46 protein-coding genes (1 of these 46 running past the window's edge) are annotated in these 57,671 nt (G+C 62.0%); 29 read left to right on the plus strand and 17 right to left on the minus strand.

Annotated features, from left to right (window positions below; translation table 11 throughout):
* Positions 1-270 precede the first annotated feature (270 nt).
* Complete coding sequence (locus OES25_12050) at positions 271-1,500, plus strand: hypothetical protein (GenBank protein MDH3628367.1); 1,230 nt, start codon at positions 271-273, stop codon at positions 1,498-1,500.
* On the opposite strand, the gene aroA is transcribed toward OES25_12050, so the two are convergent.
* Entirely contained in the window at positions 1,486-2,757 is a 1,272-nt protein-coding gene (gene aroA, locus OES25_12055) for a 3-phosphoshikimate 1-carboxyvinyltransferase (protein MDH3628368.1), read from the minus strand. The genes OES25_12050 and aroA overlap by 15 nt on opposite strands.
* Positions 2,758-2,781: 24 nt before the next feature.
* Here aroA and OES25_12060 point away from each other — a divergent pair, with 24 nt between their 5' ends.
* Genes OES25_12060 through OES25_12070 form a run of 3 tightly spaced genes read left to right on the plus strand, consistent with a single transcriptional unit; the run spans position 2,782 to position 7,208 of the window.
* Positions 2,782-3,831: a tetratricopeptide repeat protein gene (locus OES25_12060; protein MDH3628369.1), complete on the plus strand. Its 1,050-nt coding sequence runs from the start codon at positions 2,782-2,784 to the stop codon at positions 3,829-3,831.
* Positions 3,832-3,873: 42 nt separating this feature from the next.
* Entirely contained in the window at positions 3,874-6,828 is a 2,955-nt protein-coding gene (locus OES25_12065; GenBank protein MDH3628370.1) for a hypothetical protein, read from the plus strand.
* Positions 6,828-7,208, plus strand: a complete 381-nt coding sequence (locus OES25_12070; GenBank protein ID MDH3628371.1) for a Rieske 2Fe-2S domain-containing protein — start codon at positions 6,828-6,830, stop codon at positions 7,206-7,208. The genes OES25_12065 and OES25_12070 overlap by 1 nt, the downstream gene beginning before the upstream one ends.
* Here the strand turns inward: OES25_12070 and OES25_12075 are convergent.
* The 11 genes from OES25_12075 to OES25_12125 all read right to left on the minus strand — a co-directional run bounded on the left by OES25_12075 (position 7,205) and on the right by OES25_12125 (position 23,585).
* Entirely contained in the window at positions 7,205-8,107 is a 903-nt protein-coding gene (locus OES25_12075; protein MDH3628372.1) for a permease-like cell division protein FtsX, read from the minus strand. The two genes, OES25_12070 and OES25_12075, sit on opposite strands and share 4 nt — an antisense overlap.
* Positions 8,104-8,772: a cell division ATP-binding protein FtsE gene (gene ftsE / locus OES25_12080; GenBank protein MDH3628373.1), complete on the minus strand. Its 669-nt coding sequence runs from the start codon at positions 8,770-8,772 to the stop codon at positions 8,104-8,106. The genes OES25_12075 and ftsE overlap by 4 nt, the downstream gene beginning before the upstream one ends.
* Positions 8,773-8,885: 113 nt before the next feature.
* Entirely contained in the window at positions 8,886-11,672 is a 2,787-nt protein-coding gene (locus OES25_12085; protein ID MDH3628374.1) for a M1 family aminopeptidase, read from the minus strand.
* 117 nt (positions 11,673-11,789) lie between these two features.
* Complete coding sequence (locus tag OES25_12090) at positions 11,790-13,943, minus strand: 3-hydroxyacyl-CoA dehydrogenase NAD-binding domain-containing protein (GenBank protein MDH3628375.1); 2,154 nt, start codon at positions 13,941-13,943, stop codon at positions 11,790-11,792.
* A 1-nt stretch (position 13,944) separates the two neighbouring features.
* A complete protein-coding gene (locus tag OES25_12095; GenBank protein ID MDH3628376.1) occupies positions 13,945-15,246 on the minus strand; it encodes a thiolase family protein in 1,302 nt (433 codons plus the stop codon).
* A gap of 2 nt (positions 15,247-15,248) precedes the next feature.
* Entirely contained in the window at positions 15,249-16,664 is a 1,416-nt protein-coding gene (locus OES25_12100) for a sigma-54 dependent transcriptional regulator (protein ID MDH3628377.1), read from the minus strand.
* Between the two features lie 77 nt (positions 16,665-16,741).
* Positions 16,742-18,265, minus strand: coding sequence for a trypsin-like peptidase domain-containing protein (locus tag OES25_12105; GenBank protein MDH3628378.1), 1,524 nt, complete (start codon positions 18,263-18,265; stop codon positions 16,742-16,744).
* 19 nt (positions 18,266-18,284) lie between these two features.
* Positions 18,285-18,689 carry a response regulator gene (locus OES25_12110; protein MDH3628379.1) on the minus strand — a complete coding sequence of 135 codons (405 nt, stop codon included), beginning with the start codon at positions 18,687-18,689 and terminating at the stop codon, positions 18,285-18,287.
* A gap of 137 nt (positions 18,690-18,826) precedes the next feature.
* On the minus strand, positions 18,827-20,227 hold the full coding sequence (locus tag OES25_12115) for a sigma-54 dependent transcriptional regulator (protein MDH3628380.1): 1,401 nt from the start codon (positions 20,225-20,227) through the stop codon (positions 18,827-18,829).
* 2 nt (positions 20,228-20,229) lie between these two features.
* Complete coding sequence (gene ligA, locus OES25_12120) at positions 20,230-22,299, minus strand: NAD-dependent DNA ligase LigA (protein MDH3628381.1); 2,070 nt, start codon at positions 22,297-22,299, stop codon at positions 20,230-20,232.
* On the minus strand, positions 22,296-23,585 hold the full coding sequence (locus OES25_12125) for an ATP-binding protein (GenBank protein MDH3628382.1): 1,290 nt from the start codon (positions 23,583-23,585) through the stop codon (positions 22,296-22,298). The genes ligA and OES25_12125 overlap by 4 nt, the downstream gene beginning before the upstream one ends.
* Before the next feature lie 331 nt (positions 23,586-23,916).
* Between OES25_12125 and OES25_12130 the strand changes: the two genes are divergently transcribed.
* From OES25_12130 to ftsZ, 16 genes are all read left to right on the plus strand, one after another.
* Positions 23,917-25,107 (plus strand): helix-turn-helix domain-containing protein, encoded by a 1,191-nt coding sequence (locus OES25_12130; protein MDH3628383.1) that lies wholly within the window; start codon positions 23,917-23,919, stop codon positions 25,105-25,107.
* Positions 25,100-25,774 (plus strand): hypothetical protein, encoded by a 675-nt coding sequence (locus OES25_12135; protein ID MDH3628384.1) that lies wholly within the window; start codon positions 25,100-25,102, stop codon positions 25,772-25,774. The genes OES25_12130 and OES25_12135 overlap by 8 nt, the downstream gene beginning before the upstream one ends.
* A 320-nt stretch (positions 25,775-26,094) precedes the next feature.
* A complete protein-coding gene (locus OES25_12140) occupies positions 26,095-26,535 on the plus strand; it encodes a division/cell wall cluster transcriptional repressor MraZ (protein MDH3628385.1) in 441 nt (146 codons plus the stop codon).
* 39 nt (positions 26,536-26,574) lie between these two features.
* Positions 26,575-27,549: a 16S rRNA (cytosine(1402)-N(4))-methyltransferase RsmH gene (gene rsmH / locus OES25_12145; protein MDH3628386.1), complete on the plus strand. Its 975-nt coding sequence runs from the start codon at positions 26,575-26,577 to the stop codon at positions 27,547-27,549.
* The gene (locus OES25_12150; protein MDH3628387.1) at positions 27,546-27,932 is read left to right on the plus strand and encodes a hypothetical protein; all 387 of its coding nucleotides are present in this window, start codon (positions 27,546-27,548) and stop codon (positions 27,930-27,932) included. The genes rsmH and OES25_12150 overlap by 4 nt, the downstream gene beginning before the upstream one ends.
* The gene (locus OES25_12155) at positions 27,929-29,893 is read left to right on the plus strand and encodes a transpeptidase family protein (GenBank protein MDH3628388.1); all 1,965 of its coding nucleotides are present in this window, start codon (positions 27,929-27,931) and stop codon (positions 29,891-29,893) included. Before OES25_12150 ends, OES25_12155 begins: the two co-directional genes overlap by 4 nt.
* Entirely contained in the window at positions 29,890-31,413 is a 1,524-nt protein-coding gene (locus tag OES25_12160; GenBank protein MDH3628389.1) for a UDP-N-acetylmuramoyl-L-alanyl-D-glutamate--2,6-diaminopimelate ligase, read from the plus strand. Before OES25_12155 ends, OES25_12160 begins: the two co-directional genes overlap by 4 nt.
* The gene (gene murF, locus OES25_12165; GenBank protein MDH3628390.1) at positions 31,406-32,806 is read left to right on the plus strand and encodes a UDP-N-acetylmuramoyl-tripeptide--D-alanyl-D-alanine ligase; all 1,401 of its coding nucleotides are present in this window, start codon (positions 31,406-31,408) and stop codon (positions 32,804-32,806) included. The genes OES25_12160 and murF overlap by 8 nt, the downstream gene beginning before the upstream one ends.
* The gene (gene mraY, locus OES25_12170; protein ID MDH3628391.1) at positions 32,806-33,891 is read left to right on the plus strand and encodes a phospho-N-acetylmuramoyl-pentapeptide-transferase; all 1,086 of its coding nucleotides are present in this window, start codon (positions 32,806-32,808) and stop codon (positions 33,889-33,891) included. The genes murF and mraY overlap by 1 nt, the downstream gene beginning before the upstream one ends.
* On the plus strand, positions 33,888-35,312 hold the full coding sequence (murD, locus tag OES25_12175) for a UDP-N-acetylmuramoyl-L-alanine--D-glutamate ligase (protein MDH3628392.1): 1,425 nt from the start codon (positions 33,888-33,890) through the stop codon (positions 35,310-35,312). Before mraY ends, murD begins: the two co-directional genes overlap by 4 nt.
* Positions 35,305-36,408 (plus strand): putative lipid II flippase FtsW, encoded by a 1,104-nt coding sequence (gene ftsW, locus OES25_12180; GenBank protein MDH3628393.1) that lies wholly within the window; start codon positions 35,305-35,307, stop codon positions 36,406-36,408. The genes murD and ftsW overlap by 8 nt, the downstream gene beginning before the upstream one ends.
* A 1-nt stretch (position 36,409) precedes the next feature.
* Positions 36,410-37,522 carry an undecaprenyldiphospho-muramoylpentapeptide beta-N-acetylglucosaminyltransferase gene (gene murG / locus OES25_12185; GenBank protein ID MDH3628394.1) on the plus strand — a complete coding sequence of 371 codons (1,113 nt, stop codon included), beginning with the start codon at positions 36,410-36,412 and terminating at the stop codon, positions 37,520-37,522.
* On the plus strand, positions 37,512-38,903 hold the full coding sequence (gene murC / locus OES25_12190; protein ID MDH3628395.1) for a UDP-N-acetylmuramate--L-alanine ligase: 1,392 nt from the start codon (positions 37,512-37,514) through the stop codon (positions 38,901-38,903). The genes murG and murC overlap by 11 nt, the downstream gene beginning before the upstream one ends.
* A complete protein-coding gene (locus OES25_12195; protein MDH3628396.1) occupies positions 38,903-39,751 on the plus strand; it encodes an FtsQ-type POTRA domain-containing protein in 849 nt (282 codons plus the stop codon). The genes murC and OES25_12195 overlap by 1 nt, the downstream gene beginning before the upstream one ends.
* Positions 39,748-41,001, plus strand: coding sequence for a cell division protein FtsA (ftsA, locus tag OES25_12200; GenBank protein MDH3628397.1), 1,254 nt, complete (start codon positions 39,748-39,750; stop codon positions 40,999-41,001). The genes OES25_12195 and ftsA overlap by 4 nt, the downstream gene beginning before the upstream one ends.
* Positions 41,002-41,093: 92 nt before the next feature.
* Entirely contained in the window at positions 41,094-42,329 is a 1,236-nt protein-coding gene (ftsZ, locus tag OES25_12205) for a cell division protein FtsZ (GenBank protein ID MDH3628398.1), read from the plus strand.
* A gap of 16 nt (positions 42,330-42,345) precedes the next feature.
* Here the strand turns inward: ftsZ and lnt are convergent, their stop codons facing one another.
* Positions 42,346-43,920, minus strand: a complete 1,575-nt coding sequence (gene lnt / locus OES25_12210; protein ID MDH3628399.1) for an apolipoprotein N-acyltransferase — start codon at positions 43,918-43,920, stop codon at positions 42,346-42,348.
* Positions 43,921-44,001: 81 nt separating this feature from the next.
* Here lnt and OES25_12215 point away from each other — a divergent pair, with 81 nt between their 5' ends.
* From OES25_12215 to OES25_12225, 3 genes are read left to right on the plus strand one after another with little or no spacing between them, the layout of a single operon-like run.
* Positions 44,002-44,571: a class IV adenylate cyclase gene (locus tag OES25_12215; protein ID MDH3628400.1), complete on the plus strand. Its 570-nt coding sequence runs from the start codon at positions 44,002-44,004 to the stop codon at positions 44,569-44,571.
* Positions 44,568-45,647, plus strand: a complete 1,080-nt coding sequence (locus OES25_12220; protein MDH3628401.1) for a sugar phosphate nucleotidyltransferase — start codon at positions 44,568-44,570, stop codon at positions 45,645-45,647. Before OES25_12215 ends, OES25_12220 begins: the two co-directional genes overlap by 4 nt.
* Positions 45,648-45,650: 3 nt before the next feature.
* Positions 45,651-46,619: a phosphotransferase gene (locus tag OES25_12225; GenBank protein ID MDH3628402.1), complete on the plus strand. Its 969-nt coding sequence runs from the start codon at positions 45,651-45,653 to the stop codon at positions 46,617-46,619.
* A gap of 7 nt (positions 46,620-46,626) precedes the next feature.
* On the opposite strand, the gene OES25_12230 is transcribed toward OES25_12225, so the two are convergent.
* Together OES25_12230 and OES25_12235 are read right to left on the minus strand one after the other, a co-directional pair.
* Complete coding sequence (locus tag OES25_12230) at positions 46,627-47,757, minus strand: hypothetical protein (GenBank protein ID MDH3628403.1); 1,131 nt, start codon at positions 47,755-47,757, stop codon at positions 46,627-46,629.
* A gap of 82 nt (positions 47,758-47,839) precedes the next feature.
* The gene (locus OES25_12235; GenBank protein ID MDH3628404.1) at positions 47,840-49,213 is read right to left on the minus strand and encodes a TldD/PmbA family protein; all 1,374 of its coding nucleotides are present in this window, start codon (positions 49,211-49,213) and stop codon (positions 47,840-47,842) included.
* A gap of 120 nt (positions 49,214-49,333) precedes the next feature.
* On the opposite strand from OES25_12235, the gene OES25_12240 reads away from it, so the two are divergent.
* Both OES25_12240 and OES25_12245 read left to right on the plus strand, forming a co-directional pair.
* Positions 49,334-49,906 (plus strand): response regulator, encoded by a 573-nt coding sequence (locus OES25_12240; protein ID MDH3628405.1) that lies wholly within the window; start codon positions 49,334-49,336, stop codon positions 49,904-49,906.
* 50 nt (positions 49,907-49,956) lie between these two features.
* Complete coding sequence (locus tag OES25_12245; protein ID MDH3628406.1) at positions 49,957-50,520, plus strand: cob(I)yrinic acid a,c-diamide adenosyltransferase; 564 nt, start codon at positions 49,957-49,959, stop codon at positions 50,518-50,520.
* Between the two features lie 143 nt (positions 50,521-50,663).
* On the opposite strand, the gene accD is transcribed toward OES25_12245, so the two are convergent.
* Entirely contained in the window at positions 50,664-51,536 is an 873-nt protein-coding gene (gene accD / locus OES25_12250; protein MDH3628407.1) for an acetyl-CoA carboxylase, carboxyltransferase subunit beta, read from the minus strand.
* A 64-nt stretch (positions 51,537-51,600) separates the two neighbouring features.
* Positions 51,601-53,202, minus strand: coding sequence for a glycosyltransferase family 39 protein (locus OES25_12255; protein MDH3628408.1), 1,602 nt, complete (start codon positions 53,200-53,202; stop codon positions 51,601-51,603).
* A 66-nt stretch (positions 53,203-53,268) separates the two neighbouring features.
* Here OES25_12255 and OES25_12260 point away from each other — a divergent pair, with 66 nt between their 5' ends.
* From OES25_12260 to OES25_12275, 4 genes are all read left to right on the plus strand, one after another.
* Positions 53,269-54,576 (plus strand): bifunctional folylpolyglutamate synthase/dihydrofolate synthase, encoded by a 1,308-nt coding sequence (locus OES25_12260; protein MDH3628409.1) that lies wholly within the window; start codon positions 53,269-53,271, stop codon positions 54,574-54,576.
* Complete coding sequence (locus OES25_12265; GenBank protein ID MDH3628410.1) at positions 54,573-55,730, plus strand: glycosyltransferase family 2 protein; 1,158 nt, start codon at positions 54,573-54,575, stop codon at positions 55,728-55,730. Before OES25_12260 ends, OES25_12265 begins: the two co-directional genes overlap by 4 nt.
* A gap of 23 nt (positions 55,731-55,753) precedes the next feature.
* Entirely contained in the window at positions 55,754-56,383 is a 630-nt protein-coding gene (trmB, locus tag OES25_12270) for a tRNA (guanosine(46)-N7)-methyltransferase TrmB (protein ID MDH3628411.1), read from the plus strand.
* Between the two features lie 139 nt (positions 56,384-56,522).
* A protein-coding gene (locus tag OES25_12275) for a CRTAC1 family protein (GenBank protein ID MDH3628412.1) crosses the window boundary here: on the plus strand, positions 56,523-57,671 show its 5' portion. It continues 795 nt past the right edge of the window; 1,149 of the gene's 1,944 nt are visible here — the first part of the coding sequence; it begins with the start codon at positions 56,523-56,525; its stop codon lies beyond the right edge, outside the window.

Below are 57,671 nucleotides of genomic sequence, written 5' to 3' on the forward strand. Positions count from 1 at the left end.
TCCGTGAAAAGGGGCCGGGGCCCGATCGAGCGGCCGATCGACGTCCCTCCCCCCATCAATATATGCCGACCGTCCCGGATGGCACGTGGCGAGCACCGAATCGGTCATCCTGCATCGATGCAGCAGCATCGGCCTCACCCCCCCCCTCAATCCCTTGACTCCCCCCCCAGGTTCTCCTATAAGAATGGTTCTTTCGACGGTTAAGACGGCACCGAGAACCCTGGGCGAGGCCGCCCGGGTCGGCACGAATCTGCAGGGGGAAGGCATCACATGAGGTTGAGTGGGCGATTTGTGATTTCAGCGCTGCTTGTTGCAGGGCTGCTACCTCTCGGAACGACTCTCGCCCAGAGTGGCGAGGACGATCAGGCAACCACCACAGACAATGCGGCTCCCATCGAACAGAAGCGCCCGTTTTCGCTCTTCGTTGCGGTCGCTGTCGGCAGCGCGGACGCCGACGAGATTGATTCGTCGATTCGAACCACGTCGGTTTCCCACACGTCGTCCATCCTCTCGATGGACAATCAGGACTACGGCCGCGCAACCCTCGGTTGGAAATTCCCCAACGACAAGGGCTCGGTGCGGCTGGTCTGGAACGGCTACAACGAGCAGGAGTACCAACTCAGCGGGGCTGGCTTTCAGAAGACCATCGATCTTTCGGCTTCCGGTGCCACGTCGCAGCCCAACGTCATCGAGGGCGCAAACTGGTGGACGCTCGACATCGTCGACGGCGTGAGCACGGCCGTTCGCAATGGCCCGCTCTGGAGTGTGGCGGCAGACGCCAATGGCGACCTCGCGGCTCAACCCGAAGAGATTACTTACGACCCGATGAATGCGTTGACGGTGACATCGACGGCACCGACCAATCTTCAGAATCGATTGCAGACCGTGGACCTCGTCTATGGCCGTGAGTTCGGGACCCGACGATTCGGATCTCGCTGGTTTGCGGGTCTCCGGTATTACAGCCTTGAAGGTTCCGTCCCCGCGACCGCCTGGCTCCTCGGTGGAGATGTGCGTGCCGGCGTCGGATTCACGGACGGTGGTGCGACCAATCTGCTGACGTTCTACAACACGTCAAGCGGCGTGGGACCCACCGTGTCGATGTCCTGGGATATCAAGTTCTTCGAGGAGAAGTTCAAGATCTTCGTCCGCGGGCAATCGACGCTCGCCATCACCAACGTTGAGGTCGAGTCTTCACCATTCTTGACCTACGTCTTTGATTCCAGTGGCTTCCTGGAGTCTGCGGACGGCATGCTGACGGAAGACCGTAGCAAGAGCACCTGGTCGAACGAGTTGGACTTCGGCTTGGCGTTCGCCTTCGAAAACGGCATCGGGCTGGAAATCGCCTATGGCATCGTCGGCATGCTGGATGCGTATCTGCTGCCCACCAACATCCGGATCCCTGCCCTCGAGATTGAGCAAGGTCAGGGTACATCGGCGATCTACAACACTCAGGACTACGTCCTGAACACGGTGCGCGCGGAACTGTCATTCCAGTTCTAGTAGCCCGCTGAGCGCTCGCCAGAACCCGGGATAGGACTTGGCGACACAGTCGCCGTCATCCAGTACGACGCCGGGAATCCGGAGCCCTGCGATGGCAAACGCCATCGCGATGCGGTGGTCACCTCTCGTCTCGATGACGGCGCCGTGAACCCGATCCGATCTCGAGTGGATGGACAACGCATCACCCTCTACGCGGGCCGTGACTCCCATTCGCGTTAGATTGTCCGCGAGCGCGTGCAGACGATCCGACTCCTTCACCCGCAGGTGGCCCAGACCCGTCAGTCTTGTCTCTCCCTCGGCGAAGATCGCGAGCGCGGCGACGGTGGGCGCGACGTCGGGGGCGTCCGTCAAGTCCCGCTCGATCGCCTTCAGGCGGTTCGGGCTAACGACCCGAACCGTCTCGTCGTGATGGTCAACCGTGCAACCCATCTGGCGAAGGACGTCCAGTAGAACCGCATCGGGTTGGTGAGAATCTTGTCGCAACCCGTCCACCTGGATCGTGCCAAGAATCGCCCCCGCGGCCAGAAAGTACGAGGCCGATGAGTAGTCCCCCTCCACGACCCAGCGGCGCGGGGAGAGGGCTCCCGGGGCGACTTGAAACACGGTGCCTGAGCGTTCGACATCAGCCCCGCACGACTCCAGCATTTCCATCGTCATGTCGACGTAGCCGCGGGAGACCCATGGGCGCGCCAGGGTCAGATGCAGTCCGTCGGGCAGGAGGCCGCCGATCATCAGGAGCGCACTGACGAACTGGCTGCTCGGCGACGCGGGCAGGGCGATGCGTCTCCCGCGGAGCGGGGCTCCGCCGATGCGCAGCGGTAGCCCGTCTCCCCCGTCCGACTCGCATCGGGCTCCCAGCGCGGTCAGGGCCTCGGTCAGTGCGGCCAGGGGACGCTGCCGCAGCCTGGGGGCTCCATCGAGTCGGCTGGGGCGCTGTCCCAGTGCCGCGACCGCCGTCAGGAACCGGCACGAAGTCCCGGACTCTCGCAGTTCGATGTTCGCTCCACCGGGGATCCGCCCGCCGGTTCCGTAAACTTCCCAACCGTCGTCGACGATCTTGCTGCGAATTCCCAGCAGCCCGAGGCCCTCTCGCGTCACCTGGCTGTCCTCGGCATCCAGCGGCTTTTCGATGAAGCTCACCCCATCCGACAGGGCCGCGAGCACGAGCGCTCTGTGTGTCGCGCTCTTGGAGGCCGGAGCGTCGCAACGTCCCTGAAGACGATGGTCGAACGTTGGAATGTGACGGGGGTCCGGCATGGTTCCCTGTAGTATGATTTTCGTATGCGCTTCTATTCTACGGGCAACGGCGTGATACGCCGTTCGTTCGTTTTTGCCTGTGTCATTGTTGCGATCACATTCGGGTCGTCGGTGGTCGCGGAGCGCAAGCTCGGCAAGGTCAATCGCTTCGCGGCCGATATGGCCGAGGGCGGCAACTGGCGCGAGGCCCAGTACCGCTGGGCGGCCCTGGAGCGCGACCACCCGGACAACCCGCGGCTGCTCGGAAACCTCGCCGTGGCTGCCGAGGCCGTCGGCGAGCGGGACAAGGCGTTCGACTACTACGAGCGCGCACTCGTCGGCGATCTCGCCGACCCCCGTCTCCTACGGAACTTTGAAGAGTTCTCAGGATTCTGGAGCCGGACGCTCGAGGACGAGACCGGTGAGGCGTTCAAGGCCCGGCTGGCAGGCATCCGATTGCCGAAACCGCGCGGTCGCAAGAAGGCGAATGCCCAGCGTGTGGAAGTCGGTCTCCCGGTCCCTCCACGACTGAAACTAGAAGGCACGGAATCGATTCTCGTCATCAGCTTCCTGACCGACGAGATGATGTTCCTGGACGTCAATCGAGAGATCGTTCGCTACCTCCGAAGTGAGCTGCGGAAGAACACACGACTCAGCGTTCTCGAGATCACACCGGCGCCTGCTGTGCCGGAACAAACCATCGAGGACCTGATTGCCAACGACGGTTTCTGGAAGTTCGTCGCCCGCGAATTTGACGCGGATATTGTCGTCTCCGGACAGATCGGTTACATGCGTGAGGACGTCTCGGGTTTCCGTGAAGTTGACCGTACCAATCCCAACACCGGTCAGAAGGTTCGGCGTACCGAGTTCGTCGATCAAGAAGAGTTCGGATTTGGACTCGATCTCTTGTTCATGAACGGGAAAGACGGATCTCTCCTGATCCGCGATAAAGTCCGTCGCAAGATCCGCTATACGGGAAGTCAGAATGACCCGATCACGGCGTTCTATGAGATGAGCGAATCGATGACCGGAGATATTCTTTCAATCGTCAATACACAACGCCGGCCTTCCGCGCGTTTCATCTTCAGAGACTAGATGGGCCTACGCGAACGCAGCTCTATTTCCGGGAGACACCTGATGAAGCAATCGCCCCAACGCTGGTTCGTCCTCTTATTGGCGCTGCTGTTTTACGTCCCGACGTTCGCCCAATTCGGGCAGAACAAGATCAGCTACGAGAATTTCGACTGGCACGTCTACGAATCGCCCCACTTCGACATCCATTACTACCCGTCTCAGGAGCCGTTCCTCGAAGACATCGTCTCCTATGTCGAGAGCGCCTACCTGAAGATCAGCAAGGACCTGGATCACGAGTTGCGTTTCCGCGTCCCGCTGGTGATCTACAAGACCCACGGTGAGTTCGGACAGACCAACATCACCCTCTCCGAAGTCCCCGAAGGCGTTGCGGCGTTCGCGGAACCGGTCCAGTACCGAATGGTCCTGCCGATCGACGGCGCCCCCGACAAACTACAGAAGCTGATCTCTCACGAACTCGTTCACATCTTCGAGTACTCGATATTCTACGAGGGCTACCTCGGTCGCGCGCTTCGATCCAATCCACCGACCTGGATCATGGAAGGACTAGCCTCCTATCTCGCCGACGACGAAGACAACCTCGACCGCATGGCGATTCGCGATGCGGTCGTCAACAACGTTCTACCCCCGCTCCAGGCCTTGAACGTGGTCACCTACCTGACCTATCGCTACGGTCACGCCGTCTTCGATTTTATCGAACAAGAACATGGCATCGAGGGGCTGCGGAGCTTCCTGTTTGAGTTCAAGAAGGTCTTGCTGAGTGGAAACATCGATCGAGCGATACGCGAGTCGTTCGGGTACGACATCGACGAGTTCAACCGTCGCTTCAATCGATACCTCCGAAAGAAGTACTTCCCGGTCCTCCTGGAAAAGAAGGCGCCCGACGAGTACGGAACGGAGATCGGACAGCGTCGCAACCCCGTCACGCTCTCCCCCGCCCTCTCGCCGTCCGGCGAGTTGATCGCGGCCCTCGCGGCACCCAAACAAGAACTGGACCTGGTCATCATCTCTGCGGAAGACAGCAAGATCCAGCGCAACCTGACGAAGGGTTGGACCAGCCGTTACAAGAATCTCGTTGCCAACGCGTTCGAGGGTAAGCGCGACCTGAGCTGGGCACCGGATAGCGACCGCATCGCGGTGTTCGCACGAAAAGAAAACCGCTGGCCATTGCTGATTTTCAATGCCCTGAACGGCAAGATGCTTCACAACATCGATCTCGACGATATCTTCGAGTGCTCGAGCCCCGCGTTCTCTCCGGATGGACGCCGGATCGCTTTTGAGGGCAACCGCAACGGTGTGGTCGATCTATTCGAGTACAACCTCGATACCGGAGCGATCGTCAACCTGACACAGGATGATTTCTTCGACGCAAACCCGTGGTATTCCACCGACGGAAGCTCTCTTCTCTACAACCGCAGAATCGGAGAACACTGGAAGATCTTCGCGGTCGACCTTGCCGATTCATCGAAGAAGACACAGTTGACGTTTGGGGTCCATAGCGATCTTCAACCGTCCTACACACGGGACGGCACCTCGATCCTGTTTTCCTCGGACCGCGGGGGCTACGGAGTATTCAATGTCCACACGCTGGACCTCGCGACAGGCGACGTGAGTCAGTACACCGACGTCGTAGGTGGCACGTTCGGGCCGGTCGAGATGTCGCCACGCGACGACGATCGTTTCATCGTCTTTAACGCGTACTTCGAGGGCCGTTTCCGTCTCTACCGAATGCCGCTCAACGCGCCCGAGCTGGTAACCGCGGCGTCCGATCGACTGTCTGCCGATGACGAGGCCGAACCCTTCGTCCCGGAATTACAGCTCAGTGTCGACGAGAACAAGAAGGCGCCCTACAAACTGAAATGGGATCTCGAGGCTCCCGGTTTCGGAGTGGGAGTGACCGGTGACGGCACATTCCTGGCCGACGCCACGATTCAGTTTACCGATCTACTCGGCAACCATCGCATTTCGATCGGCGCCCAGTCAGTCGCCAATTTTGCCAGCTACAACGCGACCTATGTCAACCGACGGAATCGTTACAACTGGGGTGGCCAGGTCTATGACTTTCGCGATTTCTTCGTTGACCAATCGACCGGCGAACGGATCGAGCGGCAGTACAGTCAGACCGGGGCCACGGCATTCATCCAGTACCCGGTGAGTCGTCACTTTCGTGTTGAAACGTCCGGTGGCTACCTGAATGCGTCGTTGAACCGGCTCGCCCAGAACTCCATGACCGGGCAGTTCGGTTTCATCGAGCAGGACGACTCATTCGCGATGGTCGAGGCCGCGATCACCCACGACACCGCTCGCTACCAGGGTTTCGGCCCGTTCCAGGGACAGCGATTCCGACTCGACGTGCGACAGGGATTTCATCTGTCCGGTGATTCGGACGGTGATCTCACGGAGTTCCGTCTGGACTATCGTCGCTACAAGCAGCTGACTCGACGCACGTTGTTGGCTCTTCGACTGGCGACGATCTACAACACCGGGGATAACGAGTACACCTACGGGTTCGGCGGACTCAACCAGCTCCGCGGCTGGGAGTATCGAGAGTTCTTCGGATCCCGGCTCGCATTCGCCAACTTCGAGTATCGCTTCCCGTTGATCGATGAGCTGCGGTTCCCGTTCCTGGCGCTGCAGCAGATTCGCGGGATGGCGTTCTTCGATGTCGGTGCGGCATGGTTCCCCGATGACCTCTATTACGACCCGGACCTCCGGATGATCCGCGCCGACCTTACGCAGACACCGATCCCGTTCGACTTCTGGGACTCGGAGAACGACCAGTTTCAGGATGCCCGAGCCAGCTACGGGTTCGGCTTCCAGTTCCTGTTCATCGGCAACCTACAGTTCAACTGGATCTGGGCCAAGCGCCTCGACTTCACCCAGTACTGCGCGTCCGGCGTCATCGACGCTTGCGTCTTCGATGGGTTGACGCCGCTGGAGAAACGCGACGGCGATACCCGTGGGACCCGGATGGAGTTCTACATCACCTACGACTTCTGATGAACGAGTGGGTCGATGTCGGGCCGGTTGACGAGTTCCCCGCAGGGCGGGGGCGCGCAGTCGATGTCGATGGAACACGGGTCGCCGTGTTTCGCATGCCCGACGGTTGGTACGCGATCCGCGATGCTTGTCCTCATAGTGGCGCATCCCTGGCCGACGGAAAGCTCAAGGGTCTGATGGTCACCTGCTTCTGGCACGGCTGGCAATTCCACATCGGCACCGGCAAGACACCCGATCACAGCAATTTCTGTGCTCGGGTCTACGGGATCGGCGTGGCGGAGGGACGTGTCCGCTTGCGGCCACCGGACGAACCGAAGCCGGAGCCCAAAGAAGACGATTGGGTCAAGTGGGACGATTCGTTCTTGAAGAAGCCGGACTAGAAACGATGGCGGGCCGCAAACCACGACCCCGCGACGCCAACGACCAGCCCCAACAGGACGAGCCCCAACACCCAGCCGGACGAGACCGGCTGCGCACAGAACAATCGCAGTAGCGGTAGCGACGCGCGGGTCGAGTAGGACAGGACGAACTGTCGAACGATCTCCACGACCAGCAGTGCCATGACCCCGCCACCCAGCCCAAACCAGCTACCGGCGACAAGGAATGGGCCCCTCACGAATGCGGGAGTCGCACCGACCAACTGCATGATCTCGATCTCGTCCCGGCGCGCGTAGACCGCAAGTCGCAGTACACTCGACACCACAAAGACCACCGCCGCCAACACGACGCCCACGAGGACGATGCCGGCCAGCCGTGCCACCCGCAACATGGATTCGAGACGTGCGATCCAGTCTCGATCGAACCTGAGGTCATCCACGGCGACGTGGGCTCCAAATGAATCGGCGATCGAAACACCGATCGCCTCGGTATCCTGATCCGACCGGAGATAGACCTCGAGCGACGCCGGCAGTGGATTGTCGTCCAGCTCACCGATCAGTTGCGCCATTTCGCGGGACCACTCGTGGTAGCGCGATAGCGCCTCGTCCTTGCTGACGTGCAGCACACGCTCGACACCCGGAGTCACTTTCAGTTGTGACTGAAGCTCCGCGATCGCCTCCGCTGCGGCGTCATCGCGTAGAAAGACGTCGATCCGGATCTCCGACTGGAGTTGGTCCACATGGCGGCCGACATTCGTGATGACCAGCACCGCGAGACCCGCAACGAACAGCGACGCCGTCAGGGTGGCCGCGGCAAGGAGGTTGACCGCGGGGCTGTGACGCATCTCGTCCCACGCGTCGGTGACGAAGAACAGCCAGTGTTGGACAAGTCGATTCATCATCCGGTCCTGTCCACATCGACGACTCGACCGCCATCCAGGATGATCGTTCTGCGTTGCATGCGGCGGATCAGGTCTCGATCGTGGGTGGCGACCACGACCGTCGTCCCGCGGGCGTTGATTTCACGGAACAATCGCATGGTCTCGACGGCCAGATCGGGATCCAGGTTTCCCGTGGGCTCGTCGGCCAGCAGAATATCGGGCTCACAGACGATCGCTCGAGCGATGGCGACACGCTGCTGCTCGCCCCCGGAGAGGGCGCGCGGGTAGACGTTGAGGCGGTGGTTAAGCCCCACACTCCGCAAAGCGTTGTAGGCCCGGCGACGCTGTTCGGCACGAGAATGCCCGGCGACGTTAAGGACGTAGGCGACGTTTTCCAGCGCATTCTTGCGGGCGATCAACTTGAAGTCCTGGAAGACGACCCCCATCGAGCGTCGCAACTCGGGGATCTTGCGGTCCGGCAGCGCGCCGACGTTCCGACCGGCGACGAAGATGTTCCCCTCGCTGGGACGCTGCTGACGTAGGAGCAGTCTGAGGAGCGTCGTCTTGCCGGCTCCCGAAGGCCCCGTGACGAAGACGAACTCGCCCTTCTCGACTTCCAGGGTGACGCCGCCCAACGCGGCGACTTCGCCACTGAATCGCTTGTGCACGTTGTGCAGGCGGATCACGACAACTCCTCGTCCATCACCCCTCGACGAAGGCCTTGAGGACGGGGCACATCATAGCCGACGCTCAGCGTGAGCGTCGGCTATGTCTATTCTTGGGGATTCTTATCTGAAGATCAGAAGTCGCGGTTCACGAGGACGTCGTGCGCCAGCATCCCGTCGGACTCGTTCAATACGATCTCCAGCGGCTTTTCCTTGACCTTCAATCGGAACGACTCCTCGGGGCTGTTGAGGATAATTCGACTGCCGTACTTCTCACCCTTGCGAGCCTCGACGACTAAGTCCACAACACCACGGTAGTGCGCGCCCTCGACGACATCCATCTCTCGCTGACTGCCAATGACAATGCGTTGCTTGACCGTTCCCTCGATCAACCACTCTCCGTCCTCGGCCTGTCGCACGTCGTAGTTCAGAGCGAACTGCGGAATCCCGACTCCCCGGATCCACTGATCAAAGAACCACTCCAGGTCAACGTTGTAGGCGTTGCCCTGGGGATCGAGGCCACCGAAGGCCTTCTCAGCCGCCAGCTGAATGTCGCGGGTCACGATCTCGCGTTTTTCGGCCAACTCCAGGGAGAACTGCTTCAGAGCCGGGAAGAACTTCTCGTCGCCAAAAGTCTCCCGAAGCATGTGAAAGACCATCGGGCCCTTGCTGTAGAGCGCCGATTGGTATGAGCCGAAGCCGTCTTCACCGGGCCACATGGGGGTGGCTTCCTGGACGCTGGCCTTCACGCGACTATCGAGGACGGTGGTCCGCCATTCGGCGACCTGCTGGTCGTAGGCTTTCTGCCCGTAGACCCGCTCCAGGTAGATTGCGGAGAAGTACTCGGCCAACGTTTCGACAAACCAGTAACTGCGGTCGTTCTTGTTGGAGACCGAAGAACCCCACCACTGATGGCCTACCTCGTGGGCGGTCACAGACTTTACGAACTTGGTTGTGCCGGTTCCTCCACCTCTCGCGGCCAGCATACCCTCACCGCGAAAGACCGGCGATCCGAGATAGATCAATGAACTCGGTGCCTGACCGTAGAGGGCCGGCGAGGGATCGTTGACCAGATTCAACTCACCGTACGGGTAGTCGACCCCGGAGATATCCTTGTAGATATCGATGGAGACGGCCGCCTGGGTAGCGATCGGTCGCAACTGTTTCGTACGAATATCCCAGTCGGTCAGGCTGACCTCGTCCACATGGACGTTGACGGGGACCGTGGTGCCGTCGATCTTGCTGGCCTTATACTTGTCGCCCGTGTCATCCGAGAAGTACTTACCGAAGATGATGGACGGGAAGACGACGGGGCTCTCGGCGGACCAATGGCTGGTACGAACCCCGCCGCTAACGCTCTCTTCCATCTTTTGGCCGATACCAAGAATCTTGTACTGCGACGGTGTCCGAATCGTCAATTCGAACTCTTCGATGAAATCGCCGAAGCGAACAAACGGCATCCAGCCAAATCGAGCCAGCTGGGAGAACGCGACGTTGTACTTGCGAATCGCGCGGGTGGCGAAGTCCATCGTTAGGTAGACGGTCTCCCCGGCCTTGACCGTCTCAGGAAAGATAACGAGGCCACCGAAGGCACCTGTCTTGATCCAGGTCATGTCCTTGCCATCCATCTGAACGGCGTTGACCTGAAGGCTGGGGCGCCTGAAGTTGGTGTCATCGCCACGCGGGGCGTTTGCAATGAAGAATTGAAGTTCGCGAAGATCGTCCTTGACGGTAACCCCGAACTCAATCTTCGCTTTGACCCACTCCGGATCATCAATACCTGCGTCTACCTCTCCCTTGACGCTGTAGATCTCGTACTCACGGTTGGCGATGTCGTCCCGTTGCTCGAGGTCGTAGGCCGAGGTGTTCTTTAGCGTCTCTTCGGTGTAATAGCCGAAGATCGAACCACGGATCGCCGCGGCGTCGATCTGGTCGCCCGTTATGACAAAAAACTGCACCTCGTATCCGTCAAGATTGTCGTACGCGATACCGACGCCATCGTCGTCGTTACGAAATGCGAGCGCGTTGTAGAAATGATGTGAATCGCGGTCGAGGCGTCTGAAACCGTGGAAGGGATTATCGTTAAATCTCTCGTTCCAGTCCTTGTTGAATTTGTCCACACGACGCTTCATTGCAGAATTCATGCTGGCGGGCTCGGTCTTGACGGACGACGACCGTGCCTCCGCGGCGATCCGCTCCAGCCCCTTGAACGATGACGTGAGGATTTCGTCGCAGGTCTCCCCATCACACTGGAACGCCAAGAACTCCGGATCGAAGACCAACTCGACGCCGTGATCGCCTTCGAGAATCTCCTTCAGGGTGTGGTACTGGTGCGCGGGCTGGATGAGCTCTAAATGCTCGGGCAGCGTGTACTCGTACATGAGACTGTCGCTCGCGATGCCGACCTGATTAACCTCTTCGTTGAAGTAAAACTCACAAACGTGGCCAGGTCCCGACGACATCTTCATCCCCTCGCGATCGAACGCGAAGCTGCTGAACGGGTAGCAGCTGTACCCGCGCGAGCGGTAGAGGGCCGTATAGGTGTCCTCGATCAACTCCTCGCGGACCGACACCTTGGCGCTGCCCTCGACATCGAGGATCATCCGAATGCGTTCGGTCTGCATCGAAGTCTCGAACGCGGTATCGATCTGGACGGTCGCCGCATAGGTCGTGTCATCGACCTTCTCGAAACGGCTCGAGTAGGCACCACGCTTGAACCGCTTGCCTTGCGCGTTCTTCTGACCGACGGCTTCCTTGATTCGATCCTGCAGCTTGTAGGTGATGGCCGTCTTGAGTGGACCGGGAATCTCGGAGTCACCCGACTCGCCCGCGGCACGGGCCGGTGCGGGCAGCAGCATCACGGTCGCCAGAAGCGCGACCGCCGGCATCAAGGCTCCGAAGTTACGGATTGCATTCCTCATCCCGATCTCTCCTCATGGACTGGATATCTTCTTTTGACGATAGCGAACGGGGGGACACACGCCTCCCGTCAACTGATACGAACGATTCTAGCGCGGGTTCCGCTCGAGGGCTAAAGCCTAGGAATCCGAATAGAACCGGGTCTGCCCCCGCACCATCTCCTGGAGCGACGCGGCCGGGCGGAATCGCTCGCCGTGGGCGTCGGCCAGTCGAGAGAGGCGATCGGCGACGATCGGGATTCCCACGGCGTCGGCGTGGCGCAGGAGGCCACCACGGAACGGCGGGAAACCCGTGCCCATCACCATGGCGACATCGAGATCCCGTGGCTCGCGGGCAACCCCCTCCTGCATGCAGAGGGCGGACTCGTTGACCATCGCCAGGACCATCCGCTCCTGGAGCGTCTCGGGAGGCAGCTCCATGACCGTGGGAGATCCGGCCAGATCGTAGACCTCTCGATCCGGGACGGTTCGCTTGCCGGCTCGATAACGGTAGAAGCCCTTGCCGTTTTTCTGACCCAGCCGACCGGACGCCACCATACCGGCCAGCAGGCCATCGTCTTCACCCAGGCGACGACCGAACGCCTCCCGCAATACCTCTCCCACGTGCTGAGAGGTGTCGAGGCCGACCTGATCCATCAGGGCGAAGGGTCCCATCGGCATGCCGAAAGCGGTCATCGCCTTGTCGGCTGCCTCGATCCGGACGCCCTCGCGAAGCATGCGTAGGGCCTCGAACAGATAGAGCGTCAAGATCCGATTGACCAGGAAGCCGGGGCCGTCCTTGACCAACACCGGCACCTTGCCCAATCTACGAGCAAACGCGTGAGCGGTGGCGATAGCCTCCGGAGAACTGAAGGTACCCGCGATGACCTCGACGAGTGGCATCCGGTGTACGGGATTGAAGAAGTGCAGACCGACCACTCGCTCGGGACGTCGGGCGCTTGTCGCGATTTCGCTGATCGGGATCGAGGATGTATTGGTTGCGAAGACCGCCCGCTGGTTCAGCTGCTCTTCGACCGCGGCCAGTACCTGTCGCTTGATGTCGAGATTCTCGACGACGGCCTCGACGACCAGATCCACATGTCGGAGTCCCGTGTCGTCCGTCGTCGGCGCGATGAACGCCATCCGTTGCGACATCTCGCGTGGCGTGATCCGGCGACGCTTCAACTGTTTTTTCCAGACACCGGAGGCGGTTTGCAGTGCCGTCAGGATCGCGTCGTAGCGGAGGTCTTTCAGGCGAACCGGTATCTCACGGTCGGCGATCAGCTGCGCGATCCCACCTCCCATGATGCCGGCGCCCACGACGGCCGCCCGATGGACCCGTTGCGGTACCGCTCGAACTCCCTCGAGGTCCCCCTTGATCGCCGTTTGCGATTTGAACAGCCAGATCAGATTCTTCGAGGTAGGGGTCGGGACCAGTTCCCCCACGATCCGCGCCTCGAGATCGAGGCCTTTCGGTAGCGGCTCGGTGATCGCCGCCTCGATCGCCTCGACGGCTCTGAACGGTGCCGGGTAGTTCCGCGGCTCGACGCGTGCTTTGGTCTTCTTGCGAGCCTGATCCAGGACATAGTTGCGTAGGGGGGTGATCCCCTCGACGGCCCGCTCGACCATCGGTCGACGCTTGCGATAACGGCCTTGAACGCGACTGACACCGTCGTTGATCGCCTGCTGGAGCAGTTTAAGACCCTCACGCTCGAGGTATTCGTCCGGAACCACCATGTCGACGAGACCGATCTTTCGTGCACGACGGGCGTCCAGTTGCTTTCCGGTCATGATCACATCGAGGGCCGCCATCATGCCGACGAGACGCGGCAGTCGTTGGCAACCGCCAAACCCGGGAATGATTCCGATCTTCACTTCGGGCAACCCGATCCGAGTCCTCCGCCCGCGACCCGCGATGCGAAAATCGCAGGCGAGGGCAAGTTCGGTGCCGCCGCCGACGCAGGCACCGCCGATCGCCGCCAATGTCGGTTTACCGAGATCGGCAATCCGTTGGAACACCGACTGCCCGAAGCGTGCCGCTTCCGCAGCCTTGTACGCGTCGCTCACCTGCGCGATCTGCTCCATGTCCATCCCGGCGATGAACATGCCGGGCTTCGAGCTGGCGAACATGACCGCGCGTACCTCGTCGCGGTTCTTCACGGCATCCAGGAGCTCGCCCAGAGCCTGGAGCAGCCCCTGGCTCAGCAGGTTGACCTTGGTCTCCGGCATCTCGAAAACCAGACGCAGGATGCCGTCCGCATCGAGCCGTTCGGAGACTCCGTAAGGTTCCAACATGCTATGTGCCCCGCTCGAGTACGATCGAACCACCCTGGCCACCGCCGACACAGAGGGTCACCAGACCCAACGAGGCGTCACGCCGAGCCATCTCATTCAACATCGTCAGGACAAGTCGCCCGCCCGTCGCGCCGACGGGATGCCCGTAGGCGATCGCGCCACCATTGACGTTCAGACGTTCCGGGTCGATATGACCCAGGGGGCCAGTTCCCAGATGGGTCTCGCAGAAGGGTCTGGATGCCATCGCCTTGAGGCAAGCGAGGACCTGAACCGCGAAAGCCTCGTTGATCTCGACGAGGTCCATGCGATCCAGTGGAAGACCTCCGGCACGCTGAAGGGCGATCGGCGTCGAGAGAGCGGGGCCAAGTCCCATTCTCGCCGGGTCGCAACCTGCAAATGCCCAGGAACGAATCGTACCGAGAATCGGTGCACCGAGTTGTCGTGCGCGTGCCCGAGACGCAAGGACGAGTGCCGCGGCGCCATCGGTAATCTGTGACGAATTCCCCGCAGTCACCGTTCCGAACTTTCGATCGAAAAACGGGCGCAGCTTGGCCAGCGCCTCGATGGTCTGGTTCTCGCGAATCCCGTTGTCTCGCTCGACCGCCTTCTTGAACCGGGGGCCGCATGGAACCGGAACGACCTCATGATCCATGAGGCCATTGGACCAGGCGGCCGTCGAGCGCTGATGACTGCGCAACGCAAACGCGTCCTGTTCACCACGTCCGATCTGGAATTCCCGGGCGAGGTTCTCGGCCGTCTGCCCCATGTTCAGGCCTGAAATCGGGTCGGTCAGCCCAAGCATCAACCCCACCAGGGGCTTGAAATGACGGGGTCGGAAGCGACCGAAGGCCGCCAACTGTGCCAGGAGGCCTTTCGCACGGGATACCCCACCCCAGACCTGCTGGGCCTCCTGAGAGAACAGGAGCGGGATCTGTGACATCGACTCGACGGCACCGGCGACAACGATATTCGCGTGACCCGACTGGATCCGATAGGCCGCCTCGACGATTGATTCGAGACCTGAGGCGCAATTCCGATTGACGGTGAACGCCGGCACGTGCTCCGGCACCTTCGCCATCAGCGAGATGACCCGGGCGATGTTCGCCGCATCCGCCGGGCCGGCGATATTTCCGACGACGACCTCATCGATCGTACGGGGATCGAGGTCTGCGCGCTCGATGGCCTCTCGGACGGCGATACGGCCGAGTTCGACCGCAGAGGTGCCTGCGAGCAGACTGCCGGCCTTGACGAACGGAGTCCGCACGCCGGAGATCACCACCACATCACGATCGGATGACAACATGGTCAAGCGTCTTCCTTCGCGCCGTCTGCTTCACGGCTGATGCCGTAGGATTCGAGTTTCTTATACAGGTTGGAACGGGGAGTCGAGATCGCCTTGGCCGTCCCGGCGATATTCCACTGATTGGCGCGAAGCTTGTCCACGAGAAACGCCCTCTCCGCCGAGTCCTTGAACTCCTGCAACGTCGAATCCCGATACGAGACCGGCAGGTAGTCTCCTGTCGATGCCGAAGCCGACTCTCCCAACGCCATCCCCAGCCCCGCGGGCAAGTCCGCAACCTCGACCGGGTCTCCGGTCGTCATGATAATCAATCGCTCGATAGCATTGCGCAACTCGCGAACGTTGCCCATCCACGGAAGTCGAGAAAGCTCTCGCAACACTTCGGGCGAAAACCGACGCGGGCGATAATTATTTTCCCTGCAATACTGCGCCGCGAGATGCTCGACAAGCAGTGGAACATCTTCCGCGCGTTCCCGCAACGGTGGTAGCTCGAGTGGAATCACGTTGAGACGGAAGTAGAGGTCCTCGCGGAACTTCTCCTCGCGGATCTCCGTCAGGAGGTCCTTGTTGGTGGCGGCCACCACCCGAACGTCGACGGTGACCGTCTTCGCTGCCCCAACCTGCTCGATGTCGCCATCCTGCAATACGCGTAGGACCTTGGCCTGGGTCTTGAGGCTCATGTCACCAATCTCATCGAGGAAGATCGTGCCTCCCTGTGCGCGAACGAACTTCCCGACCTGATCCTTCACGGCGCCGGTAAACGACCCCTTCACGTGGCCAAACAGCTCCGATTCGATCAACTCCTCGGGAATCGCGGCGCAGTTGACCTGAACGAACGGTTTGTCGGCACGGTCGCCGTTTCGATGAATTGCGCGGGCCACGAGCTCCTTACCGGTCCCGGACTCGCCGGTGATCAACACGGAGGCCCGGGTCGGCGCGATCTTGGCAACCGACTGTCGGATCCTGTCCAGGGCCTCGGACTCGCCGACCAGCTGGAAGCGCTCCTCGTACTCGAGTTCGAACTCGCGAACCTGACGGGTCAGCCGACCATGCTCCAGCGCGTTGCGAAGCACCAGCAAGACTCGCTCGCGCTCCAGGGGCTTCTCCATGAAGTCGAATGCGCCAAGACGCGTCGCCTCCACCGCGGTACTGATCGTGCCGTGGCCCGAGATCATGACGACCGGCGTCTGCGGCCTGGTCTCGCGGAGACGTGCAAGAACCTCGAGGCCATCCATCCGCGGCATCTTGATGTCCAGGAGGACGGCGTCCGGATGGTCGTGCTCGACGCGTTCGAGGGCCTCGGGGCCCGTGGCGGCCTCGAGCATGGTCATCTTCTCGTATTCGAGGATCATCCGAAGCGATGAGCGGATGTCCTCCTCATCGTCGGCTACGAGAATGCGCGGTGCGACAGGTTGGCTCATCGACGGAAGTTTTTAGGTTGCAATGCACCTGCAGGATAACACAGGGCAACACACCTGTTGGCTCTCTCGACGGGACGTCAGTCGGGAACCCGCAGGAAGATCGAAAACCCGCTGCCGTTGACAACGGCCCCGAGACGGATCGATGTGCCCGGCTCCAGACTCTCTGCGATCGCCTGCCATTCCTCGACGCTATCGACCTGGGTCCCGTTGATCGAAATGATGACCATCCCGCGACGCAGTCCCTTCTCGAAGGCCTGCGAATCCACCTCGACACGCGAAACCGTGACGCCGGACACGCCCCCGTCCCGCAGCTCGTCCTTAAGATCACGAACCGCGAAGCCCAGACCCTCGAATTCGCGCTCCGGCTCGGCACGACGCGGCTCGGGACGCCGGTTGTTACCCGCGCGCAGACCCTCGTCACGATCCGCCAGACGGACCTCGAGCTTCCGCAACTTGCCGTCTCGAAGAACGTCGAGCTTCACCGTCTCGTCGGGGCGAATCGATGAGATCTGCCAGATCAGGTCGGAGTTGTCCCTGATGCTCACTCCGTTGACCTTGCGTACGATGTCGTCACGCCTGAGACCTGCGTCATCGGCGGGTCCGTTCTCGACGACTTCGTCGATCAGGACCCCTTCGGCCGTGTCCAGGTCGAAGTAATCCACGACCTCCTCGGTGATCCCCTCGGCCGCCATTCGGATGCCGATGTAACCCCTTCGGACCTCGCCGTACTCTCGAAGCTGATCGATGACCAGCCGCACATGATTGATGGGGAGTGCGAACCCGATGCCTTCGGCAAAGTTCGAGCGACGAATCGCCGTATTGATTCCAATGACGTTTCCGGCACCATCCAGCAGCGGGCCACCGGAGTTGCCGAAGTTGATCGCGGCGTCGGTTTGGATAAACCGCGCGACGCCCTCGTCGGTGCCACTGATCGGCACGCGTCGTCCCTTTGCGCTGACCACGCCTGCGGTCACCGTGTGTTCGAAGTCGAGCGGATTGCCGATGGCGAGAACCCACTCACCGACTCGCATCGCGTCTGAGTCCCCGAGGGGCAAGGTCGGCAGGTAATGGTCCCCGGCGTCGATCTTGAGCAGGGCCAGGTCGATCGACGGATCGGAGCCCACGACCTCGGCGTCATACGCGCGTCCGTTCTCGAGGGAGACCCGAATGCGGGCGCTGTTCTGAATCACGTGGTGATTGGTCAATACGTAGCCGTCGGTCGAGATGATGAATCCCGAACCCTCACCGATGCTGGGTTCCGCATCCCCTTCGGGGGTGGGCTGACTGAAGAAGCGACGAAGAAACTCCTCGGGGTCGCCGCGACCGTGGGGGTTTTCCTCGTCCCCATTCAGTTCCGTCCGTTCGTTGACCCGAGTCGTGGTGACCCCGACGACCGCCGGGATGGATCGCTCTACGACGTCCGCGAAGTCCGGGCCGGCAACCTTGCCGGTATTCGCAGGGGCCAGCTGAATCGGTTGGTGACTCGGGGCGGCATGGGCCACCGGCGGTGCGTTCAACTTCCCACCGACGATCACACCGAACACGATGCTGATCCCGATGACCAGGAGAAGTGAAAGAAATCCGAGGGAGCCCTTGTTCATCGTCCCGACCTCCGCGCCCCTAACTAACCTGATCCGTTCTCGTCTCAGCGGGCGGTGGCAACAGTTCTGCAACTTTCGACCGCAACGTACAGACATCGACCGGCTTATCCAATACTACATCTACGGAAAGCACGGCCGCACGTTCGCGCACATCTTCATTAAGGAATGCGGAGATGAGGATGCAGCGTGCCCGACACCCCAGATTCCGCAGTTCGGCCAGCAGCGTCAGTCCGTCGATGGCCGGCATCTTGTAATCCAGCAGCAGAAGGTCGGCCTTGACTCCCCGATCGGCCTCGCCAAGTAATCGCCGCGGGTCGTCGTAGTAGTGCGCCTCGTAGCCGGCGCGGCGAAGGACCCGTCGATAGGTGGCCAACACCGACGGATCGTCGTCGACGACCAGCACCCGACCCACGGAATTCCGCACGCTACCCATCATTCCCTACCAAAGAGCAAATCGCGTGCCGACGCGCCCGAGACGATAGGCCCCCAGAAAGGCGAATCGGGGTCTCCGATCCACCGTCATCGTGACGGGCTGCGTCAAACTGACGCGGAATCGCGGGGTTACTCATCGACCTCACCCTGCATCCGATAGTCTTTGAGTTTGCGTTGGAGCGTTCGTAATCCGATGCCCAGCATCTCGGCCGCCTGGGTTCGATTGCCACCGGTCTTGTCCAACGCCCTTAGGATCGCCTGCCGCTCGATCTCGTCCATCGTCGTCGGTTCATCCTCGTCTGTAGACGGCGGACCCTCGGTCCCCGACCGGTCGACCCGCGCTGCGCTGTCCGGCGTTCCTCGATACTCGTCCGGGAGGTCGCCGATCTCGATAACGTCGCCCGGTGTCAGTACCACCAGACTCTCGACCACGTTGCGGAGTTCCCGGACGTTGCCCATCCACGGTTGTTTCACGAGGGCCCGTAGGACCTCCGGGCTGAATTTCATCAACGAACGATTGTTCTCGCGGCAAAACGAGTCCAGAAATGCCTGGGCCAGGAGTGGAACATCGCCCTCGCGGTCTCGCAGCGGCGGGATACGAATCGTGACGACCTTAAGCCGATAGTAGAGATCGTTGCGAAACTTGCCGTCGTCCACCATCTGTTCGAGGTCCTGGTTGGTGGCGGCGATCAATCGAATGTCCACTCGGATTGTCTCGCTCCCCCCGACACGCATGAACTCGCGTTGTTCCAGAACTCGCAGCAGTTTCACCTGCATGTCGATCGGCAGTTCCCCTATCTCGTCGAGAAACAGGGTGCCTCCATCCGCGAGTTCGAACTTCCCGAGTTTGCGACCGGTCGCGCCGGTAAACGATCCCTTCTCATGACCGAACAACTCGGACTCGAGAATCTCCGCAGGGATCGCCGCACAATTGATCGGCAGAAATCGTCCTTTGCTTCGTGGCGAGTTTTCGTGGAGCGCGTTCGCGACCAGTTCCTTGCCGGTGCCGGACTCGCCCGTGATCATGACGTTCGCCCGTGATTGCGAGACGAGTTCCATCTGGCGGAACATCGCCTCTATGGCCTTGGAACGACCGATCAATTTCCCGAATTTCTCGAACAGTCTCGACTCGAGTTCGTCGACACGCCGCGACAGCATGCGTTTCTCAACGATCGCGGACGCCCGCTTTCTCAGCTCGAAGAGATCCACGGGCTTGGTCAGAAAATCGTCCGCGCCGTTCTTCATGGCGTCGACTGCGGACTCGACGCTGCCGTGTCCGGTGATCATCAACACGCCGATTTCCGGCGCGATCTGGCGCGACTCGCGAAGTACGCCGAATCCATCGAGACCCGGCATCATGAGATCCGTCACGATCAGCGCCGTATCCGCATGTTCCCGTAGATGAATGAGCGCCGGCTCCGCCGAGGAGAACGCGGTCACCTCGTATCCGATACGGCTGAGCCCACGGGTCAGGCTACGACGATTGCCGTCCTCGTCCTCGATGAGTATGACCTTGATCTTTTCGCTCATTCTCAGGATGTACCCGCCGGATCCGTGTCCGAATTCATAGTATCAGCGATACCTGCAAGCCTCTTGAACTCGACATCGTCGATAACTTCGATGCCCAACTCGATGGCCTTTTTCAGTTTCGATCCCGCCTCTGAACCAGCGATGACAAGGTCGGTCTTCTTACTGACTCTGCTTGTCGTCTTGCCGCCGAGAGCCTCAACCCGCTCGGCCGCCTCTTTCCGACCGATACCGGACAACGTTCCGGTCAACACAACGGTCTTGCCCAGGAACGGCGAGTCTGTCGGCGAATCGCCGGGTAGTTCCTCGTCGAGGGCGGTGACGTTGACCCCGGCCGCGATGAGTCGCTCGAGAAGATCCCGATTCTCCGAGGTCGCGAAGAACGAACGTAGCGCCTCGGCGGTCTTCGGTCCAACGTCCTCGATCGCCTCGAGCAGATCGGCGTCGGCCCGCGCGATCGCATCCAGCGATCCGAATTCCCTTGCGAGTAGACGCGCCGATCGCTCGCCGACCTGTCGGATTCCCAATGCAAACAGGAGTCGGAACAGGGGTCGCCGACGTGATTCGTCGATCTGCGTCAGGACGTTTGCGGCGGACTTCGCGCCCATGCGCTCCAGTCCCGCAAGCCGTTCCGCTTGCAGTCCGTACAGATCCGATACGTCCTTCACCCATCCGTCGCTGACCAGTTGGTCGACGAGTGCGTCGCCCAGGCCCTGAATGTCCATTCCGGACCGCGAAACGAAGTGCAGGATCCGTTCTCGTTGCTGAGCCGGGCAGGCGATATTCGAGCAGTACGTGGCCGCTTCGCCCTCCGTGCGCTCGACTGGCGCACGACAGATCGGGCACGCGGTAGGCATCTCGAACCGACCGGAGCCTTCCGGACGCTTCTCCGTGACGACCTTGACGACCTGCGGAATGATCTCACCGGCCTTCTCCACGAAGACGGTGTCTCCAACCCGAACGTCCTTTCGACGGATCTCGTCCGCGTTGTGAAGGGTCGCCCTGGAAACGGTGGTCCCCGCCAGGAGGACGGGTTCGAGTTCCGCGACCGGGGTCAACTTCCCCGTCCGCCCGACCTGAACGGTGATTCCACGAACGAGGGTCGTCGCCTGCTGTGCGGGATACTTCACCGCAATGGCCCAGCGCGGGAACTTGGATGTCTGCCCGGCCTGTTCGCGGAGCTCGAGTTCGTCGACCTTGACCACGAGTCCGTCGATCTCGTATTCGAGGGAGTCGCGATCGTCACCTAGTTTCGTGAATCGCGTCTCAACCTCTTCGAGGGAATGACAGACTCGGTTACGTGGATTGGTCTGGAATCCAGATTCCTCCAACCAGGCCAACGCCTCGGAGTGACGCGGAGGCATCGTGCCTGTGCGATCCGCCAGCGCGTAGAAGAAGCAATCAAGTTTGCGCTCGGCAGTCGCACGTGCGTCGAGCAGTCGGACCGACCCCGCCGCAGCGTTGCGAGGATTGGCAAACGGAGCGAGGTCGTTCTCCAGTCGCTTCACGTTCAGCTCGAGAAATGCGGAACGCGGCATGAATATTTCGCCACGGACTTCCAATCTCGCAGGTGCATTCTCGATCGTCGACGGCACGGCCGCAATCGTCGCGACATTGTCGGAGACATCTTCGCCGGTCAGCCCGTCGCCACGGGTCACCGCACGCACGAACTTGCCGTCTGCGTAATGGATGGCGATCGAGAACCCGTCGACCTTGGGCTCGGTGAAGAACGTCGGTGTCATGCCGTCCGGTAGAGCCCGCGAGAGGCGTCGCTCCCAGGCCTGCAGCTCCTCGCGCCCGAATGCGTTGTCCAGTGAAAGCAGGGGTATCTGATGACGGAAGACGGTCTTTCCCGCGGCCGGGGCGCCACCGATCGTTTGAGTCGGAGAGTCCTTCGCAGCGATCTCCGGATGTTGAGCTTCGAGCTCTTTCAGCTCGATTTCCAGCGCGTCGTACTCGGCGTCTGCGACCACCGGATCGTCATCGACGTAGTAACGTCGTCGGTGATCCGTGATCTGCCTTCGAAGATCCTCCATGCGCTTGAGAACCGGGTTGGCGTCGTCTTTCCGGCTCAACGTCTATCCCTGGGCGTCGCGCGTCGCCGAGACTGACGCTGACGTCTCGGAAGGTGGATCGAGAACTTGGCTCCCCGGCCCATCTCGCTTTCGAGATCGATCCTTCCGCCGTGACGCTCGACGATCTGTCGTGCGATCGGTAATCCGAGCCCCGTACCGCCGCCCCGGCTGGAGTAGAACACGTCGAAGATCCGCTCCTGGGCCTCTGCGGGTATGCCCGGTCCATCGTCCTCGATCTCGATCACGGCATCCCCCGCCGATCCGGCGCGTGTACGAACCGTGACGGTCCCGCCGGGATCAAGGACCTGACGTGCGTTTACGAGGAGGTTCATCAACGCCTGCTTGAACTGGGCCGCGTCGATGACGACGTTCGGCAACAGTGGCTGAAACTCGGTGTTCAGGGCGACTTCGCTCTGCCGGAAGTCCACCGCGAGGAATCGTACGACCTCCTGCAGCATCTCGTTCAGATCTTGTGGCTCGAGTTGCGGCGATGCCGGACGTGCGTACGCGAGGAAGTTGTTGACCAGCCGCTCGAGCCGCTTGATCTCACTCTTGTTGGACTCGACGAGCTCGTGAAACTCCTGTTCCTGCGCCTTGGGAATCTCCCCAAGTTCCTCCTCGAGCATCTGCAGGTTCATGTTCATCGCGTTCAGCGGGTTCCGGATTTCATGGGCCAGCCCCGACGCCAGCAACCCGACGTAGGAAGCGCGTGACGCCGATTGCCGGGCCTGTTCCAACTCACGATTGCGGCGGATCAAGTTCAATACGTAGAACAACCCCGAGACGAGGAGGCCGATCGCGAGGGACGCGGCGATCGCCACCTTGATCTGGAGCGATCGTCTAAGACGGATCCACTCCTGCAGGAGCGGGTCGGCGGCCACCGCCACCAGGACATCGCCCTCGCTACGCCCCAGCGGTGCGCGGATCACACGATCGACGGCCGCCGGCCAGTCCGACGGCACCGTCACCGGCGTCCCGACCGGAAGTTCTCGCACCTGGGGGGGCTGCTGGACGAACAGCTGCTGGACCCCGAATCGATCCCGGACTTCGACGGAGCGGATCGGGAGACCCCGGCCGAGGCGTTGGTGGATGAAGTCCTCCAGCGGTCCTCGGTTGTCCCGGACCCGCTGGAAGTTGATCCCACCGGATTCTCGTCCGAATCGGAGGACCAGATCGCTGATGGTCTGGGCCTCCCGCTGGGCGATGGTGGTCCCGGCGGTCCAGACGCTGAGGCTCAATTCCCGGAACGCCAGCCCCGACGCGATGAAGACGATGATGGAGAGCAAGATGCCAAAAACCAGAAAAGCCCGGGTTGTTTCGCTCCAAAAAGCGAAAGCAGGGCGAAGATCGGTAGAATTTGCTGACCTGTCCGAAGCCACGGCGCTCCCTGTTCTCCCATGAGGGCAGGCTATTTTACCTTTTTCGAGCCGCTGCACAGGCACCGCAAGAGGTTACCCTGGGTCGGACCCGCAGTTGACCATCGGCCCCACCCAGGGTAAACCTTATAAATATGAGTGAGATGTGGCTTCCGACAGTGATCGACAGACGAGGCTACCAGGGGTTTCGGTCCATTCTGGGGAGATAGACCGGTATCCTGATTTGCAAGGGAGGGGTTCTATGGCATCGACGGCGCAAGCTAACCTGAAAGGCAGCGCGCGACTGGGGAGCTACTTGAAGAAGTTGCGCACCGGTTACGGCTACTCGCTCCGCGGAGTCGAGGAGCGAGCCCGCGCCGATGGCGGCGAGATCGATAACTCGCAGCTCAGTCGCTACGAGAAGGGAATCTGTTACCCCTCGTTCGACAAACTCCGGGTCCTGGCCAATGTGTTCAACGTTTCGATCCAGTCGTTCTCCGACGTCGTGGATCTCGAGACGCTGGAGAACATCAAGCCGGCCCTCGGAGCTCCCGAAGACCTGATCGAGGAAGGCGTCGCCGCCCTCAAGTCGGGCGATCATGGCGCCGCATTCGCCCTCTTCGAACGTTCGATCGAGATCCTCGAAGAGGAACCGCCGGACGCGGAGCGACTCGCGATGATCGGACGCGCCCGGGTCAACCAGGCTGCCGCCCTCGCCCGACTCGGCAAGCTTGCCCTCGCCGAGCAGGAACTCCGCAACGCGTTGCGTCGGGCCGAAACCCTCGAACCCCGCCTGCGAACACGCGCACTTCTCGCACTTGCAAACATTCACGCCGACCAGGGCGACGGGTTCCTGGCGGAGATGGAAGCGGACAAAGCCCACACGCTGGCCACCGAGTCCGGTCTCGACCGGCTCGCTGCCATGGCACGACATATTGCCGCGCGAGTCCTCGGCGAGCTTGGACAATCGATGGCAGCGATCGAACGCTATCGTGAATCGGCTCAACTCTATGCCGCGTGTGGCGAGCAGTTCGAGGCCATTCGCGTGCGCATGAACATCGGCTCCCACTACGTGAAGCTCGGCAAGCTCCGCGAAGGGATCCGGATGCTTCGCGAGGCGCTTAACGAAGCCCGCGAAGGAGGCCATCGTCGTCTGGAAGCCTACGCCTGGAGCAAGATTGGCCAGTCGTACTACACACTGGAAGACCTGCGGCGAGCCCGTAGCTGCTTCCGTGAGTCGGATGCACTGGCCATCTACAACGGAGAGAAACAGTCCGATATTCTCTTCCTCAATTCGTTCTATGAGTGGCAAATCGCCGCACGAGATAACAATCCCACTCGGGAAAAGATCGCGTTCGGTCGACTCAAAGTGTTGCGTTCAAGCCTCGAACGGAGATTCCCCGAAGTCGATCAATTCGATGACTATGTTGAAAGGGGGCGAAACCATGCGTAATCGTGGATACAGCCTTTTGCAGACTCTCGTTATTGCCTCGGTACTGCTCGCGTCTTTCACCGGCGCGTGGGCCCGTTCCGGGCGCTTCGAAACACCTCGCCATTTTCGTGCCGGACTGTCGGACCACGGCTTGGTGGAGGTCGAAGCGGTCGCCCAGGATCAGGTTTGGGCCGCCTGGGCCCTACGCAACGGCCCCGAATACAACATCGCCGTCTCTCTGAGAGATGCGGACGGCACCTGGAACCCGGTGCGTCTGATCGGGTCCGACGATGGTCGGGATCAGCTCGACCCGACGCTCGCCGTAGATCGTCTAGGCAACCTCTATCTGGCGTACGCGTCTGAAGGCGGGGGCATCTCACTGACCGTTCGCGATCGAGACGGTCGATGGCAACGTGCCACCCAGATTTCCCCGATCGGCGTGGTCGCATCCCGACCCACACTTCAGATGCTCGGCGATCGGCTGATCCTGGCCTATGTGGTCGATGGCGTCGTCAAGATCGAAGAAGTCGATACGGACGCCGACGGTGGCGGGATGGTCCTTCATGACTTCGAGGATGGACCCGACCCGGTCGAGAAGGAAGACGACGGCACTGACGGCGACCCGGATGATGACTCCGAAGACGAAAAAGACGAGAGCGTCGGAGGCTTCGGACCTGCCGTTCGATAGTTCGCCCAGCTAACGAATCATGACAAGGAGCGACGCTCAGGCGTCGCTCCTTTTTTTGTGGCGTCGGTCTCAGAATCTCAGCATACTATCGTCTAACTTTCGTCTTCTTGTGACGGAATGGATTCCCGTAAGTGATTGACTTCATTGTTGGCTATCCCTATCATTGATCCGCTGGTGGTCCATAGTGGAGTGAAGTGGTCAAATAGCCTCTTGCTCCTGATGGCTTTCGCTTCGGGGCGGGGTGAGACCCCCGACATGGTGGCACGACATGTCGGTCGCCCGTTCCGGGGGGCTCGCCTGACTCCGACGGTTGGAAACAGATGCTGCGTGGTAACGCTCTCGCCAAGGTCGACGAGAAGGGGCGGCTCAAGATCCCGGCGTCGTTCCGTGCGGTGCTCGATCCCTCCTACGGCAAGGAATGTTTCGTTACCAGCATCGATGGTAACTCCGTTCGACTCTATCCCATGGAGACCTACGCCCAACTCGAGGAACGGCTGATCCAGGCGTCGACGCTCCAGCCCCTCGTCACTCGACTTCGAAACGCGCTGAATTACTTCGGCCAACGGGCCGCCATCGATGGTCAGGGCAGAGTCCTGATCCACCCCATGCTCCGAGAGTCCGCCGCCATCGACGGCGAAATCGCGGTGCTGGGTCAACAGAACTACCTCGAATTGTGGAACCGGGCCACGATCGAGGCAAGGCTACGTGATAACCCGCTTACTGATGATGAACTTCGGGAGTTGGCGGCACTGGGCTTCTAGCCGATTCCCGTAGAACAACCAGGGAACCTGAGGCGCTGCATGCTGCTGTCGCCGACGAGCGAGGAGAGCTTCGTGGCACCCGCCGAGACACATCGGCCGGTTCTGCTCGAGGAAGTCCTGGAGCTCCTCGCTCCGGCGCCTGGACAGATCTTTGTGGACGGAACGCTGGGACTCGGCGGTCACGCCGAGAAACTGCTCGAGGCGGTGGGACCGTCCGGCCGAGTTGTCGGGATCGACCGGGATAGCGAGGCTCTGGCGATGGCGACCGATCGGCTGTCCGACCATGCCGATTCCTTCATCCCCTGCCGAGGGGATCATGAGCGGATCCGTGGACTCCTTCAGGAACTCGAAATCGAGGCGGTCAACGGAATCCTGCTCGATCTCGGTGTGTCCTCGATGCAGCTCGACAAACCCGAGCGAGGGTTCTCTTTTCGCCATGACGCCCCCCTCGACATGCGCATGTCACCGGATGGCCCCGTGACCGCGGCGGATCTCCTTCGCGATACCGAGGAGGTCGACTTGCGGCGAATCCTCTGGCGATTTGGCGAGGAAAAAGGTGCCAACGCGATCGCCCGGGCCATCGTGCGTCGCCGGGAACAGAAGCCACTAACGAGGACGCTGGAGTTGGCGACACTGGTCGAGGACGTGCTGGGGCCCCGTGCGCGCCGCTACCGGATACATCCCGCCACGCGAACGTTCCAGGCGCTGCGCATCGCGGTCAACAACGAGATCGTTGGATTGACCGCAACCGTGCACGACGCGATTCGTTGTCTGGCACCCGGTGGCCGACTTGCCGTCATCGGCTATCACTCGCTTGAGAGTCGCGCCGTCAAGCATGCGATGCGAGACGACACGCAGCGCTGCCTCTGCCCGCGAGGTCTACCGGTCTGCGGGTGCGGCACGCCGGGTCTGGTCAAGCCTGTCACGAAGAGAGCGGTGCGGCCATCGTCGAGTGAGATCGATGAGAACCCACGATCGCGAAGCGCACAGTTGCGTGTGGTGGAACGCCTATGAAGACCACACAACCGACAAACGAACGTCGCTGGCGCAACGTCGGAGTGGTTCGAGAGCACGACTCGGCGAGGACGCTGCGCGCCTGGGGTCTCTGGGTGGCGCTCATCCTGGCCCTCGTCCCGTCCATCGTCTTCGTGCTGCAACGCAACCACAGCGTCGAGACACGGGTGCGCCTGAATGTCCTCCAACAACAGCTCGAGGAAGCCCGCAGAACCGAGCGGAGTCTCGCGATCGATTGGGCCGGGTTGTCGTCACCGGAAAAGATGGAGGCCTGGGCGTCAAAACAACGCAGCCTGATTCGACCGTCCTCTCGCGATGTGATCGCGGTCACTAAAGCACCTGACCCTACGGAAAACCTCGTCGCGGGGAAGACCCCTAGATGAACCGACTACAAATACGCCGCCTGACGGTCCTGGTCATCCTCGTCGGTATCGTTTCCGTTGGCATCGTCGCCCGCCTGTATCAACTGCAGGTTTCGCGACACGAGCGTTTCAAGGCACGAGCCGAGAACCAGCATGAAATTGATTTCCCGGTAGAGGCGACTCGCGGATCGATTCTCGATCGGCACGGACGCGTGCTCGCGATGAGCAAGCGACTCCACGTCGTCTACGCTCATCCCTGGAAAGTCGACGACCCGGAGACGACGGCCAGGACTCTCGCCGGGGTCCTCGACGAGCCTTACGTAAAGTTGCTGAAGAACCTGAAATCGCATGAAGACTTTGTCTACCTCAAGCATTTCATAGACGACGAGACCCGCCAGTTGGTCATCGACTCCGGTGTGGCCGTCAACGCGGATTCGCCCGTGTGGTTCCATCGAGAGTCGAAGCGTGTCTACCCCCACGAGCGTCTCGCGGTGCACGTCATCGGGTATTCCGGCACTGATCAAGAAGGCGTAGAGGGCATCGAGAAGAGTCTCGATGAAGTGTTACAGGGCGACCCGACAATCATCAGGGCACTACGGCTGGGAAATAGACAACTGCTTCGGCAGTCCGTCGAGGAGCCGGACCATTTGTCGCACGACGTCATCCTCACGATCGACCTGGATCTCCAGCACCTGGTGGAGATGGAGATCGACCGTGCTATCCGCACGACCGGCGCGCGCTCGGCGAGCATCATTCTTCTCGATCCGAAACGTGGCGATGTCCTTGCGATGGCGAATCGCCCGACGGCGAATCTAGCGAACTACTCGAAGTCATCGTTCGAGCAGCGTCGCAATCGAGCCGTGACGGACAATTACGAACCGGGGTCAACCTTCAAGTTCGTGACGATGGCCGCGGCATTCGATAGGGGCCTGCTCGACGAGCGAGAACTGGTGTTCTGCGAGAACGGGCTCTACATCGAGAACGGTCGCCGGATTCACGACATCACCAAGCGCGCGTACTTGACCCCGCAGGGGGTGCTGGAGAACTCCAGCAACATCGGCATTTCGAAGATCGCTCAGAAGCTGACCGACCGACAACTGCACTCGGCGATTCGTTCATTCGGATTCAGTCAGCGGACCGGCATCGAACTCCCCGGCGAGATGTTCGGAAGTCTGGCTCCCGTCGAGAGTTGGTCGGGCTACACGCACAGTTCCCTGTCGTTCGGCCAGGAAGTCGCCGTTACGGCCCTGCAGATGGCTGCAGGATTCGGAGTGCTTGCCTCCGACGGATCCTACGTGCCTCCACGGGTCGTGCTGGCCACGCGGAACGGCGACGGCGATTGGGATCGTACCGAGCGCCCCCGCCCCGAACGAGTCATTTCCGCCGAGACGGCGGGCAAGCTGCAGCGGATGCTTGAGGGTGTGGTCGCGAACGGCACGGGCAAGCGCGCACGGATTGACGAGTACCGGCTTGCCGGGAAGTCCGGCACGGCGCAGAAAACGGGGAAAGGCGGGTACTCCGAGACCGACTACGTGGCTTCCTTCGGCGGTTTTGGGCCGGTCGAAGACCCCCAACTGGTCGGCCTGGTCGTGTTGAACACGCCCAGCGGAGACGATCACCAGGGCGGGCGCGTCGCGGCTCCCGTCTTTGGTCGCATCATGCGTCTCGCCCTGAATCACCTGCGGGTTCCAGGAAGTCAGGCCGTTCGAATCTCGGCCCTGGACGACGCGCAGCCGGAGAGCTCGCGACTTGTGGCGGATCGGCAGGCCGCCACCCCGCTCCCCCGCGCCGATGTTGTACCGGACGTCCGGGGCTATTCGCTCCGTGACGCGATCGGGCATCTATCGGCGGTGGGAGTCCGCACGCGTGTCGAGGGCAGCGGCATCGTGGTCGCGCAGAACCCGGCACCGGGAACCGCATTGCGACCCAACATGGACTGTTGGTTGAGACTCTCGCGACAGACCGCAGGGGTGCAGCGATGAGTACGCGCGTCGCCACCCGTCTCTCACAGCTGCTCGACGCGGCCGGGGTCCAACCCATTGGAGCGACGGGTGCCGACCCGGATATCGTCGGTGCAACGCTGGACTCGCGAAACGTTCATCCCGGGTTTCTCTTCTTCGCGATTCAGGGGTTCGAGCAGAACGGCGAAGCATTCATCCCCGACGCCCTGGAGAGAGGCGCATCGGCCGTCGTCGCGGCGTCGGAGCGTCCGGACTGGGTAGGCAGCGACGTGGCGTGGGTACGTGTCGCCCAACCGCGATGTGCGGCGGGACCCCTATCTCGGCAGCTGTTCGATTGCCCGGACGAGGCGCTGACGCTGGTGGGAATCACCGGCACCAACGGCAAGACCACGGTCGCCCATATGGTCGAGGCGATGGCACTGGCCGCCGGCATGCGTGCGGGGCGCATCGGCACCGTCGGACATGCGTTCGCCGGACAGGAACGACCCTCCAGCCACACCACGCCGGAGGCGCCGGACTTCTATCGGCTGCTGGCGGAGATGCGTGATGAAGCCGTCGAACTTGTGGCGATGGAAGTGTCGTCCCACGCGTTGTCGCTTTCGCGTGTGGCGGGTGCTCGTTTTGCGACGGCATTGTTCCTCAACCTGACCCGTGACCATCTGGATTATCACGAAACCGAGGAATCGTACTTTGAGGCCAAGGCGCAGTTGTTTGCCGGACTTCGCGACGACGCGTGCGCGGTCCTTCCTTACGACGACGACCACACCGAGCGTCTGCGACAGATGACCGCTGCGCGAGTCGTGACGTTCGGCCGGTCCGAGCACGCAGATGTCCGACTTGTTAACGAGCACTGTGGGCTTGACGGGTCCTCGGCCGTGTTGTTGACGCCGTCGGGGAAACTCCCCATTCGTTCGTTCCTCCTCGGTCGCTTCAATCTCGACAATATCGCCGCCGCCGCCGCCTGCGCGCTGGCCAGTGGGATCCCGGCGGAAGCGATCGCGACCGGTGTTCTCAAAATGCAACCGGTTCCCGGACGGACCCAGCCGGTCGATGTCGGCCAGCCATTTGGAGTTCTCGTTGACTACGCGCATACCGAAGATGCTCTGGAGAATCTGTTGCGCGATCTACGCGACCTGACGCCGGGGCGTCTGAGCGTCGTTTTCGGCTGTGGTGGCAATCGTGACGCCGGCAAACGTGCCGGAATGGGTCGGATCGCAGCAGCAATTGCAGACGACGTCACGATAACTTCGGACAATCCAAGAGATGAGGACCCCGAGGCGATCATCGACGCCGTCTATTCCGGCGCGCAACGTGAGCGCACGAACAATCCACGAGAGATCACTCTCGATCGACAGACGGACCGGCGAGCCGCGATCCAGACGGCACTCGCCCGCGCGCAGTCCGGCGATGTGGTGGTGATCGCGGGGAAGGGTCACGAAACCGTTCAGATCGTCAGTGGGGAGAGACTGGAGTTCGACGATCACGCGGTCGCGACGGACGCACTGGCAGTCCTCGGCTGGGACGGAGGTGTCAATGCCTGAACTCAGGCTCGCCGATCTCGTCGAGGCGACCGGTGGTCATCTCGTGCGTGGCAACCCCGAGACGATCGTCGGCAGCTACGTCATCGATACCCGCCGCCTCGACTCTGGTGGCTGTTTTTTTGCGCTGAGTACGGGCAGGAAAGACGGGCATCTATTCCTGAACGAGGCCGCCAAATTCGGTGCGGCTGCCGCGGTCGTCGAACGCGCACCTGCCGACGACGAGAGCGCCCCCGAGGGGATCGTCCTGGTTCACGACACCCTCGAGGCTCTGACGAACTGCGGCGAGTGGATTCGCGGGCACTACGAGGATGTTCGTTGGCTGGCACTGACCGGCAGTAACGGAAAGACCACGACCAAGGAGTTGCTGGCCGCGGCGCTGAGTAACGAGCAGAACGTTCATCGGACACCCGGGAACTTCAACAACCACCTGGGCGTGCCGTTGACCCTCCTCTCAATGCCGGCCGACACCGACACCGCGGTCCTGGAGCTGGCGATGAGCGGGCCGGGAGAGATCGCCCACCTCATGCAGATGACCCGTCCCGACGTCGGGATGGTCACCAACGTTCGTGCCGCCCATCTCAATTCGTTTCAGTCGCTCGATGACATTGCCGCTGCAAAGGGGGAGCTTTATTCATGCCTGGACGACAGCTCGATTGCGATTGTCAATCTCGACGACGTGCACTGCCGAGTGCAAGCCACGAGACACCTTGGACCCAGAATCACGTTCGGCGCACATCCCGATGCCGATGTGCGAATCGGCGATGTGCAGAACCAACTGACCCCGGGCGTGGCTTTCTCCGTTCATCGTGGCGACTGGTCACGGAATGTTCAGCTGCGCCTGGTCGGTGCTCACGGAGCGTTTGACGCAGTCGCTGCACTTGCGGCTGCTCTTGCGGTCGGCGAGGACCTTGACGACGCATGCGAGAGGATGGAAAGGGTCGAGGCTGGACCGGGACGCGGGCAACTCCATCGACTCCGCGCCGAGATGCTGCTCGTCGATGACTCCTATAACAGCTCACCGTCGGCGCTCGCGTCAATGCTCGATCTCATTCGAGTCAACGAGGTTCCCGGGAAGAAGATCCTGGTCATGGGAGACATGCTCGAACTGGGACCCATGGAAGACGCGATGCATCGCGAGGCCGGCAAGCGGATCGCCGCCGCGGACATCGATGTTCTGGTCGCCGTGGGTCCGCTCTCGCGTCATTCGGCCGAGACAGCCCGTCGCTTCGGCGTGGAGCAGATCCACCACTTCAACGATTCTCGAAAGGCCGCCGCCGCCATCCCCGAAATGCTCGGCAGCGGAGACCTCGTCGTCGTCAAGGGTTCGCGTGGACTTCGAATGGAGACGATCGTTCGAACCATCCAGGAACAGTTTGAAGGGAGCGGCGCCTGATGTTCTATCACCTGCTTTACCCGCTTCACACCTGGTTCGGCGCGTTTAACGTCTTTCGTTACATCACGTTCCGTACCGCGATGGCGACACTCACCGCGCTGCTGGTCTCGCTGATCCTCGGACCGACCTTGATTCGAAAGCTGCGTCAGTTCCAGATCGGACAGGAGATTCGCGAGGAGGGGCCGTCCTCCCACCAGGCGAAACAGGGCACTCCGACCATGGGCGGTCTTCTGATCATCACGGCGATCGTCTTGCCGACCCTGCTATGGGCCGACCTTGGCAACGTTTTCGTATGGATCGTCGTCGTCGCGACCGTGCTGTTCGGCGCCATCGGCTTCGTTGACGACTACCTGAAAGTCGTCAAGAAGACTAATCTGGGTTTTACCGCCCGTCAGAAACTTCTGGCCCAGGTCGCCGTGTCGTTGGGGATCGGGTTCGCGCTCTACTGGCTGACGGACATCGGTCTCTTCACGACCGAGCTATCGCTCCCGTTCGTCAAGGGGCTGTCGCCGAATCTCGCCTGGTTCTATCCGGTGTTCGTCGTGATCGTGCTTGTGAGTGCGTCGAACGCCGTCAACCTCACCGACGGACTGGATGGCCTCGCCATCGGTTCGTCGTTGATCGCCTGGGCGACCTTTACGGTGCTGGTCTACGCCGCCGGTAACGCAGTCGTCGCCGAGTACCTCGGAATCACGAACGTCAAGGGCACCGCCGAACTGACGATCTTCTGTGGATCCGTCGTCGGCGCCAGCCTGGGTTTCCTGTGGTTCAACTGCCACCCCGCCGAGGTCTTCATGGGAGATGTCGGCTCGATGGCACTGGGCGGCGCGTTGGCGACGACGGCCGTCCTGATCAAGCAGGAACTGATCTTGATTCTCGTCGGTGGCCTGTTCGTCATCGAGGCAATGTCCGTGATCCTGCAGGTTGGATCGTTTCGGTTGAGGGGTCGTCGGATCTTCCGGATGTCTCCGATCCACCACCACTTTGAACTGTCAGGCTGGAGCGAGAGCAAGATCGTGATCCGTTTCTGGATCATCGCCCTGATCTTCTCGCTCCTGGCGCTTGCAACTCTGAAACTCCGATGACCGGGGGAATTACGACCGTGACCCGCATTGAGTCGAGTTCTGGAGTCCTCGAACTTGCGGGTACCCGTGTGCTCATCGTGGGCCTGGGAAGTAGCGGTCTGGCGGCCACACGACTGGCTGCGCGCCTCGGCGCCCGTGTCACTCTTAATGATCAGCGCGACGAGGGGGACGCCCCGGACCTGGCTTCAGACCTGGCCGGCATCGATGTTCGGCGTGTCCTCGGCGGCCACCCGCTTTCGTTGCTGGACGACTGCGACCTCATCGTGGTCTCTCCCGGTGTGCCGATGGCCATTCCCCTGCTTCAGACCGCCCTGGCCGGAGACATACCGGTCTGGAGCGAGATCGAATTGGCATCCCGTGTTTGCCGGGGGCGTGTCATCGCCGTGACCGGCTCGAACGGCAAGAGCACCGTGACGACGATGATCGGCAGCATTCTCTCCGCCGCCGGAATCGTCGGTGGTGTCGGCGGAAACCTGGCGACTCCATTCAGCACCATGCTCCAGCAAGACGGACCCGACGTCGTTCATTCCCTGGAACTCTCGTCGTTCCAGCTCGAGACCACCCACACGTTGGAAGCCGACGTCGCCGTACTGACGAATTTCACACCCGACCATCTCGATCGCTACGACGACCTCGCCGCCTATGGTGCCGCGAAGTCACGCCTGTTCGCGATGCAGTCTCCAGAGGGCGTCGCCGTCTTCAATGCCGATGATGAAGAATGGCCACGCTTCTCCCCGGCGGTCCGCGGGAGGATGTCCAGTTTCTCGGTTGCGGATCGAGACGATGCGGACGCAATCGTCCTCGACCGTAAGCTGGTGCTGCGGGAGGACGGGGGCCACGTCACGATCTGCGGGATAGACGAACTTACGGTTGTCGGATCCCACAACGTTGCCAACGCGCTGGCGGCGGTCATCGCCTGTCATCACGTCGGCGTGCAACCCGCCACAATTCGTGCGGGCTTGCTGGCCTATCGACCGCTGCCCCATCGCCTGGAACCGGTCCGAACCATGGGCGGTGTGGATTTCTATAACGACTCCAAGGCGACCAATCCCGACGCCGCGATTCGGGCGATCGAGGCGTTCCCCGATCGTCGGATCCACTGGATCCTCGGTGGCAAGGACAAGGACGGCGACTGGAATCCCGTCGTCGAGTTGCTGGCCCGAAGGGAATGTCGCGTCCTACTGATCGGCGACGCCGCCGAGATGCTCGCAAAACGTATCGGCACGGCTGCGCCGTTGATCCGCTGCGGTTCGATGGACGTTGCCGTACGCCAGGCCGCGGCGCTGGCCGCTGCGGGCGACGTGGTGTTGCTGGCTCCTGGCTGTGCGTCCTTTGACCAGTTCCTGAATTTCGAAGACCGCGGCGAACAGTATCGGATGCTGGTCCAGGCGCTGACCTCGATCGGAGGCCAGCATGCCTAGACGCGTCGTGTTCGATCACTGGTTGTTCTTCACCGTAGCGTTGCTGGCCATCTTCGGCGTCTTCATCGTCGGTAGCGCCTCGGGTTACATGGCGATGAGCGATCGTGGAGATCCGACCGCCTACCTACTCCGCCAGGGTGCGTTTCTTGTACTCGGAATGTTGATGCTCGTTGGTGCCATGAGTTTCCGTTACCAACGCCTGTCCTCCAAACCGCTCCTCCTCGGGTTATTCGCCGTCTGCGTGATCTCCCTCCTCACCGTCCTGGCGATGCCGGCGATCAACGGCGCGAGCCGCTGGATCCCGATTGGGCCATTACGGCTCCAGCCATCCGAATTCGTGAAAATCTTCTCCGTCATCTTCATGAGCTACATGCTCTCGCGGCGAGAAGCCGTTCTGAACGAGGCCCGCAAGTTCCTGTTGCCCTGTGGGATCGTTCTCGGGCTTCTTTGCTACCTGATCGTCATCGAGCCGGACCTGGGATCCGTGGTCCTCATCGGTGGTATCGCCGCAACGATGACTTTTGTTGCCGGACTGAAGTGGAAAAACGTGGCAATCGTCATGGCGCTCGGCGCAGTCCTGTTCGTCGCCATGATCGCCATCAAGCCCTATCGACAGGATCGTATCCACGACTATTTCGACACGCTGATCGACCCGTCGCTGAAGGCGGCGGGCGCGACCACACAACTCGGTCAATCGCTCATCGCGGTCGGTAGCGGCGGTGTTGGCGGAGTTGGTTTCGGGAGTGGCCAGCAGAAGGCGTTCTTCGTCTCGGACACTCACACGGACTTCATCTTCTCTGTGGTCGGTGAAGAGCTTGGCATGATCGGCGCCATCACGCTGCTGGGGGCCTACCTACTCATCTTCTGGCGAGGTCTGCGTACCGCTGCGCGCGCACCGGACCGGTTCGGCTTCTATCTGGCGCTTGGCATCACGCTCCTTCTGGTGCTGCAGAGCCTGGTCAATATGTGTGTCTGCCTCGGTCTGTTGCCGACCAAGGGTCTGACGCTTCCGTTTATTAGCTACGGCGGCTCGTCGCTCCTGGCGACGATGACCTCCGCGGGATTGCTGCTGAACGTCTCGCAGCAGTCAAATTGATGTGGATAAGCATGCAACACGAATCGTCATTGCCGGTGGGGGTACGGGGGGGCATCTCTTCCCTGCGCTCGCGATTGCCGACGAACTTCGACGTCGCACGACCTCCCGTGACATCGTTTTCATCGGCGGCAAACGCGGGCTTGAGGTGCGCCTCGTTCCGCTCGCCGGGTACCCGCTTCGAACCCTATCGATGGCGGGTATCAAGGGTCGCGGTGTTGTTGCGCGGGTCGGTGCGGGCTTTCTCGCCCTGGTGGCTGTGGTGCGCTGCCTGGGCTGGATGGTTCGACGCCGACCTGCTCTCGTTATCGGGGTCGGGGGTTATGCCTCCGGCCCCGCCGTTCTCGCCGCGTCGTTGCTCGGAATTCCGATCATGCTGATGGAACAGAACCACTTCCCGGGCGCCACGAACCGTCTGCTGGCCCGACGCGCCGCCGTCGTCTGCGTCCCATCGAATGCGGCACGAGAACGGCTTGGAGGGATCGGGGTCGTCACCGGCAACCCCGTCCGCGCCGAGTTCTTCCGCGCGCAGGACAATCCCGGCGGAGACCCGCTTCGCCTCCTGATCTTCGGGGGCAGCCGTGGCGCACACTCGATCAACATGGCGATGGGTCCGGTGGTTCGTGGACTCGCGAATACGGAGAACCCGCCCCGGGTCGTTCATCAGACTGGACAGAACGATCTGGCGACCGTTCGAGGCTTCTACGAGACGTACCCGTCGGACCGGTTCGAGGTCCATCCGTTCCTTGACGATATGCCGGAGAGATTGGCCGCGGCGGACCTGATCGTCTGCCGAGCCGGTGCCATGACTCTCGCGGAACTGGCAGCGGCCGGTCGAGCGGCAATCCTGATTCCCTACCCACATGCAGCCGACGATCATCAGAGACACAACGCGCAGACGGTCGTCGATGCCGGTGCAGCGCGAATGATCGCCGACGATCGACTCGAGACGGAAGAACTTGAGGATCAACTCAAGGAGCTGCTGGCGGACCCCGAGGCTCTCGGACGGATGGGAGACGCAGCTCGGCGTCTGGCCCACCCGGACGCGACGACCCGCATCACCGATCTGGCCGAGTCTCTGATTCATGGCGAGGAGGTCGGCAACCGTGTTTCGTAAGGCTCAGCGCATCCACTTCGTCGGCATAGGCGGCTCTGGTATGAGCGGCATCGCCGAGGTTGTGGCCAATCTGGGGTACCCGGTCTCCGGCTCCGATCTCGCGACGAACCCGTCCACGCGAAGACTCAAGAAGCTAGGAGCCGATGTCCATCGTGGGCATCAATCGCGCTATGTTCAGGATGCCGATGTGGTGGTGATCTCCTCCGCGGTGAAGGAAGACAACCCCGAAGTTGTCGAGGCTCGTCGCCTCGCCATCCCGGTGATCCCCCGCGCAGAGATGCTCGCCGAACTGATGCGTCTCAAGTACGGCGTCGCCGTCGCAGGGTCTCACGGCAAGACCTCAACGACCGCCATGGTCGCCGAGGTGCTCGATGCCGGAGACCTGGACCCGACGGTCGTGATCGGCGGTCGCGTCGGAAAACTTCGATCCGGCGCGAAGCTGGGTCAAGGGGACGTGATGGTCGCGGAGGCCGACGAGTCGGACGGTTCGTTCCTCAAGATGAAGCCGACCATCGCGGTCGTCACCAATATCGATCGCGAGCATCTCGATCACTATTCCGGGCTCGCCGAGATCCAGGACTCGTTCGTCACTTTTCTCTCGCGTGTCCCGTTCTATGGTGCGGCGGTCGTCTGCCTGGACGACCCGAACGTGCGGGCGATTCTCCCCCGAGTCGATCGCAAGGTCATCACGTATGGCCTGACCAGCGACGCGGACGTCGTCGCCACCGATGTAGAGATCGAGGGGTTCAAGACTCGGTTCACCGTGATCGCAGACGGCGAGACGCTCGGACGGATCACGCTCAAGACACCGGGTCGTCATGCGGTCCTCAACAGCCTCGCCTCCATCGCCGTCGGGCTGGAGTTCGATCTTGAGTTCAAGGCAATCGCCAATGCGCTCCGCGGCTTCCGTGGCGTCGATCGACGGATGCAGTTTCGAGGCGAGATCGATGGGGCGCGCGTTGTGGATGACTACGGTCACCATCCGACCGAGATCGAAGTCACGCTCGCCGCCATCCGCGACGGCTTCGGGGCACGAACCATTGCCGTCTTTCAGCCCCATCGATTCAGCCGCACCGCGGCCCTACTCGAAGAGTTCGGCCGGGCGTTCTTCCTGGCGGATCACGTGATCGTCACGGATATCTACGCTGCCGGTGAAGCCCCGATCGATGGCATCGACGGCAAGCGGGTCGCGGACGAGATCCGACGCCAAGGTCATGAGTCTGTCCAGCACATTCCCGATCACGAAACGGTTGTCCGCGATCTTCGCAAGCGACTCCAGGATGGCGATGTCATTGTCACGCTGGGTGCGGGCGATGTCTGGAAGATCGGTGACACCCTGGTGCGCCAACCGCGGATCGTCCGTAGCAAGCGAGCGACGTGATGGCGATCCGCCGCCCCATCCTCGCCGAGCCGGATCATCGCTATCTGCGACGACGAGCCAATCGTCGTGTGCGAAAGCAGCGCCTGACGCGCAACCTGTTCCGATTCATGATGGTCGCTACGGTCAACGCCATCATCGCCAGCATCGTGATCTACGCGGCGTTCCGTGGGGTCGATCACTTCTTGCGAAGTGACGAATTTGCTCTGGAGCGCATCGAGCTTCGCGGCGTCGAGCACGGTTCCGCCGAAGCGCTACACACGCGATTGGCACCGTTCAATGGTCGCAATCTGTTCTACCTATCGCTCGACGACATAGAGCACACGTTGCAGCGGGATCCATGGGTTCGTGAGGCTTCGGTCAAGCGCATGTTGCCGAGGGCGATGCGGATCTCGATAACCGAGCGAGAACCGGTCGCGTGGGTGTTGCTCCATGGGGTTCCGCACATGATCGACGAGACCGGTTTTGCGATCGGGCCGGCGGATACCGCGTCAGACACAAATCTACCCGTCATCACCGGAGTCGACGGCCTGCCACGCGAACAGCTGCTCGAGAGAATACGAATGGGTGTGAGTCTGGTCGAACGACTCAACCGTACATCGCCGGTTTTCGCTGCGCAGGTGTCGGAGCTTGACCTCTCCTCGAGGGATCGTGTGGTCGCACGCACATCCGACGGAGGTCCTCCCCTGCTGCTCGATCCCGAACAAGTCGAGCGCAACGTAAACACTTATCTCGGTCTCCGAAGCGAGATCGCCCATCGCGTTGGCCCGGCACGTTACGTGGACCTGCGCTGGCGCGACCGAATTGCCGTCATGCCAAATTCAAAGAACCGATTTCAAGAGGGCACATGAGTATGGGAAAGAATGGCCGAAACGTCGTAGGACTCGACATCGGAACGAGCCAGGTCTGCTGCATCGTCGGCGAGATGCTCCCCGAGGGTGGGATGCAAATTGTCGGCCTTGGTGAGGCCGTCTCCCGCGGATTGCGCAAGGGTGTGGTCGTCAACATGGACGCCACGGTCGACGCGATCAAGGCCGCCGTGGAGGAGGCCGAACTGATGGCCGGCATCACCATCAACGAGGCCACCATCGGAATTGCGGGGGGCCACATCCGTTCGTTCAACAGCCGCGGCGTCATCGCGGTGGGCGGACGCGAGCGTGTCGTCGGGCAGGACGACATCAACCGCGTGATGGAGGCGGCACGCGCCGTGAGCATCCCGCAGGATCGCGAGATCCTTCACGTCCTGCCACAGGAGTTCGTCCTCGACGATCAGGGCGGAATCCACAGCCCGGTGGGACTCGTGGGATCCCGACTCGAGGCCAACGTCCACGTGATCACGGCGGCGTCGACCTCGATCCAGAACCTGGTGAGCTGCACCAACCGGGCCGGCATCGAGGTGCAGGACACGGTCCTTCAACAGTTGGCCATCGCCGAGGCGACTCTCAGCGATGACGAACGCGAGCTGGGGGTTGCGGTCATCGATATCGGAGGTGGCACCACTGACCTCGCTATCTTCGAACGAGGCTCGATCTGGCATACGGCCGTTCTCCCGGTCGGTGGGGATCACTTCACCAACGATCTGGCGGTCGGCCTGAGGACGCCGATCCCCGACGCGGAGCGACTGAAAAAGAAATATGGCTACGCGCTGAGCGGTCTCGTCGATCAGCAGGAGGCCATCGAGGTTCCCACCGTCGGAGGGCGGAAACCCCGACTCCTGTCGTATCAGGTGCTGGCCGATATCCTGCAGCCCCGGGCGGAAGAGCTCTTCGCCCTGTTCCGGGACGAGATCCAGCGGGCAGGGTTCGACCGAACGCTCAACGCCGGAGTCGTTTTGACCGGCGGCGGCAGTCTCCTACCCGGCATGACCGAGATCGCCGAACAGGCCTTCGACATGCCGGTCCGTCTAGGACAGCCCCTCGGTGTCGAGGGGTTCATCGAGCCGAATGCCGGGCCGCAATACGCGACCTCGATCGGGATGGGTTGCTGGAGTGCGAAGCACACCACGGTGTCGACACGACGTCGACTGCCCATGAGCATGCCGCAGGGTGTCGTGCGAAATGTCGGAGGTCGATTCAGGGCGTGGATTTCTGAAATGTTCTGAGCGGTTTCGGGTGATAATGGCGCGGGGAATCCGTGCGTGACCGGGAGATCTAGATGATCACATTGGATGACAAGAAAGACAACGGGCAGGAGATGGAGATTTCCATCGACGATGCGCAGATCAATCGCGCGATGATCAAGGTCGTCGGGGTCGGCGGTGGTGGAGGAAATGCGGTCAACCGTATGATCACCTCCCGTGTCGAGGGCGTGGAGTTCCTTGTCGCCAACACCGATTGCCAGGCGCTCCACTCCAACCTGGCGACGCGCAAGCTGCAGCTGGGAGCCAAGCTCACCAAGGGGCTCGGAGCCGGCGGAAACCCAGAAGTGGGCCGCAGTTCCGCGCTGGAAGACACCGAACAGGTGCTCGAGGGGCTCTCCGGGGCCGATATGGTGTTTGTCACCACGGGCCTGGGCGGCGGGACCGGCACCGGTGCCGCACCGATTATCGCCAATTTGGCCAAGGAACTGGGCGCTCTGGTGGTCGCCGTGGTGACTCTGCCGTTCAATTTTGAGGGCCGGCGGCGCCGGATGCAGGCTGAAGAGGGTCTGAACGAGCTTCGTCAGGTCGTCGATACGGTGATCACGATTCCCAACGACAAGTTGCTTCACACGGTCGAGACCGGAACGCCGATGAACGAGGCGTTCATGATCGCCGACGACATCCTTCGACAGGCGGTCCAGGGGATCTCCGACCTGATCACGGTTCCCGGCGAGATCAACCTCGACTTCGCCGACGTCAAGTCGGTGATGTCCGGAATGGGCATGGCGTTGATGGGCACGGGCATCGCCGATGGCGAACATCGTGCGGTCGAGGCGGCCCAACGAGCGGTCTCGTCACCGCTGCTGGAAGAGGCATCGATCCACGGCGCCAAGGGTGTTTTGATCAACATCAGTGGTGGAGAGGATATGTCGCTCCACGAGGTCTCGGAATCCGCACGGATCATTCAGGAGGCCGCGGATCCCGACGCCAACATCATCTTCGGTACGGTGATCGATCGGGCCCAGCAGGGAACCGTCAAGGTGACCGTCATCGCGACGGGGTTCATGGGGGATTCCACCGCCGAACGGCTGCCTCAGCACACGTCGGCGGCACCGACGCCGTCTGCCTACCCCAGTGTGGAGATGGCGGCTCCCATGGCCGCGACACCACCGAAGGCCCCAGCGGAGCCGTCCGTCAGCGCGGCACCTTCAAGAGAAGAGCGAGTCTACAACCCGGATCTGTCCCAGAGTCTCGAGTTTGACTCCAACGACGACGGGTTCACTCCTAACTTCTCGAAAATGAAGGATGATCTGGACGTCCCGGCGTTCCTCCGAAAACAGATGGACTGATCAAGGACCCGACGCTCTACCGAGCGAAGGATTTGGGTCGAATCCGGGTGGAACGGAATGCCTGCAGCCACGCACCGATCAGACCTGCCACGAGAATAGCGACGATCCAGTCCCCCGTTCGCGAATAGGTCGTCGGTCGTGCCGAGCGGCGGATGTCGCGAACCTCGACGCCCTCGACATAGGTATCGGTGGCCTGGTACATCCGCCCGCGCGCGTCGTAGAAACCCGAGATTCCGGTATTGGCCGCCCGCACGAAGTCACTCCGCGTCTCGACCGCTCGCATGCGTAAGGCATCCGCCTGATGCTGCTGGAATCGAGTGCGTCCCCACCACGCGTCGTTGGTGATCACGACGCCGAACTCTGCTCCGTCCTGTTTCATGCGTCGCGACAGCGTGGGAAAGAGTTGTTCGAAACAGACGACGACACCGGCCCGCACGCCGTGAACATCGACCGGTGCCAGATCCGGCCCCGGCTCGAAGCCGCCTGCCAGCCACTTCCACTCCCCCTCCTTCCCGTCGACGAATCTCCCCAGGAGTGAGCGGAAGGGCGTCCGTTCGGCAAACGGCACCAGATACCGTTTGCCGTACCAGCTGGGCTGCAAGCCGCCGGAGGGATCAACCGCCATCGCCGCGTTGAACAGGTCGTAGTCCTCGCGGGTTCGCACTCTCACGTATTCCGCACCGAACAGGATCGTCACATCCAGTTCGCGGGCGAGGGCGGCGACGTCGTCGGCGCGATAGGTGCTGTCGTGCTGCAGCCAGTGGTAGACCGGGCCGGGCCGCGCGGACTCGGGCCAGACGATCCAGCTCGCTCCGTCCTGCCTGGCCTGCCGACTCAATCGAGCCAGTGTCTCGAACTGTCGGGTCGAGGTGGCTTCGTCGTGTTTCTCGTCGATGGGGATGTTGGGCTGGACGATGGCGACCCGTAGGGACTCGCCCTCGGGCAGTGGACGAACCCAACACCATGCGTCGTAGGACAGCACCACGACCAGGAGGAGTCCCAACGCCATCCGTGGCCGACGGAAATCGCCGTCTCGAGCCGCCAGGAAACCGTCGTAGATCAACCCGTTGACCGCCAGGGCGAATGCGCCGACCCCGTAGGGTCCGACCGTGTCGGCGATCTGAATGAGAAACGGGTACTGGGCGACGGTTAGCCCGACATGATCGCCGCTCATCCTCAAGTCACCAAACGTCTGCAACCATTCGACGGGGATCCAGGTGGCCGGAAGCAGGATGCCGTAGCCCAGGCCGGTGCGTCGTCTTAACCACCCGATCCAGGTCACCGTCAGACCGACCCGCAGTGCAATGAGCAGGACGAACCCCACGTAAAGCGGGATCGCCAGCCAGGAGATCCGAACGACCGCCAGGAAGAAGTGGGCGGCGATCGCGAAACCGACCGTCCCGAACAGGATGCCACCCCAGAGTCGGCTGGACGTGGAGCGAGTCGATGCGTCGTCGAGCCACCGCAGCAACGGCAGGAACGCCACGAACGGCAGGAGCGGCACCGGTACGTAGAACGACGCTCCAAGAAGGAGACCTGCCAGGACAGGACCACGGACCCACGCACTCCGAGATGTGTTTGACGAACTCACGGCGGATCATGCTACCGCGGAATCGTCGATTACGATCGAGCATGGATCGTGCGGTCGGCTGGGTTTAAGATGGGGCCCATCATGGATTCACTCACCGAGATCGAGATCAAGCTGGCGTTTCCCTCCGTTGCGGAGGCGCTGGAGAAGATTCGGGCGTTGGGCGCCGTCGAAGGGGCACCCAGAGTTTTCGAGGACAACCTTCTCTTCGAGCATGACGATCATCCGGTGCGCGAGAATGGACAGACCCTGAGATTGCGACGGGCCGGGAGCCGATCGATCCTCACCCTCAAGTCGAAGGTCAAGGGCGAGTTCCGCCACAAGGTTCGCCTCGAAGACGAGACCGCCGTCGCCGACGGTGACGCGATCGAGCGGGTCTTTCTGGGGCTCGGCTTTCGACCGAGTTGGCGCTATCAGAAGTTCCGGACGACCTTCCGACTCGACGATCTTCAGATCTATCTGGATGAGACCGCGCTGGGTTGTTACGTGGAGCTCGAGGGACCCGGGGACCTGATCGACGCGGCGGCGGCCCGACTGGGCTATGGCCCGGAGAGTTACATCAAGGCGAGCTACCGTCGCCTCCAGGAGAGCGTTCATCGTGAGCAGGGAACAGAGCCCGGCGATCTCCTGATCGCGGAGGAAGATCGCCCATGAGGGCGATGCTTCTGGCCGCGGGGTTGGGACGCCGGCTGGCTCCACTCACCGACCGCTACCCGAAACCGACGATTCCCGTCCTCGGGCGACCGATGCTGCTGCAGCAACTGGCCCGACTGGAACGAGCGGGATGCGACCGTGTGGTCATCAACGAACATCACCTTGGCCAGGTGATCCGTCAGACCGTCGCACGCTCCGAGTATGTCGACGGACCGATGGAGATCCTCTTCTCCCATGAACCGGTATTGCTGGGAACCGCCGGTGGATTGCGGAACGTCGCCGACCAGTTGCGGGGCGACGGTCCGATCCTGGTCCTCAACGCCGACTTCGTCTCCGACATCGATATCCGCTGGGCCTACGACGCCCACATGGACTCCGACGCCGCCGCGACACTCGTCACCGGTCCCAGGCGTGAAGGCTACTCGAACCTGGACGTCGATGGGTTGGGCCGAGTCCACTCGATCGCCGGCGAACCGCCGACGGCCGAAGGTGTCTCCTGCGAACAGGAGATGTTCACGGGCTGTCATGTGCTCGATGAGTCGCTTCTGGAGCGAATCCCCTTCGGCATGCCGTGCGAAATCGTCCCGACGCTCTATCGACCGCTTGCGGCAGAAGGACGATTGGGATCCGTTCTGCATCGCGGGTTCTGGTGGGACGTCGGCTCGCCACGGGCCTACCTCGATGGGTCGTTGCAACTCATGGCGGCGTTGGCCGAGCAGGAACTCGAGATCGGCGAACACGATGGGATCCATCACGAGGAGGACGCCCTGGTCTGTCGCGGAGCCGGTGCGGACGTGGATAGCACGGCGACACTTCGTGGACAGGTCGCCGTCGGCTTCGCGACCCGCGTCGGCGAAGAGAGTTTCGTGGAGAACTCGATCCTCATGCCGGAGACCTGGGTGGGACCCCGCTGCCGACTGACCCGTTGTGTGGTGACCACCGGTGTCGAACTCCCCGCGGGGTTCGAGATGACCGATGGATGGATCGTCGCCGACGACGGCATACCGCCGGCCGATCGTGGAAACTGGCGGCAGGAAGGCACCCTCGCCATACGGTCCCTGGCCCCCGAGACCTAGACGATGCGTTCGGAGGTTCAGGCCATCTTCGGTCGACCCGATGGATCGACGAGACTCGTTGGCGTCGAAGCGATGGCCGGTGACGCCTCCACCCGTCGATTCCATCGCTGCCGGCTGGACGAGGGTCAAGACGTCGTGGTCATGGACTACGGGACCCCGTTCAAGGGTGAGACCGACGATCTGCGGCTACAACGAATTTTCGTCGATGCAGACCTTCCCTGTGCAGAGGTCCTGTCGGTTCACCCCGACCCCGGCTGCGTCGTGTGGGCCGATCTGGGTCAACTCACTCTCGAAGCATCCTTGCGACGATCGACGAGACGGCCCGATTGGTTGGCGGCGGTTCAGCTGGCGGCCCGGATCGCCGACCAGGGCACTCCGGTCCTGGCCGGTTCCGATCTTCGAAACGGTCCCCGTCTCGACGGAACGCGCTTTCGACGGGAGATGGACTTCTTCGTCACCCACTTTATCGGTGGCCACCTAAACGTCCAGCCTCCGGCGGCAATCCTCACGCCGCTTCTTCATCGTCTGGCCGATGAGGCCGGACGATGCCCGCAGCCGGTGCTCTGTCACCGCGATTTCCACTCACGAAATATCGTGCTGTCCGATGGCGGCGATCTGGCGCTGGTCGATCTGCAGGATGCCTGTTGGGGGCCGGACAGCTACGACCTGGCGTCGTGGCTGTATGACGCCTACTTCGATCGACCGGACGATTGGGTGTCGGTGGGTATCGAGACGTTCGTTCGAGATCGTCTCGATGCCGACGAGGTCCCTCGGTTCCAGGAACGGCTCGAGCCGGTGGCCGCACAGAGAATGTTGAAGGCACTGGGAACTTTCGGCTTCCAGGCCGCGTCCCGTGGGGAGCCACGATATCTCGAGGGGGTTCCGCGGACGGTCTCCCGTCTCCGAACGTTGCTTCCGCGGTTTCCGCTGGGAGAAGAGATCCTGGCGATCCTCGATCCGATCTTCCCCTGAGATCGGATCAGAGTTCGATCAGCAATCCCGGGGTCGTCACGTCGATATGGGTGGTGAGGGCACCGCCGACCCCACCCACACAACGCCGAGTCCACTCCTCCGGGGAGAAGCTCCAGTGTCGCTGGCGGTTGACGAAGGCCCAGCGCTCCCCATCCAGGACCTGAAGCGTCGCTGCGGTGGCGACACAGGTGGCGGAAGTTGGCGCGACGGTCTGAGGCTCGACCACCAGGTGCCACGGCGCGACGCTGGGCGGATCCCGGAAACTCCCGCGGCGCTGTCCACCGACCTCGGGAAGCGCAGCGACGAGCCTGCGACCATCGGCCAACCGGGTGATCCGGGTCTCAAACAGGGCATCGTCAAAACGGGCTTGAATCGTCCCCCGAGGATCGGACGGGTCGTCCTTGACCACCCAACCCGGTCCCACGGAATTTCGTTCTCCGGATTCGGCTCGACGGGACCACCAGCCCGCCAGCTGCCGGGTCAACGCCGCGGCCTGCTCCGGAGGGAGAAGAAGGTAACGGGGATGGGAGGCACCCCCCTCAAAGTCGGCACAGCGTTGCCGAGCCACCCATACGGCGCTCCACGGATCCTGAGAACTGACGGTTATAGGTGGTGGATCGGTCTCTCCTTCGGCTTCGAACTGAACCCGCGACCAGAACCGGTCCCTGGAACGACCGGCGCGACCGCCGGTCACCTCCCAATCCTCGTCGATCCGGGCGATTTCAACCTGGCGATCTCCCATCCGAACCGACCCCGGGAGGTGTGGCCTGAGTTCCTCCTCCAGTTGTCGTAGGGGGTCGATGGGGTTGTAGGCCTGACGATGAGGGCCGACCGGCCCGTCGACCTGGGGATCGGATCGCCACGGCGCACCGCTTGACCGCTCCTCGATGAGAGATTGGGGATGCGCCGTCTCGGGGGCGGGTCCGTCGCCGGTGCCGGCGGTAAACCGGATCCGACCGTCGTCATCAACCCAACGAATCGCCGTCCCCACATCCTCGCCGTCTCGACGTTCCCATCGCCCGGCGCCGTCCCGTCGAACCGCCATCACGACGGAGTGACGACGATAGAGCTCGACATCGACGATGCCCGATCGCTCGAGCCAGCGTCGACGTCGTTGCGCTCCTTCCCGGATCGTCATGTTGCGCCACGTCGTTGTACCGTGGTTGCCAGCATCGGTGGTCCATGGTCAGTTGAGAGGAATGAAGTCATAAACGAATTTTCTAAGTTCTGATTTCCATCGACCCTAACCAGATTGTCGGCCCGCCGACGGTCGTGGCCAGGGGTTGACCATGCCTATGACAAGAGCCAACCGTCGTGTCGAAGGTCAAGTCGTGACCGATCCGTAAGGGGCCTCTGAGTAGAGTCATCCCATTGACGTCCACAAGAAACGGGGCGATGGGTTGGGCCAACCGGCCGCCCACGATCCGATCGGACTCCGTGACCCGAAACGAACCTCGGCCTCGTTTCGGATCCGTCGACGCGGACTCGATTCGCCTCACGTAGAGACCCTCTTTGATGTCGGCGATCATCCCTTTCGGATCGTCGTCGCCGGCGTCGATATAGGTCGCCCCCATTCGGGGCAGGACCGGATCTCGATAGCCGGCTCGACGGCCATGACCGTTGGACGGAACGCCCCGCTCGGCCGCCCGTCGAAGATCCAGCAACGGCTCCCCCACCCGGCCCCCTGCAATGAGTTCCACCGTTCGGGCTTCCACCCCCTGGTCGTCGAGCCTCCAGGCTCCCCGTCCGCGCCGCGGATCGTCGATCACGCGGAGCTGTGGGTGGAGTGGCGGACCGGTAGCCAACCAGCTTTGGGTGGCCACATCCCCTTCCAGAGCATGGCCCACCAGTTCGTGGACCAGGACCCCACCCATCGCAGGCCCTAGCAGAAAATTATGGGTGCCCGCAGAGGCGATCCGAACCCCTCCGGCGTCGATCACCTGCAGACCTCTCGCCATCGCCTCGGCACCGAGCGCCGCGCCCCAACCTTCGACCGACTCCAGGACGCGCTCCCGAACAGCGACAACCCCGTAGTCTGGGTGCCAGGCCTCGACTCGGACACGAGAGCCCTGACGACGATCCCGCCACGGCTCCTCTCCGCCACCGGCTCCGATGGCAATCTGATCGAATCCGACCCACCGAACACGAGCCCTGAGGTCCGCGGGACCGCCCTCAATCGCGTCGATCGCCGATTCGACTTCCCAACGCAGGGCCGGGAACTGCCGACGGAATTTCGTGGTCCAGCCGTCCTCGTCGGACGAGACCCCACTCGAACCGTGAGACGAATTCTCGGGGTCGATCCAATCGGCGACGACCGCCGGGATCTCCTCGACGCCGACCCCCGCCCGAAATCGGTGCCACGGCGACTCTTTGCTCCAGAAATCGATGGAGAGTCCGGACTGGGTGCCCACGAATTCTCGTAGTGGGCCGGATCCGGCCCCCTCGATCCAGCCATCGATTCGGCGTTCGTGGAACAGCGTGGGGGCGGTCGGAACCCGTGGCAGAGCCGCAGCCCCGACCCGGATTGCCGCCAGCCACGGACAATCGTCGTTTTTGTGGGAGTTTAGCGGATCGTCATAAGCCGTCGGTGTCACTTGAAAGCCCTAGCTGCGGCACTTATCTTCTGAATTGGAGTACCGGAGACGACTCGCCAGGGGGTCGTCCGTTGCATTTGGAACCAAGCCGATAGATCGTCGGCCGCGTTCGGGTCGGGCATGTCAGATTATACGATACTACTCATCGACTACGATCCTCGGAGCGTAGAGTCGATCAAGAAGACTCTCAAGGGAGCCGGCTACCGTGTGGCTGTGGCCTACGATGGCGAAGCGGCCATCGAGGCCTTCCACGCGATCCAACCCGATGTCACGTTTGTCGAGGCGATGCTTCCCAAGAAGCACGGATTCGAGGTCTGCCGAGAACTCAAAGAGACCGAGCACGGCGCCGATCATGCCGTGATCATCATGACGGCGTTCTACAAGGGACGGAAGTACCGACAGGAAGCCACCCACAAGCACAAATGTGACGAGTACCTGGAGAAGCCATTCAGCAACGAGATCCTCCTGGAAACCGTCAAACGGTTTCTTCCCGAGGAGATCAATCCACCGGCCCACTTGGCTATCGATCGCGCCGCGCCACCGGTGCCTGCACCCACCCCTGAACCGACTCCTGCGCCGACTCCTGCGCCGACCGTTGCACCCAAGACGCCGGGCCTCGTCGACCGTCTCGCGCTGGCGAGCGACGACGCCGACGAGATCGCCGACTACCTGGACGCTATCATGCCGGACTGAGAGCCGGCGCCGGCGGATGAACCGACGACGGCGCCCCTCAAGGAGATGGCATGCCCAAGATCACTCGCATCTATACCCGCGGTGGCGACCGCGGTGAGACCAGCCTCGTCGGCGGGCAACGGGTTCGAAAGGACACGTTGCGGATCGAAGTATTCGGAACCGTCGATGAACTGAACTCGATGTTGGGCGTGGCGCTCTCCCATGGAACCAGTAAGAAGTTGACGCCGGTCCTTCGCCGCATCCAGAACGAGTTGTTCCATCTTGGCTCGGACCTGGCGATCCTCGAGGAGGACAAGGAGACCCTGAAGGTCCCTCAGATCGAGAAGCGACATGTCGATGCCCTGGAGTCCCTGATCGACGATCTCAACGGGGAGGTAGGCGAACTGGAGAACTTTATCCTGCCCGGAGGGACACCGACCGCCGCCGCGCTCCACGTCGCGCGAACCCTCTGTCGGCGGGCGGAGCGCCTGCTCGTCACGCTGATGGGAGAAGAGGCCGTCGGGGCCCAGACCCTGCCGTATCTGAACCGCCTGTCCGATGGGTTGTTCGTGATGGCTCGCTACGAGAACCACGTGGCCGGAGTTCCCGACCCGCTTTGGGACTCGCGGGCGTAAAAGACGCCTCCGGCGCAGGAGGAGGGGCTTTTCTCTTGTGCCGGAGGCATCCAAACAGAGGGAGTGTTTCGCCTCTGCAATAAACTACGCACCGGCTCGTATTTGGTTGCAGGCAGAACTGTAAAAAGCTGTCGCCGGCGGGGCTACTGCGGCGTAATCCCCGCGCCGTCGCCGGGCATCATGAAATCGAAGGCCCGAGTCAGGACCTCTCGCAACCGGCTCCGTTCCACGACCTGATCGATCATCCCGTGCTCGAAGAGGAACTCGCTTCGCTGGAATCCCTCGGGTAGCTTTTGCCGGATCGTCTGTTCGATCACTCGCGGCCCCGCGAATCCGATCAGCGCCCGCGGCTCCGCCAGATTCAGATCTCCCAACATCGCGAAGGAGGCGGTGACACCGCCGGTCGTCGGGTCGGTCAACACGGCGATGTACGGCAGCCCGGCTTCGTCGAGACGCGCGAGCGCCGATGAGATCTTCGCCATCTGCATCAACGACAGCGCCCCTTCTTGCATCCGGGCACCACCGGAACAACTGAACACGATCAGTGGACAGCGATCGCGCAGCGCCCTCTCGGCGCAACGGGTCACCTTCTCACCGACCACACTTCCCATCGAGCCGCCCATGAAGCCGTATTCCATCACGGCGACGACGACCGGGTGGCCACCGATCTTCCCTGCCGAGGAGACGAGAGCGTCCTTCAGTCCGGTCCGTTGCTGATAGGTCTTGATGCGGTCGGAGTACTTCTTCGTGTCCGCGAAGTTCAGCGCATCCCTCGGGCCGATATCCTGGTCGAACTCGACCGACTCTCCATCGTCCAACAACATCGCCAATCGTTCCCGGGCACTGATCCTGAAGTGATAGTTGCACTTGGGGCAGACGTTGGCGTTGAGAACGACTTCCTTCTTGTAGACCATCTCCTTGCAGGCGGAGCACTTGACCCACAAACCCTCGGGCATCCGCAGTCGACGTTCGACCTGCGGCTGCTTCGGTGTCTTTTCTTTTTTGAACCACGCCATGTGCGCCCAACTGCCTCCCTGATACCCGACCTCAACCCTAACCGGCACCCATAAGTGCGTCAAGTTAGGGTGGCGGCGGAAGCGGGTGGGTCGCGAGGGCGACGTACTTCCCACTCTTGCCGAGGGTGCGGAATCGGCGACGGGTGGCGGGGTCGAGGGATTCGAAGTCCCGCCGATCGAATATCCATAGGCCCACAGGTTTCTCGGCATCGTTGACGATGTCTGACACGCCCACCAGTTCCAGCTCCACAGGGATCCGCCCACTATAGAGAGTCAGACTGGGGAGCTTCATGGCGACCCGTCGGAGGTTCGTTGTCTCGCGAATCGCTGGATAGTGCTCCACGAGATCTCGTGCCGAATGGCGTGCACCCAACTCCGGGTGTAGAAACCCGCCGATCGCCAACAGGATCGCCGCCGCGGCCGCCGCATTGGCGGTATAGATCGGCCAGACCTGTCGTCTCCAGTAACCCACCCCACCGACGATCACCATCGCGGCGAAGGCGCCGGCAACGATCCAGAGGACCTGGCGGATCGCGCCCGGGTCTTGCCGAACGCCACCCAGAACCGCCGCGGTGGCGAGGACGCCACCTTGAATGATGAGAGCTAGTTCCGGGAGACCGGGCTGGTTTCGTGCGCACTGCCGCCCGACTTGCCATGCGGCGATCATCGCGACCAGGGGTGCCAGCGGAAGAAAGTAGCTGGGCAACTTGCCCTCGCTGAAGGACAGAAGAACGGTTCCCATCAGCAGGCCTGCCAACGCGTAGCGTGTCGTGGAGGTCGCCGGGTCACGGGGGTAGCGAATGAGCCGTCCCACGGCGTGGAGCAAGGGAACCACCCAGGGGAGAAACCCCACGGCGACGACCAGGCCGTAAAACCAGAACGGTCGTGCGTGGCTCTCCTGCTCGACATATCGCTGGATCACTTCCGTGTCGAGCAGGGCGGCGACTTCTGACCAACCGAGGCGATTGCCGAATGCCACGCCCCATGGAAGGACGATCACCCCCCAACTTCCCATCCCCTTGAGGAACCCGGTGATGTTTGGGAGGAGAGGGCGACCGGTCGCCGTTCGACCCGCCAGGACGATCAGGAGGGGCAACCCGATTCCGATGGGACCCTTGGCCAGGAACGCCAGCCCCAGAAGCCCCCCGATCAGGACGCTTCGATGACGATGATCTCGCGGTAGAAGAAGATCCACGGCGACGGCCGCGAGGATATGCACCGACAGGAGGCTGTCGATCGTTCCAATCCGTCCCATGACGAACACCAGCGGCGAGGTGATGAAGATCGCCGGCGCCCAGACGGCTCCGAGACTCCCCCAACGCTTCCAGCCGATCGCCGCCACGATCCATAGAGATAGCCATGTGGAAGCGATGGCTGGGACGCGGGCCAGCCACTCGCTGAAGCCAAGATGACGGAAGAGGAACGCCTGGATCCAGTGCAAGAGAGGCGGCTTGACGACTCGCGGACGTCCCTCGAACCGGGGTACGACCAGGTCACCGCTCTCGCTCATTTCCAACGAGGTCTGGGCGAATCGCGCCTCGTCGGGGTCCATCAAGGGCGTGTCGATCGCGCCAACGGTCAACAGAACCACGGCAATGACACCGATGGACAGCAGGGCCCCGGTCAGCCACGAAGGCGCGGGATTCGTCGCGGCCTGCTGAATCATGGCGCCATTGTTCCTTGTGGGGCCGCTCGATGCAAAACCCCGGCTGTGCTACATAAAGAAGATACGATGCTCGACTGGCTCTACGGACTCCGCCACTTTGGCGTAAAGCTGGGTTTGGATAATATCCGCGCCCTGTTGGCCCATCTGGGCCGACCCGATCGACAGCTCCCCTACATCCATGTCGGCGGCACCAACGGGAAGGGATCGGTGGTCGCCATGCTGGACGCGATGCTCCGCGCCCACGGCCTGACGACCGGGATGTACACCTCTCCCCATCTCGTGCGTCCCAACGAGCGGATCCGGATAGACGGCGACGATATCGATGATCGGTCGCTGGACGAGATCCTCCGCTTCATTCGTCACGCCATCGACGAGGGATTGAGCAGCGGCGCGCTCGCGGCACATCCATCATTCTTCGAGGTGCTGACCGCCTGCGCTTTGCAGTCCTTTGCCGATCGCGGGATGCAGGCCGGCTTGCTGGAGGTCGGCCTGGGTGGACGACTGGACGCGACCAACGTCGTGGACTCGCCGGTGGCGGTGGTGGTCTCGTTGGATCTGGATCACACCAAGACCCTCGGCCCGACGCTGATGCATATCGCGTATGAGAAGGCGGGCATCGTCAAACCCGGGCAGACACTGATCAGCGGAGTCGAACAACCCGAGGGTCGATCGATCCTTGGCGATACGTGCGACGAGCGAGGTGCACGTCTGATCCGCGCGTCGGAGCAGCTGCAGGTCGTCGGCCAGGATGCAGATCGATTCTCCCTGGTCGGAGACAACCGACGCTATGACGACCTACGGGTCCGGTTGGCGGGAGACCACCAGCGATTCAACGCGCGCATCGCGGTCCTGGCGCTGGAGGAGTTCCTGAAGGTTACCGGGACCCCCATCGATGCAGGCGCCGTACGCGACGGGCTTGCGGTGGTGCGGTGGCCGGGGCGACTTCAATCGATGGCCGCAACGTCGGCTCATCCAAACCTGCTCCTGGATGCCGCACACAACCCGGCCGGGCTTGCGGCGCTGAATAGCTACCTGGCACGGACACCGCTGAAGGGGCCGGCCGTGATCGTCTTCGGTGCCACGTCGGGCAAGGATCCGGAGACGCTGTTCGCCCCCCTGGCGCGACACGCGGATCACGTCGTGTTGACGCGGCCGCTGGTGGATCGCGGGGTCGCACCGGAGAGCCTGGAGGCTGTCGCCGCCAAGCATTTCCGACGCGTCGACGTCTGCGTCTCGCAGGAATCGGCGTTGCGACAGGCCTACGACGCCGCGGGCCCTTCCGGCACGGTGCTGATCACCGGCTCCCTCTATCTGGTGGGAGATCTTCTCGGGCTGATCGAGGGGCGACCGACGACCCGATCGATCGCGATGTGAGCGTTCTTCTCTACGCGGTCGCGGCGTTCTGGTTGCTGTTTACGGTGACCGCCTTGCGAAACATGACGGCCATCCGCCCACTGCCGTCGTCGGACGACCTGGATCGACCCGCAACCGTGCCCACGGTTTCGGTGGTGATTCCCACCCGAGACGACGGCCCCTCGATCGAGGAGACGATCCGGCGATTCCTGGACCAAAGCGATGTAGATCTCCAGCTGATCGTCGTCAACGATCGTTCCACAGACGGAACCCACGAGCGACTGCAGAGCCTCGAGCGACAACATGATCGGCTAACCGCGATTTCGATCGAGACGCTGCCCGACGGTTGGTTAGGTAAGACCCACGCCTGCCACCACGGCGCCGCGCAGGCGAACGGCGAGTGGGTCTTGTTCGCCGACGCCGACACGACCGTGACCCCCGACGTCCTCTCCCGTGCCATCCGCGCGGGGCAAGCCTCGGCGGCCCACCACGTCACGCTGTTCCCCGGCGAGCAGCGGGGCACGAGGCTGGGTCACGCGGCCCTGATTCCGTTCGGGCTGTTGGTGTTGGGTCATGCCGCTCGCGCCAACCGCGACCAGCCCCTCGGTTTCAGCGGGGTCGGCGCGTTCAATCTCGTGCGGCGTGAGGCGTACGACGCCATCGGCGGGCATGAGGCTCTGCGCTACGAGGTCATCGACGACATGAAGCTGGGGATGCTCTTGCAACGGGCAGGATTCCGCACGCGGGTCTACCTGGCCCACGATTCTGTGAAGGTTCGCTGGGCCGATAGCCCGCGCGCCATGACCCGCGTCCTATCCAAGAACGGCTTCGCGATGGCCGACTACAGCGTGCTGATCAATCTGGTCGGCGTCGTGGGAGTCACGGTCCCGTGGTTGGCCGGCTGGCTGGGTTGGCTGCACATGTCGCCTGCGGGTTTTCTTGCCAGTGCGGCATTCCTGACGACGCTCTTGCCGGCGGCAGTGATCGGCTTCGCCTTGGGTTGGGGGCCCGTGCCTGTGATCCTCGCACCGTTCATGACGGTCATTATTCCGATCGCCATGCTGCGTTCGATGTGGGCGACGCTGCGAGACGGTGGCGTCCGCTGGCGTGACACGGTGTACCCGCTGGATCGTCTGCGTCGCGAAGGCGTTCCGCTCCTGCTGCGCAGGCGCTAGAGAACGCGCTACAATTCGCCGCCATGTGCGCACGAGTCGTCAAGAGTGGAGCCCCGAAGCTTCGATTGGATCCCGAACGGATCGTCGAGCGATGCGATTGGCGTGAAATCTTCGGTCGAGAAGGCCGCGTCGAAATCGAGATCGGGATCGGCAAGGGTCGTTTTCTGCTGTCCGCCGCCGAGGCCCGCCCAGAGGTCCTGCATCTCGGCGTCGAGTGGGCCAACAAGTACCTTCGGATGGCCGAGGAGCGGGCGGACCGCAGAGCGCTCGAGAACGTCCGCTTCGCACGGGTGGATGCCAACGACGTGGTGGCCCGTGGTATCCCGACCGCCAGCGTCGACGCGTACTACGTGTTCTATCCCGATCCGTGGCCGAAGAAGCGACATCGGAAACGTCGTTTCCTCCGTACGGAGAACGCGGAACATCTCGCGCGGACGCTGCGCCCCGGTGGCTGCCTCCACGTCGCGACCGATCACGACGATTACTGGGAGGCGCTGGAGCCCGTCTTCGAGGATCACGAGGCCTTCGAACGTCTCGACACGTTTGGCGGGCCCGAGTTCCCGCTGCCGGTCGATGGCCCCTTGACCAACTACGAGACGAAGTATGCGGTGGAGGGTCGGTCTCGACACCGGGCGACGTGGCGTCGCCGGTAGACCTGACGACGAGCCTCTATCGCGCGAGTTGCGGCCAAACCACGCCATAATCTCGTTGCAATTGAATAGTTTCCGCTTCCCCCCGTGAATTAGGTACGTTACCACTCAAGTATGTTTGCAAACCCTGGGGGGGGAGAGCATGAATCGACCGCAACTGCGCCAGCGGTTTGTAGCGCTCTTGTTGACGTCATTCGCGATGGTTCTGTTTTTTGGAACCGTCCGCGGGGATGCGCAGTTCGTCGAGGTAACCAGCAGCCGTGGCATCGGTCCCTATGCCCAGGAAGTAGGCTCGGGCAGTGGCATCGCAGCCGCCGACTTCGATGACGACGGCGATATCGATCTGTTCGTGCCTACCGCATCCGGGATGGCCGATCTGCTCTACCGCAATCTCGGTGACGGCAACTTCGAGGAGATCGGCGTTGCTGCCGGAGTTGCTTCGATGCAAGCCGCTCGCGGCGCATTGTGGGTGGACTACGACGGCGATCATCGACTGGATCTGGTCGTGACCAGTGACTGTTTCGAACTTCCGGGCGATTGTGCAGGATTGGCTCGTGTTCGACTCTTCCGGCAGGTTGCCGACGCGGTGTTTCAAGATGTGACCGTTGCGGCAGGCCTGGCTGGGTTGTTTCCGGAAGTTCCTGAGCCGCATTCTGCAGGCATGAGCGCCGGCGATATCAATGGGGATGGTTGGTTGGATCTGTTAATCAGTGAGTGGGCGGGTCCCACACGGCTGATGATCAACAACACCAACGGGACTTTCACGGCTGCAGGAGCCGGCTCTGGCATCCCGCAAACTGCCAATAACCACTGGCAGGCAATGATGCATGATTTCGACGGCGACGGCGCGTTGGATATTTACTCGGCGATCGATTTCAATAGCAACCATCTCTGGATCAACGACGGAACGGGTGTGTTCACCGATCAGGCAATCGCCGCAGGCGTCGATAACGTCATGAACGATATGGGACTGAGTCTTGCTGACTGGGACAATGACGGAGACTTCGACATTTACGTGACGAATGTTTATACCGTCGATAAGCACAACGTGTTTTTTCGTAACGATTCAACTTCCGGCAATCTAGTTTTCAGCGAAATCTCGCAGTCTCTTGGTGTTCATGACGGCGACTGGGGTTGGGGTACGACGGCTCTGGATGTCGACAACGACGGTTGGCTGGATATCGCAGCCACCAACGGGTTTTCACTGGGAGAATACTGGCCGATTGACCCTTCGAAACTCTTTCTTAATTCGGCAACGACGCCTCTGGCCTTTACCAATATCTCGTCTACG

The organism is Acidobacteriota bacterium, from assembly GCA_029861955.1.
GTDB lineage: Bacteria > Acidobacteriota > Polarisedimenticolia > Polarisedimenticolales > Polarisedimenticolaceae > JAOTYK01.

Bases quoted from the DNA above. Each gene is read 5' to 3' on its own strand.
- OES25_12220 (MDH3628401.1), top strand. From the start codon at position 44,568: ATGAGGGCGATGCTTCTGGCCGCGGGGTTGGGACGCCGGCTGGCTCCA.
- OES25_12260 (MDH3628409.1), top strand. From the start codon at position 53,269: ATGCTCGACTGGCTCTACGGACTCCGCCACTTTGGCGTAAAGCTGGGT.
- aroA (MDH3628368.1), bottom strand. From the start codon at position 2,757: ATGCCGGACCCCCGTCACATTCCAACGTTCGACCATCGTCTTCAGGGA.
- OES25_12245 (MDH3628406.1), top strand. From the start codon at position 49,957: ATGCCCAAGATCACTCGCATCTATACCCGCGGTGGCGACCGCGGTGAG.
- ftsZ (MDH3628398.1), top strand. From the start codon at position 41,094: ATGGAGATTTCCATCGACGATGCGCAGATCAATCGCGCGATGATCAAG.
- OES25_12105 (MDH3628378.1), bottom strand. From the start codon at position 18,265: ATGAACAAGGGCTCCCTCGGATTTCTTTCACTTCTCCTGGTCATCGGG.
- ftsW (MDH3628393.1), top strand. From the start codon at position 35,305: ATGCCTAGACGCGTCGTGTTCGATCACTGGTTGTTCTTCACCGTAGCG.
- OES25_12070 (MDH3628371.1), top strand. From the start codon at position 6,828: ATGAACGAGTGGGTCGATGTCGGGCCGGTTGACGAGTTCCCCGCAGGG.
- OES25_12195 (MDH3628396.1), top strand. From the start codon at position 38,903: ATGGCGATCCGCCGCCCCATCCTCGCCGAGCCGGATCATCGCTATCTG.
- accD (MDH3628407.1), bottom strand. From the start codon at position 51,536: ATGGCGTGGTTCAAAAAAGAAAAGACACCGAAGCAGCCGCAGGTCGAA.
- OES25_12150 (MDH3628387.1), top strand. From the start codon at position 27,546: ATGAAGACCACACAACCGACAAACGAACGTCGCTGGCGCAACGTCGGA.
- OES25_12135 (MDH3628384.1), top strand. From the start codon at position 25,100: ATGCGTAATCGTGGATACAGCCTTTTGCAGACTCTCGTTATTGCCTCG.
- trmB (MDH3628411.1), top strand. From the start codon at position 55,754: ATGTGCGCACGAGTCGTCAAGAGTGGAGCCCCGAAGCTTCGATTGGAT.
- OES25_12090 (MDH3628375.1), bottom strand. From the start codon at position 13,943: ATGTTGGAACCTTACGGAGTCTCCGAACGGCTCGATGCGGACGGCATC.
- OES25_12140 (MDH3628385.1), top strand. From the start codon at position 26,095: ATGCTGCGTGGTAACGCTCTCGCCAAGGTCGACGAGAAGGGGCGGCTC.
- OES25_12065 (MDH3628370.1), top strand. From the start codon at position 3,874: ATGAAGCAATCGCCCCAACGCTGGTTCGTCCTCTTATTGGCGCTGCTG.
- OES25_12115 (MDH3628380.1), bottom strand. From the start codon at position 20,227: ATGAGCGAAAAGATCAAGGTCATACTCATCGAGGACGAGGACGGCAAT.
- OES25_12215 (MDH3628400.1), top strand. From the start codon at position 44,002: ATGGATTCACTCACCGAGATCGAGATCAAGCTGGCGTTTCCCTCCGTT.
- OES25_12060 (MDH3628369.1), top strand. From the start codon at position 2,782: ATGCGCTTCTATTCTACGGGCAACGGCGTGATACGCCGTTCGTTCGTT.
- murD (MDH3628392.1), top strand. From the start codon at position 33,888: ATGACCGGGGGAATTACGACCGTGACCCGCATTGAGTCGAGTTCTGGA.
- OES25_12160 (MDH3628389.1), top strand. From the start codon at position 29,890: ATGAGTACGCGCGTCGCCACCCGTCTCTCACAGCTGCTCGACGCGGCC.
- OES25_12255 (MDH3628408.1), bottom strand. From the start codon at position 53,202: ATGATTCAGCAGGCCGCGACGAATCCCGCGCCTTCGTGGCTGACCGGG.
- OES25_12085 (MDH3628374.1), bottom strand. From the start codon at position 11,672: ATGAGGAATGCAATCCGTAACTTCGGAGCCTTGATGCCGGCGGTCGCG.
- OES25_12230 (MDH3628403.1), bottom strand. From the start codon at position 47,757: ATGACGATCCGGGAAGGAGCGCAACGACGTCGACGCTGGCTCGAGCGA.
- OES25_12225 (MDH3628402.1), top strand. From the start codon at position 45,651: ATGCGTTCGGAGGTTCAGGCCATCTTCGGTCGACCCGATGGATCGACG.
- OES25_12050 (MDH3628367.1), top strand. From the start codon at position 271: ATGAGGTTGAGTGGGCGATTTGTGATTTCAGCGCTGCTTGTTGCAGGG.
- OES25_12130 (MDH3628383.1), top strand. From the start codon at position 23,917: ATGGCATCGACGGCGCAAGCTAACCTGAAAGGCAGCGCGCGACTGGGG.
- murF (MDH3628390.1), top strand. From the start codon at position 31,406: ATGCCTGAACTCAGGCTCGCCGATCTCGTCGAGGCGACCGGTGGTCAT.
- rsmH (MDH3628386.1), top strand. From the start codon at position 26,575: ATGCTGCTGTCGCCGACGAGCGAGGAGAGCTTCGTGGCACCCGCCGAG.
- OES25_12095 (MDH3628376.1), bottom strand. From the start codon at position 15,246: ATGTTGTCATCCGATCGTGATGTGGTGGTGATCTCCGGCGTGCGGACT.
- OES25_12075 (MDH3628372.1), bottom strand. From the start codon at position 8,107: ATGATGAATCGACTTGTCCAACACTGGCTGTTCTTCGTCACCGACGCG.
- OES25_12155 (MDH3628388.1), top strand. From the start codon at position 27,929: ATGAACCGACTACAAATACGCCGCCTGACGGTCCTGGTCATCCTCGTC.
- ftsA (MDH3628397.1), top strand. From the start codon at position 39,748: ATGAGTATGGGAAAGAATGGCCGAAACGTCGTAGGACTCGACATCGGA.
- mraY (MDH3628391.1), top strand. From the start codon at position 32,806: ATGTTCTATCACCTGCTTTACCCGCTTCACACCTGGTTCGGCGCGTTT.
- OES25_12100 (MDH3628377.1), bottom strand. From the start codon at position 16,664: ATGAGCCAACCTGTCGCACCGCGCATTCTCGTAGCCGACGATGAGGAG.
- OES25_12240 (MDH3628405.1), top strand. From the start codon at position 49,334: ATGTCAGATTATACGATACTACTCATCGACTACGATCCTCGGAGCGTA.